This window comes from Nonomuraea sp. N2-4H (assembly GCF_045291505.1).
GTDB classification, from domain to species: Bacteria; Actinomycetota; Actinomycetes; order Streptosporangiales; family Streptosporangiaceae; genus Nonomuraea; species Nonomuraea fastidiosa.
The window spans coordinates 1,368,807-1,426,477 of record NZ_CP147987.1 but is presented as its reverse complement, the minus strand read 5'-3'; the positions used below and the strand labels follow the sequence as shown (position 1 = coordinate 1,426,477).

43 protein-coding genes and 1 pseudogene (2 of these 44 cut by a window edge) are annotated in these 57,671 nt (G+C 71.8%); 25 read left to right on the top strand and 19 right to left on the bottom strand.

The window, feature by feature from the left end:
• A protein-coding gene (locus tag WBK31_RS06490; RefSeq protein WP_406674478.1) for a methyltransferase domain-containing protein crosses the window boundary here: on the bottom strand, positions 1 to 620 show its 5' portion. The gene continues 196 nt to the left of window position 1, outside the view; only the first 620 of its 816 coding nucleotides appear in the window; it begins with the start codon at positions 618 to 620; the stop codon falls past the left edge of the window.
• Between the two features lie 810 nt (positions 621 to 1,430).
• Here WBK31_RS06490 and WBK31_RS06485 point away from each other — a divergent pair.
• Together WBK31_RS06485 and WBK31_RS06480 are read left to right on the top strand one after the other, a co-directional pair.
• A complete protein-coding gene (locus WBK31_RS06485) occupies positions 1,431 to 4,424 on the top strand; it encodes an SNF2-related protein (protein WP_406674477.1) in 2,994 nt (997 codons plus the stop codon).
• 16 nt (positions 4,425 to 4,440) lie between these two features.
• A complete protein-coding gene (locus WBK31_RS06480; RefSeq protein ID WP_364066666.1) occupies positions 4,441 to 5,241 on the top strand; it encodes an SWIM zinc finger family protein in 801 nt (266 codons plus the stop codon).
• A gap of 92 nt (positions 5,242 to 5,333) precedes the next feature.
• Here WBK31_RS06480 and WBK31_RS06475 read toward each other — a convergent pair whose 3' ends face one another.
• From WBK31_RS06475 to ctaD, 3 genes are all read right to left on the bottom strand, one after another.
• Positions 5,334 to 6,272, bottom strand: a complete 939-nt coding sequence (locus tag WBK31_RS06475) for a diacylglycerol kinase family protein (RefSeq protein WP_364066668.1) — start codon at positions 6,270 to 6,272, stop codon at positions 5,334 to 5,336.
• Positions 6,273 to 6,319: 47 nt separating this feature from the next.
• A complete protein-coding gene (locus WBK31_RS06470; protein WP_364066670.1) occupies positions 6,320 to 9,016 on the bottom strand; it encodes an immune inhibitor A domain-containing protein in 2,697 nt (898 codons plus the stop codon).
• Between the two features lie 223 nt (positions 9,017 to 9,239).
• A complete protein-coding gene (gene ctaD, locus WBK31_RS06465; RefSeq protein ID WP_364066672.1) occupies positions 9,240 to 10,949 on the bottom strand; it encodes a cytochrome c oxidase subunit I in 1,710 nt (569 codons plus the stop codon).
• Between the two features lie 164 nt (positions 10,950 to 11,113).
• Here ctaD and WBK31_RS06460 point away from each other — a divergent pair, with 164 nt between their 5' ends.
• Positions 11,114 to 12,394: an aminotransferase class I/II-fold pyridoxal phosphate-dependent enzyme gene (locus tag WBK31_RS06460; protein WP_364066674.1), complete on the top strand. Its 1,281-nt coding sequence runs from the start codon at positions 11,114 to 11,116 to the stop codon at positions 12,392 to 12,394.
• Between the two features lie 32 nt (positions 12,395 to 12,426).
• Here WBK31_RS06460 and WBK31_RS06455 read toward each other — a convergent pair whose 3' ends face one another.
• The gene (locus WBK31_RS06455) at positions 12,427 to 12,999 is read right to left on the bottom strand and encodes a hypothetical protein (protein WP_364066676.1); all 573 of its coding nucleotides are present in this window, start codon (positions 12,997 to 12,999) and stop codon (positions 12,427 to 12,429) included.
• A gap of 52 nt (positions 13,000 to 13,051) precedes the next feature.
• On the opposite strand from WBK31_RS06455, the gene WBK31_RS06450 reads away from it, so the two are divergent.
• The 10 genes and pseudogenes from WBK31_RS06450 (at position 13,052) to WBK31_RS06405 (ending at position 26,542) form a co-directional block, all read left to right on the top strand.
• A complete protein-coding gene (locus WBK31_RS06450; RefSeq protein WP_406674476.1) occupies positions 13,052 to 14,413 on the top strand; it encodes an FAD-binding oxidoreductase in 1,362 nt (453 codons plus the stop codon).
• A gap of 168 nt (positions 14,414 to 14,581) precedes the next feature.
• Complete coding sequence (locus tag WBK31_RS06445; protein ID WP_378784308.1) at positions 14,582 to 17,233, top strand: serine/threonine protein kinase; 2,652 nt, start codon at positions 14,582 to 14,584, stop codon at positions 17,231 to 17,233.
• 156 nt (positions 17,234 to 17,389) lie between these two features.
• On the top strand, positions 17,390 to 18,925 hold the full coding sequence (locus WBK31_RS06440; protein WP_406675456.1) for an acyl-CoA carboxylase subunit beta: 1,536 nt from the start codon (positions 17,390 to 17,392) through the stop codon (positions 18,923 to 18,925).
• Entirely contained in the window at positions 18,922 to 20,853 is a 1,932-nt protein-coding gene (locus WBK31_RS06435) for a biotin carboxylase N-terminal domain-containing protein (protein WP_406674475.1), read from the top strand. The genes WBK31_RS06440 and WBK31_RS06435 overlap by 4 nt, the downstream gene beginning before the upstream one ends.
• Positions 20,850 to 21,614: an enoyl-CoA hydratase-related protein gene (locus WBK31_RS06430; RefSeq protein ID WP_378784311.1), complete on the top strand. Its 765-nt coding sequence runs from the start codon at positions 20,850 to 20,852 to the stop codon at positions 21,612 to 21,614. The genes WBK31_RS06435 and WBK31_RS06430 overlap by 4 nt, the downstream gene beginning before the upstream one ends.
• A 5-nt stretch (positions 21,615 to 21,619) precedes the next feature.
• Positions 21,620 to 23,628 (top strand): annotated as a pseudogene (locus WBK31_RS06425) (acyclic terpene utilization AtuA family protein).
• Positions 23,629 to 23,850: 222 nt separating this feature from the next.
• A complete protein-coding gene (locus WBK31_RS06420; protein ID WP_406674474.1) occupies positions 23,851 to 24,864 on the top strand; it encodes a phosphotransferase family protein in 1,014 nt (337 codons plus the stop codon).
• Between the two features lie 153 nt (positions 24,865 to 25,017).
• On the top strand, positions 25,018 to 25,245 hold the full coding sequence (locus tag WBK31_RS06415) for a hypothetical protein (protein ID WP_364067679.1): 228 nt from the start codon (positions 25,018 to 25,020) through the stop codon (positions 25,243 to 25,245).
• Between the two features lie 109 nt (positions 25,246 to 25,354).
• On the top strand, positions 25,355 to 26,206 hold the full coding sequence (locus tag WBK31_RS06410; protein ID WP_406674473.1) for a helix-turn-helix domain-containing protein: 852 nt from the start codon (positions 25,355 to 25,357) through the stop codon (positions 26,204 to 26,206).
• A gap of 69 nt (positions 26,207 to 26,275) precedes the next feature.
• Positions 26,276 to 26,542 (top strand): hypothetical protein, encoded by a 267-nt coding sequence (locus tag WBK31_RS06405; RefSeq protein WP_364067675.1) that lies wholly within the window; start codon positions 26,276 to 26,278, stop codon positions 26,540 to 26,542.
• Between the two features lie 117 nt (positions 26,543 to 26,659).
• On the opposite strand, the gene WBK31_RS06400 is transcribed toward WBK31_RS06405, so the two are convergent.
• From WBK31_RS06400 to WBK31_RS06390, 3 genes are all read right to left on the bottom strand, one after another.
• Positions 26,660 to 28,060: a HAMP domain-containing sensor histidine kinase gene (locus WBK31_RS06400; RefSeq protein ID WP_364067673.1), complete on the bottom strand. Its 1,401-nt coding sequence runs from the start codon at positions 28,058 to 28,060 to the stop codon at positions 26,660 to 26,662.
• A complete protein-coding gene (locus WBK31_RS06395) occupies positions 28,057 to 28,755 on the bottom strand; it encodes a response regulator transcription factor (protein ID WP_364067671.1) in 699 nt (232 codons plus the stop codon). Before WBK31_RS06395 ends, WBK31_RS06400 begins: the two co-directional genes overlap by 4 nt.
• Positions 28,756 to 28,820: 65 nt before the next feature.
• On the bottom strand, positions 28,821 to 30,020 hold the full coding sequence (locus tag WBK31_RS06390) for a cytochrome P450 (protein ID WP_364067670.1): 1,200 nt from the start codon (positions 30,018 to 30,020) through the stop codon (positions 28,821 to 28,823).
• An 86-nt stretch (positions 30,021 to 30,106) separates the two neighbouring features.
• Here WBK31_RS06390 and WBK31_RS06385 point away from each other — a divergent pair, with 86 nt between their 5' ends.
• Positions 30,107 to 30,700: a TetR/AcrR family transcriptional regulator gene (locus tag WBK31_RS06385; RefSeq protein ID WP_406674472.1), complete on the top strand. Its 594-nt coding sequence runs from the start codon at positions 30,107 to 30,109 to the stop codon at positions 30,698 to 30,700.
• A 30-nt stretch (positions 30,701 to 30,730) separates the two neighbouring features.
• Here the strand turns inward: WBK31_RS06385 and WBK31_RS06380 are convergent, their stop codons facing one another.
• A complete protein-coding gene (locus WBK31_RS06380; protein ID WP_406674471.1) occupies positions 30,731 to 32,251 on the bottom strand; it encodes a phytoene desaturase family protein in 1,521 nt (506 codons plus the stop codon).
• Between the two features lie 231 nt (positions 32,252 to 32,482).
• Here WBK31_RS06380 and WBK31_RS06375 point away from each other — a divergent pair, with 231 nt between their 5' ends.
• The 3 genes from WBK31_RS06375 to WBK31_RS06365 are packed head-to-tail and all read left to right on the top strand — an operon-like array spanning position 32,483 to position 37,002.
• A complete protein-coding gene (locus tag WBK31_RS06375; RefSeq protein ID WP_406674470.1) occupies positions 32,483 to 33,409 on the top strand; it encodes a pseudouridine-5'-phosphate glycosidase in 927 nt (308 codons plus the stop codon).
• Positions 33,406 to 34,359, top strand: coding sequence for a carbohydrate kinase family protein (locus WBK31_RS06370; protein ID WP_406674469.1), 954 nt, complete (start codon positions 33,406 to 33,408; stop codon positions 34,357 to 34,359). The genes WBK31_RS06375 and WBK31_RS06370 overlap by 4 nt, the downstream gene beginning before the upstream one ends.
• A 54-nt stretch (positions 34,360 to 34,413) precedes the next feature.
• Entirely contained in the window at positions 34,414 to 37,002 is a 2,589-nt protein-coding gene (locus WBK31_RS06365) for a hypothetical protein (protein ID WP_406674468.1), read from the top strand.
• A gap of 628 nt (positions 37,003 to 37,630) precedes the next feature.
• Here the strand turns inward: WBK31_RS06365 and WBK31_RS06360 are convergent.
• From WBK31_RS06360 to WBK31_RS06335, 6 genes are all read right to left on the bottom strand, one after another.
• Entirely contained in the window at positions 37,631 to 40,717 is a 3,087-nt protein-coding gene (locus WBK31_RS06360) for an AAA family ATPase (protein ID WP_406674467.1), read from the bottom strand.
• Positions 40,718 to 40,863: 146 nt separating this feature from the next.
• Complete coding sequence (locus WBK31_RS06355) at positions 40,864 to 41,298, bottom strand: GNAT family N-acetyltransferase (protein WP_364067657.1); 435 nt, start codon at positions 41,296 to 41,298, stop codon at positions 40,864 to 40,866.
• Between the two features lie 93 nt (positions 41,299 to 41,391).
• Complete coding sequence (locus WBK31_RS06350; RefSeq protein ID WP_364067655.1) at positions 41,392 to 42,528, bottom strand: acyl-CoA dehydrogenase family protein; 1,137 nt, start codon at positions 42,526 to 42,528, stop codon at positions 41,392 to 41,394.
• A gap of 4 nt (positions 42,529 to 42,532) precedes the next feature.
• Positions 42,533 to 43,438, bottom strand: coding sequence for a hydroxymethylglutaryl-CoA lyase (locus WBK31_RS06345; protein WP_364067653.1), 906 nt, complete (start codon positions 43,436 to 43,438; stop codon positions 42,533 to 42,535).
• Positions 43,438 to 45,390: an acetyl/propionyl/methylcrotonyl-CoA carboxylase subunit alpha gene (locus tag WBK31_RS06340; protein ID WP_406674466.1), complete on the bottom strand. Its 1,953-nt coding sequence runs from the start codon at positions 45,388 to 45,390 to the stop codon at positions 43,438 to 43,440. The genes WBK31_RS06345 and WBK31_RS06340 overlap by 1 nt, the downstream gene beginning before the upstream one ends.
• Before the next feature lie 3 nt (positions 45,391 to 45,393).
• Positions 45,394 to 46,965, bottom strand: a complete 1,572-nt coding sequence (locus WBK31_RS06335) for a carboxyl transferase domain-containing protein (RefSeq protein ID WP_364067649.1) — start codon at positions 46,963 to 46,965, stop codon at positions 45,394 to 45,396.
• A gap of 61 nt (positions 46,966 to 47,026) precedes the next feature.
• Here WBK31_RS06335 and WBK31_RS06330 point away from each other — a divergent pair, with 61 nt between their 5' ends.
• Positions 47,027 to 47,626: a TetR/AcrR family transcriptional regulator gene (locus WBK31_RS06330; protein WP_364067647.1), complete on the top strand. Its 600-nt coding sequence runs from the start codon at positions 47,027 to 47,029 to the stop codon at positions 47,624 to 47,626.
• A 138-nt stretch (positions 47,627 to 47,764) separates the two neighbouring features.
• The gene (locus WBK31_RS06325) at positions 47,765 to 47,971 is read left to right on the top strand and encodes a hypothetical protein (RefSeq protein ID WP_406674465.1); all 207 of its coding nucleotides are present in this window, start codon (positions 47,765 to 47,767) and stop codon (positions 47,969 to 47,971) included.
• Positions 47,972 to 48,054: 83 nt separating this feature from the next.
• On the opposite strand, the gene WBK31_RS06320 is transcribed toward WBK31_RS06325, so the two are convergent.
• Together WBK31_RS06320 and WBK31_RS06315 are read right to left on the bottom strand one after the other, a co-directional pair.
• Entirely contained in the window at positions 48,055 to 48,294 is a 240-nt protein-coding gene (locus WBK31_RS06320; RefSeq protein ID WP_406674464.1) for a hypothetical protein, read from the bottom strand.
• 11 nt (positions 48,295 to 48,305) lie between these two features.
• Positions 48,306 to 49,364 carry a hypothetical protein gene (locus tag WBK31_RS06315; RefSeq protein WP_406674463.1) on the bottom strand — a complete coding sequence of 353 codons (1,059 nt, stop codon included), beginning with the start codon at positions 49,362 to 49,364 and terminating at the stop codon, positions 48,306 to 48,308.
• A 244-nt stretch (positions 49,365 to 49,608) separates the two neighbouring features.
• Here WBK31_RS06315 and WBK31_RS06310 point away from each other — a divergent pair, with 244 nt between their 5' ends.
• The gene (locus WBK31_RS06310; RefSeq protein WP_364067643.1) at positions 49,609 to 51,783 is read left to right on the top strand and encodes a thiamine pyrophosphate-dependent enzyme; all 2,175 of its coding nucleotides are present in this window, start codon (positions 49,609 to 49,611) and stop codon (positions 51,781 to 51,783) included.
• Here the strand turns inward: WBK31_RS06310 and WBK31_RS06305 are convergent.
• Together WBK31_RS06305 and WBK31_RS06300 are read right to left on the bottom strand one after the other, a co-directional pair.
• A complete protein-coding gene (locus WBK31_RS06305) occupies positions 51,772 to 53,565 on the bottom strand; it encodes a protein kinase domain-containing protein (RefSeq protein WP_406674462.1) in 1,794 nt (597 codons plus the stop codon). The two genes, WBK31_RS06310 and WBK31_RS06305, sit on opposite strands and share 12 nt — an antisense overlap.
• 46 nt (positions 53,566 to 53,611) lie before the next feature.
• Positions 53,612 to 54,310, bottom strand: a complete 699-nt coding sequence (locus WBK31_RS06300) for a M50 family metallopeptidase (protein ID WP_364067639.1) — start codon at positions 54,308 to 54,310, stop codon at positions 53,612 to 53,614.
• A 110-nt stretch (positions 54,311 to 54,420) separates the two neighbouring features.
• Between WBK31_RS06300 and WBK31_RS06295 the strand changes: the two genes are divergently transcribed.
• The 5 genes from WBK31_RS06295 to WBK31_RS06275 all read left to right on the top strand — a co-directional run.
• Positions 54,421 to 54,933: an LLM class flavin-dependent oxidoreductase gene (locus WBK31_RS06295; RefSeq protein ID WP_378784329.1), complete on the top strand. Its 513-nt coding sequence runs from the start codon at positions 54,421 to 54,423 to the stop codon at positions 54,931 to 54,933.
• A 21-nt stretch (positions 54,934 to 54,954) separates the two neighbouring features.
• Complete coding sequence (locus tag WBK31_RS06290) at positions 54,955 to 55,836, top strand: amidohydrolase family protein (RefSeq protein ID WP_364067635.1); 882 nt, start codon at positions 54,955 to 54,957, stop codon at positions 55,834 to 55,836.
• Between the two features lie 7 nt (positions 55,837 to 55,843).
• On the top strand, positions 55,844 to 56,320 hold the full coding sequence (locus WBK31_RS06285; protein ID WP_364067633.1) for a nuclear transport factor 2 family protein: 477 nt from the start codon (positions 55,844 to 55,846) through the stop codon (positions 56,318 to 56,320).
• 25 nt (positions 56,321 to 56,345) lie between these two features.
• The gene (locus tag WBK31_RS06280) at positions 56,346 to 57,464 is read left to right on the top strand and encodes a magnesium and cobalt transport protein CorA (protein ID WP_364067631.1); all 1,119 of its coding nucleotides are present in this window, start codon (positions 56,346 to 56,348) and stop codon (positions 57,462 to 57,464) included.
• A gap of 73 nt (positions 57,465 to 57,537) precedes the next feature.
• Positions 57,538 to 57,671 carry the 5' portion of a hypothetical protein gene (locus WBK31_RS06275; RefSeq protein WP_378784333.1) on the top strand. 94 nt of this gene lie beyond the right edge of the window, so 134 of the gene's 228 nt are visible here — the first part of the coding sequence; its start codon is at positions 57,538 to 57,540; its stop codon lies off the right edge, out of view.

The following is a 57,671-nucleotide window of genomic DNA, read 5'->3' as shown; positions in this document are numbered from 1 at the left end:
CCGTACCACTGCCGTACCTCCAGCCCCACATCGGCGAGCCGCCGGGTCAGCTCCTCCCGCCGGTCGGCCCTGGCCGCGACGCCGAGCCGGTTGACGTAGCCGGTCTCCTCGAACGCGCGCAGCGCCTCCGGCCAGTCGCCCAGCAGGCCCGGCCGCATGGCCAGCGCGTCGCCGTTGCGTACGAGCAGCGACAGCAGCCCGCCCGGCGCGGGCAGGCGGGCCAGGGAGGCGAGCAGCGGGTCCGGGTCGTCCAGGTACATCAGCACGCCGTGGCAGAGCACCACATCGAAGCTCCCCGGCTCGAACAGCGCGTCCAGCCGCTCCGCCCGGTCGTGCACGGTCCTGACGTGCATGCCCGGCTGGATCCCCGCCTCCAGGACGCCGAGCAGCTCGCCCGACGCGTCGAGCGCCGTCACGAGATGGCCCCGTGCGGCCAGCCTCAGCGCCTGCGTCCCCTGGCCCGCGCCAACGTCGAGCACCCGGCAGGGTCGTCCGGGCAGGTGCACAGCCAGCTGACGGGTGACGAGCTCCTGGCGTACGACGTCCCGCAACGAGCCCAGCCGCTCACGCCACGCGCCCTCCGCCCCGGCGAACCCCATCCCCGCACTCCTCGTCTTCATCACCACACCCCCTCCTATGCCCCCACTCCAGACGAACTGCCCCTTTTCCGCCCATCCCGGCTTGCCGACACCGATCCGCCGCCACGCGGCCGGCGTCAGCCGACCGGCCCGGAGACGGGGTGACGGCCGACCGATGTCCTCACAGGGGGTGAGGTGGCGGCGGCCCGGCGACGGTAGGCGGCGTCGCGCCGGGCGACGACGTCACGCCAGGGACGACGTCACGCCAGAGGACGTCGTGCCCGGGGACGGCGTGCCCGGGGATGGCGTCCCGCCAGAGGACGTCGCGCCAGGGGACGGCGTCGCGCCGGCCAACTCGGCTGGGCGGCCGCACGTCACTTCGGCCTGCTCGGCTGGGCGGCGCCGGCCCGGCGACCGGCCGATGCCGACACACAGGCGGCGGTAGGCAGTGGTGGCCGACAGTGACGCGCCGACACCGGTACCGACGCAAACAGCCGTCAGATGCCCTCGGCGCGGACGACACCCAGCTCCGATGTGAACGGACCGGCCGGCTCCGGCGCGAGCGCTCATGAGACGGCGCCGCCCCACAGCGGGCCGATGCCGACACGCGGCGGCGGTGGAATGGTGGCGGCCCGGTGGTGGGGCGGCGGCAGCTCGGCGGTAGGCGAAGGCCAGCACACGGGCAGTAGCAGCTCAACGGTGAGCGAAGGCCGGCACACGCACGGCGGCAGCTCAGCGGCGAGCGAAGGCCGGCACGCGGGCGGTGGCGGCTCGGCGGTGAGCAGGGGCGAGTCGGGGTGGGTGGGCGTGATTGTGGCTTGGGCTTGGCATGTGGGGAGGTAGCCTGCCGAGGTGCTGGTACACGGGGTCTGGGCGGGTGACGGGCTCGCGTTCTGGGCGGAGAGCGCCGACACGGCCGGTGCCTCGCCTTCGCGTACCACCGCCGCTCCTCGTCCCCATCCGCACGCTGTCCCGGCCTCCGCGCTCGCCGCGTCTCTCCGCGACGCGGCCGGGCAGGACGGCGCGCCGAGCGACGTGCGCGAGCTGACCCTGTTGTTGCCGGGATCGGCCAAGGAGCCGCTGCCGTCGCCGGAGACCGGGCGGCTGGTGGAGGTCTCACGGCCCAGGTTGCGGCCCTGGCTCGTGCCCGTCGTCGTCCCCGCTCCCGCCGACGCCCTTCGGGTGCTGGAGGTGCGGACGGAGACCGCCACCCTGCGCCACTGGGCCGCCGTCGCCGGCTTCGCCCGCGACCTCGTACGCAGGGGACGCGTCATCCCGCAGCTGGTCCGCACCGCTCCCCCTGACATCCCGGCCTCGCAGCAGGCCGGCCGGGGACATGCCGTGTGGCGGCCGGTGCTCACCGGGGCCGACGCCGCGTACTTTCGTGAGCTGGCTCTGGCCATGCCGCCCGCGTGCCGCACCTCCGATGCCGAGCGGCCGTCGGCGCAGGTGCAGGCCGAGGCGCTGGAGGCGTTCACCGACGCGATCGTCCGCCGTGCGCTCACCGCTCCCCTCCGCAGCAGCGGGCGAGACACCCCGTCCGATCGCTGGCTGGCCGCGCTGACCGGGCCCGACCCGGCCTGTCCTGACGTTCCTGAGCTGCGGGCCGAGCTGGAGCGCTGGTACGCGGCGGTCACGGCGGCCGAGGGCGCCACCCGCGTGTGTTTCCGCCTCCTCGAGCCCACAGCCGAGCCCACAGCCGAGCCCAGCGCCGAGCCACACGACCAGTGGCGGGTGGAGCTGGCCTTGCAGGCGGCCGACGACCCCAGCCTCTACGTCCCGGCCGCCACCGTCTGGGGCGGCGTGACGGGGCTGCCCGGGCACCCCGAACGCGACCTGCTGGCCGGGCTCGGGCGGGCGGTGCGGCTCTATCCGGAGCTGGAGCGGGCGCTGCGGGTGCCGGAGCCGAGCGAGCTGACGCTGGACACGGCGGGTGCGTTCGCCTTCCTGCGGCAGGCGGCGCCGCTGTTGCAGGCTGCCGGGTTCGGGGTGCAGCTGCCGCGCTGGGCGGGCCGTACGCGGCTGGGCCTGAAGATGACGACCAGGACGAAGAAGCAGTCGGCGGCGACCAGCCAAGGGTTCGGGATGGCGGACCTGGTGGACTTCCGGGTGGACCTGGCGGTCGGCGGTCAGACGATCAGCGAGGAGGAGCTGGCCGAGCTGGCCAGGCTGAAGGTGCCGCTGGTGCGGGTGCGCGGCCAGTGGGTGGAGCTGGACGACCGGCAGCTCAAGGCTGCGCTGCGGGCGCTGGAGGGCAGCCGTACGGGCGAGGCGAGCGCCGCCGACCTGCTGCGCAGGATCGTGCAGGGCGACGACGAGGAGCTGCCGCTGCTCGAGGTGGACGCCGACGGGGTGCTCGGCGATCTGCTGTCGGGGCAGGCGGAGCGGCGGCTGGCACCGCTGGCCACGCCGGCGGGCCTGGACGCGACGCTGCGGCCGTACCAGGAGCGCGGGCTCGCCTGGCTGAACTTCCTGTCGGAGCTGGGGCTCGGCGGGGTGCTGGCCGACGACATGGGGCTGGGCAAGACGATCACCACGCTGGCGCTGCTGGTCCACGAACGCGCCGCCGCCGCAGGACCGGACGTGGAGCCGACGCTGCTCGTCTGCCCGATGTCGCTGATCGGCAACTGGCAGCGGGAGGCGGCCAGGTTCGCGCCGGCCCTGCGCGTGTACGTGCACCACGGCAGCGCCCGCGACGCCGCCGGGATCGGCCGGGCCGACCTGGTGATCACCACGTACGGCACCGCCTACCGCGACCTGGCGACGCTGAAGGAGCATCGGTGGCGGCGGGTGGTGTGCGACGAGGCCCAGGCGATCAAGAACAGCGGCACGCTGCAGGCCAGGGCCGTCCGTTCGATCCCGGCGGCGTCCAGGATCGCGCTGACGGGCACGCCGGTGGAGAACCACCTGGCGGAGCTCTGGTCGATCATGGAGTTCGCGAACCCGGGCCTGCTGGGGCCGCGCGCCCGGTTCAGGACGCGGTTCCAGGAGCCGATCGAGGCCCGCCAGGACGAGCAGGCGGCGCGGGCGCTCAGGAGGGCGACGGGGCCGTTCATCCTGCGCCGGCTCAAGACCGACAAGTCGATCATCACGGACCTGCCGGAGAAGCTGGAGGTCAAGGAGTGGTGCGCGCTCACCACCGAGCAGGCCACGCTCTACCAGGCGGTCGTGGACGACATGCTGGGCAAGATCGACGACAGTGAGGGCATCGAGCGGCGCGGCCTGGTGCTGTCGGCGATGGCGAAGCTGAAGCAGGTCTGCAACCATCCGGCGCATCTGCTCAAGGACGGCTCCCACCTGTCCGGCAGATCCGGAAAACTCACCCGGTTGGAACAGTTGTCAGAAGAAATTCTGGAAGAGGGGGAAAAGGCGCTGCTGTTCACCCAGTACGCCGAGTTCGGCACCCTCCTCCAGCCCTACCTCGCCCAGCGCCTCGGCCGCCCGGTGCTGTTCCTGCACGGCGGCCTGCCGAAGAAGACCCGCGACCGCATGGTGGACAGGTTCCAGAACGACCCGGAGCCCGCGCTGTTCGTGCTGTCGCTCAAGGCCGCCGGCGTCGGGCTCAACCTGACGGCCGCGAGCCACGTCATCCACGTGGACCGCTGGTGGAACCCGGCGGTCGAGGATCAGGCGACCGACCGCGCGTTCCGCATCGGCCAGCGCAAGAACGTCCAGGTGCGCAAGCTCATCTGCGCGGGCACCCTGGAGGAGCGCGTGGACGAGATGATCGAGCGCAAGAAGGCGCTGGCCGAGCGGGTGGTCGGCACCGGCGAGGACTGGCTGACCGACCTGTCCACGGAGGAGCTGCGCGAGGTGTTCCGGCTCAGCGCCGAGGGGGTGGGCTGAGGCCATGGCGGGCCCCATGGACGGACGCCGTCACCGGCGCGACTGGTACGACAGCGCAGGCCCGATCGCGGTCGAGGGCGGCATCAAGGCCCGCTCCCGGCGCGGCAGCATCGGCTCCACCTGGTGGTCGCGCCGCTTCATCGACATCCTGGAGCGCATCTGCGACAAGGGCAGGCTCTCGCGCGGCCGGTCCTACGCCCGCAAGGGCCAGGTGCTCGCGATCGACCTGGCGGCGGGCGAGGTGCGGGCGTCGGTGCAGGGCTCGCGGCCCCGGCCGTACGAGGTCGTGATCAGGATCGAGGCGTACGACGAGGAGCGCTGGAGCGCCATCGAGGAGGGCATCGCCGCCCAGGCCGTGCACCGGGCGCGGCTGCTGGCCGGTGAGATGCCGCCGGAGATCGAGGAGCTGTTCGCCTCGATGGGCATCGACCTGTTCCCGCGCGATCTCGACATGGAGTGCTCGTGCCCCGACTGGGGGTTCCCGTGCAAGCACCTGTCGGCGGTGCTCTACCTGCTGGCCGAGTCGTTCGACGACGATCCGTTCCTGGTGCTGGCCTGGCGGGGGCGGACGCGCGAGCGGCTGCTGGGCTCGCTGGCGGCCGAGCCGGCGGCGGGCGGGGTGCCCGAGGTGGCGGACGTGCCGTTCGCCGAGCGGCTCGCCGACTTCTACGCCCCGGGTGCCACGGCGCACCGGCCGGAACGCCGCCCGGTGACGGTCACGCCCGACCTGCTGGCGCGGCTCTTCCCGCCGCCCGCCGAGGTGGCGGGCCCGCTCATGGAGGCGTACCGGAGGCTGGGGAACGCAGAGCCCTCGTGACGGAACGCGATCTCTCGTTTACCGTGGGTACATCGGTCAGTCACGTGGAAAGGGCGAAGGCTATGGGTTTCTCCTGGGCGTGAGCCGCTGACTCAGCGGTCCTCGAATTCCGCCGGCACCATCACGCGCACTCCGTTCGGGACCACGCGCAGCCTGATCGGGGTGCGCAGCCGCACCTCGCCGTCGACGTCGGCCGCCATCGGCGGATCGGTCTCCAGCAGCATCTCCCTGCCGATGACGAAAGGACCGCCCGCCAGGCTGCGCCAGCGGCCGGTGGTCGCCCTGATCAGGGTCTCGCCCAGCAGCCGCAGCTTCTTGCCCGAGCCGAGCTGGTACGCCACCAGCATGCCGTTGTCGATGCTGATGTCCTTGGCCACCTGCCAGCCGCCGTGGAAGCGGCCGTTGGCGATGTTGAGCTGGTGGGTCAGCAGCTCGTGACGCTGCCCCTCGACCGTGATGTACGCGCGGAACGGCCGGTGCCCCGGCAGGATGGTCAGCGCGGTGAGCGGGTAGGCGGGCCGGCCGAGTATGCGCTTGAGCCACGGCTTGACCTTGCCGGCCACCTCGACCGACACCCCGAAGCTGGCGAGGTTGGCGAACGGCCGGTCGTCGGCCAGGCCGAGGTCGATGTCGGCGACCTTGCCGGTCTCGAACACCTTGATCGCGCCGGCGAGGTCGAGCGGCAGGCCGAGGCTGCGCGCGAAGTTGTTGGTGGTGCCGAGCGGCAGCACGCCGAGCGCCACGTCGCGGTGGGCGACGTGGCGCACGGCGGATGACAGGGTGCCGTCGCCGCCGCCGACGATCAGCAGGTCGGGCTCGGTGGCGAGGGCGGTGTCGAGGAGTTCGCGCAGCCGCTTGGGGTTGTAGACCGACAGCTCCGCCAGCGGCTCGAACCCGAGGTTGTGGATCTGCTCGATCACCTCGAAGTAGTGGCGTCGGCCACGGCGCGAGCGGGTGTTCACCACCACCGCCACCCGGCGATCCCTGCGGATAGCCGCGGTGTGCTCGTCTTTGCTGCGCAATTCGGCCATGGTCATCAATGGTAGGGGGCCGCCGGACGCCCGGCGGCCCCCATGGATCACTTCTTCGGCGGGACCACGCGGACGATCGCGCCGAGGTTGCCCGGCAGCGGGCTCACCAGGTTGAACTGCACGCCGAGCGCCTTGCCCTCGTCACCGGGGTTGCCGGTGCCGAGCGTCGAGCCGGCGACCACCTGGCCGTACAGCTCGGTGGCCGGGGTGCCGTCCTGGTGCACGACGCGCGTGCTGTAGGGCTGGTCGTTCTTCGACGGCACGACCACCGAGGCGTCGGCGTCCCGGTAGTACAGGCCGCCGTCGATCACCTCGATGCCCGGGTACCAGGTCTTGGCGTCGGTGAAGTTCTTCACCGGCTTCTGCGCCTTGAAGTCCGTGCAGTACGCGCTGCCCGGCTCGTCCGGAGCCTCCACGCACTCCTTGAACGGGTACGTCTTGACGAACCCGAACGCGGCGTTGGAGGTCTGGACGCGGCCCTGCAGGTTCTTGTTGAGCGACGGGTCCAGCTCGGCCGCCTTGCCGGTGCGCCGCAGCGGCTCGTAGTGGGAGTCCACGATCAGCAGGCTGCCCTTGGGGCCGATGCTCGGCGGCTGCTGCAGGCTGCTGACGAGGTTGTTGTTCGGGTACGTCGAGTCGCGGTACCAGACGACCAGGCCGGGGGCGTTGTACTTCACCTTCTGCACCTTCCATGCCCCTTCGCGGAGGTAGTCGGTGTCGTAGGTGTAGGCGAGGCCCTTGTCGAAGCCGTCGAAGTTCCGCCACTCGGCGAGGTAGAAGCGGGAGATCTCGCGCTCGCCGTTGTTGCGGACCCAGCCGCCGCCGCTGGTGTTGGTCCAGGTGCCGCCGATGGGCTTCCAGCCGGTGTCGCTCTCGACGTCGTCGCTCCAGACGGTGGTGCCGTCGCTGACGAGCTCGAAGTCGTCGGCGTGCCAGCCGCGCTCCTGGTAGGCGGCGTCGCTGTTGAACGTCAGCCGGAACTTGACCGTCTGACCGGCGTACGGCGTCAGGTCCACGTAGTCGTGCCGCCAGACCCCGCCGGTGCCGCCGGTGACGCCGTGCTTCTTGTTGCCGAACGTGACGAGGTTGCCGTGCGGGTCGGGGTAGTCGTCAGGCGTGGTGACCTCGTTGCCCGCCTCGTCGAACATCTTGAGCTGGGTCCAGGTCTGGCCGCCGTCGGTGGAGACCTCCACGAAGCCGAAGTCCCAGTCGGACTCGATCTCGTAGTTGTTCCACATCCACAGCTTGACGTCGGAGCCGGCGGGGACCTCAAGGTCGCGGTTCAGCGTGAGGTTGGCCCAGTCCTGCTCGGGGCCGCTCCACCAGGCGTTCGATCCGCTGTGCGGCTCGACCATCTTCAGCGGGGCGGAGGTCAGGTTGACCCGGACGCCGTCCTCGGTGAGCTTGGGCGTGCGCGACGACTGGCCGACGGTGACGAGCCTGGCCTTGTCGCCCGGGTCGAACACCTTCGGGTTGGCCCAGCCGAGCACCCACTTGCCCCACAGGCTCATGTGGCTGGGCATCGACTGGTAGATGGGGCCGGCGTGGGAGCCGCTGGACATCAGGTCCCAGAAGTCCACGGCGGAGCTGGCCGCGCCGGTGGTGTCGTACAGGTCGGGCAGGCCGAGGTCGTGGCCGTACTCGTGGGCGAAGACGCCGACGCCGGCGTCCTCGGGCTGCACGATGTAGTTGGCGATCTTCTTGTCGCTGCCCGGGATCTGGTGGCCGCCGGCGACCGCGCTGGAGTGCGCCCAGATCGCGTACGTGCCCTCGGCGCCGCCGTCGGAGCTCTTGTCCTTGCCGGCGTGCACCAGCACCAGGTGGTCGATCACACCGTCGGGCTCGGCGAAGTTCCCGTCGCCGTCGGCGTCGGAGACGTCCTCGACGTCGTAGTCCTCCCACGGGAAGTCGGGCTGCGCGGCGGCCAGGGCGTTGACCGCGTCGATGGGCAGCTGCTGCGCGCCGAGCGGGTTGTCCGGGTGGCCGGACATGTCCTGCGGCGCGCCGCCGCAGGCCGCGGCGCCGTACCAGGCCTCGGAGTGCGGGACCTTGATCCAGCCGACGGCGGAGCCGGTGACGGAGTAGGCGCCCTTGGACATCTCCTCGTACATCTTCTTCAGCGTGTGGCCGGAGATGTCGATGCCGGGCTTGCCGTCGCGGGGGTCCTTCAGGTCCTTGCGCACGCGCTCGGTGATGCCCTTGTCGGTGTAGAGCATCTTGTTGTAGTGCTCGGGGCTGAAGTCCTTGACCCAGAACGTGTTGTTGTCCTTGTACGGCAGCTTCGCCGGGTCGGGGATGTTGTTGTGCAGCGGGCCGTTCAGCAGGGTGCCGGGCGGCTCGACCACGCAGTCGTCGGGGGCGCTGTCCACCGTGCGCAGGCGGTTGAAGCCGGAGAAGTCGTCGTTGGCCTGGTCGTCGAACTCGACGAGGATGGTCAGGAGCTTGGCCGTGCGGGCCTGCTTCGACTTCTTGAAGATCCATTCAGCCGGGTTGCGGCCGGTTCTGATGGCTTCGCGCTCGCGGGCGGCGAGCACGCGGCCGGCGGCCGGGTTGCCGCTGCTGAATTTCCGGTCGAATTTCTCGGCCGGGGTCAGCGAGCGGGCCTTCTGGTTGCCGAGTGACGGCTCCTTGACGTCCTTCTGGACCTGCGGGGGTGCGTAGTTGATGTAGTAGTCCGCGGCCGTGGGCTCGTATGTGGCGACGGAGGTCGCCTGAGCCGGGGGCACGGCAAGGGCGGCGCTCAAGAGGGCGACCGCCGGGACTGTTGCTAACAGGCGCTTTGTGCTGGGCACCAGGAACCCTCTCTGCCCGGGTTCGCCGGGCGCATGGCCATGGGGTATGCAATGCCGGACGCTAGAGCCTGCGTCAACGGATCGTAAAGTGCGTTGTTGAAACGTGATCAAAACACGACAATCACACCATCAGACGCACAGCACCCATCAGGGCACCGTGCACGCATGGCGCGTCTCAGCCGGGCGCGTCGGTGCGCGGCGGCACCTGCGGGGTCTCGTCGCCTGCGACCTCGCCGGAGGCCGACCCGGTCGTCACCTCGTGCGGGTAGTGCAGGTCGAAGGCGGGCCGCTCGGAGCGGATGGGCGGCATGCGGGTGAAGTTGTGACGCGGCGGCGGGCAGCTCGTGGCCCATTCCAGGGAGTTGCCGTAGCCCCACGGGTCGTCGACGGTGACTCTGGGCGCGCGCCTGGCCGTCTTCCAGACGTTGTAGAGGAACGGCAGCGTCGAGGCGCCGAGCAGGAACGCGCCGACGGACGAGATCTGGTTGAGCAGCGTGAAGCCGTCGGCCGCGCTGTAGTCGGCGTAGCGGCGCGGGAAGCCGAGCTGCCCGATCAGGTGCTGGACGAGGAACGTGGTGTGGAAGCCGATGAACAGCGTCCAGAAGTGCAGCTTGCCGAGCCGGTCGTCGAGCATCCTGCCGGTCATCTTCGGCCACCAGAAGTAGAACCCGGAGAACATGGCGAACACCACGGTGCCGAAGACGACGTAGTGGAAGTGGGCGACGACGAAGTACGTGTCGGTGATGTGGAAGTCGAGCGGCGGCGAGGCCAGGATGACACCGGTGAGCCCGCCGAGCAGGAACGTCACCAGGAAGCCCACGGCGAAGAGCATCGGCGACTCGAACGTCAGATGGCCCCGCCACATCGTGCCGATCCAGTTGAAGAACTTCACCCCGGTCGGCACCGCGATGAGGAACGTCATGAACGAGAAGAACGGCAGCAGCACCTGCCCGGTGCCGAACATGTGGTGCGCCCACACCGTCATCGACAGCCCGGCGATCGCGATCGTGGCGCCCACCAGGCCCAGGTAGCCGAAGATCGGCTTACGGCTGAAGACCGGGATGACCTCGGTGATGATGCCGAAGAACGGCAGCGCGATGATGTACACCTCGGGGTGGCCGAAGAACCAGAACAGGTGCTGCCACAGCAGCGGCCCGCCGTTGTCGGCCAGGAAGACCTGCGTGCCGAGCTTGCGGTCCGCTTCGAGCACCAGCAGCGCGGCGGCCAGCACGGGGAACGCCATCAGCACGAGCATGCTGGTCAGCAGCACGTTCCAGGTGAACAGCGGCATGCGGAACATCGTCATGCCGGGCGCGCGCATGCCGATGATCGTGGTGATGAAGTTGACCGCGCCGAGGATCGTGCCCAGGCCGGACAGCGCCAGCCCCATGATCCACAGATCACCGCCGGCCTGCGGCGAGAACGTCGAGGTCGCCAGCGGCGTGTACGCGAACCACCCGAAGTCCGCCGCGCCCCCGGGCGTGACGAACCCGGCCAGCACCATCAGCCCGCCGAACAGGAACAGCCAGTACGCCACCGCGTTCAGCCGGGGGAAGGCCACGTCGGGCGCGCCGATCTGCAGCGGCATGACCACGTTCGCGAACCCCGCGAACAGCGGGGTGGCGAACAGCAGCAGCATGATCGTGCCATGGATGGTGAAGAGCTGGTTGTACTGGTGCTGGTTGACCAGCTGCATGCCGGGCGCGGCCAGCTCCGCCCTGATGATCAGGGCCATGACGCCCCCGACCAGGAAGAACCCGAACGACGTGATCAGGTACAGGTACCCGATGACCTTGTGGTCGGTCGTCGACAGCCACGAGGCGATCACCGTCCCGGTGCGACGGCGCCGTACCTGCTCGATCGAGGTCTCCCGAACGGTCGTCACGGCTGCTCCCTCCGACGCGGAGTTGTGCCTGCCCCGATCTACCCATTGCACGCCAACGACCGCCGCTCGTGAAGGCGTTCTTTGGGTTTGCTCGCCGAAAGCTTTGCGCCCGCGCCCCTGCCCGCCGGAACGTGCGTGACAGGCGGGGCCCGCGCGCTGTCCACATGACGGAAGCCCGCCGGATCAGCGGGCGGCATCTTCTATCCTGCGTAAGCCAACCAGAATCGGAGGAGATGCTCGTGACCGCCCAGCGTGACTACGCCGACCTCGTCCAGCGAGGACTCTCGCTCGACCTCACTAGGGGCAAGCCGTCGCCGCGCCAGCTCGACCTCTCCAACGATCTGCTGAAACTGCCCACCTCCTACCGGGCGGCCGACGGCACCGACGGGCGCAACTACGGCAACCTCCAGGGCCTGGCCGAGCTGCGCGAGCTGTTCTCGCCGCTGCTGCAGGTCCCGGCCGGGCAGCTCGTCGTCGGCGGCAACGCGAGCCTCGCGCTGATGCACGACACGGTCGTGCACGCGCTGCTCAGCAAGGTCCCCGGCGCCGCCCGCCGGTGGATCGAGGAGCCGAAGGTCACGTTCCTGTGCCCGGTGCCCGGCTACGACCGGCACTTCACGATCTGCGAGCGGCTCGGCATCACCATGGTCGCGGTGCCGATGAACGCCGAGGGCCCCGACATGGACGTCGTCGAGCGGCTGGTCGCCACCGACGCCAGCGTCAAGGGCATGTGGTGCGTGCCGAAGTACAGCAACCCGTCCGGCATCACCTACAGCGACGAGACCGTGCGCAGGCTCGCCGCCATGCCGGCCGCCGCGCCCGACTTCCGCATCTTCTGGGACAACGCCTACGCCGTCCACCACCTCACCGACACCCCCGACGAGCTGGCCGACATCCTCACGCTGGCCGCCGAGCACGGCAACCCCGACCGCGTGTTCGTCTACGCCTCCACCTCGAAGGTGACGCTCGCGGGCTCCGGCGTGTCGTTCTTCGGCTCCTCGCCGGCCAACGTCGAGTGGTTCCTGCACAACACCTCGAAGCAGTCCATCGGCCCCGACAAGATCAACCAGCTCCGCCACGTCGAGTTCCTGCGCGACCCGGCCGGGGTCGAGGCCCACATGCGCAAGCACGCCGCGCTGATCGGGCCGAAGTTCGAGCTGGTCGACAAGATCCTCACCGAGCGGCTGAGCGGCCTGGCCACCTGGACCAGCCCCAAGGGCGGCTACTTCATCAGCCTGGAGGTGCCGCACGCGGCAGAGGTGGTGGCCAAGGCCAAGGCGGCCGGCATCGCGCTCACCCCGGCGGGCGCGACGCACCCGTACGGCAAGGACCCCGAGGACCGCACGATCAGGATCGCGCCCACCTACCCCGAGCTGGACGAGCTGGAGCAGGCCATCGAGGGCCTGGCCGTGTGCGTCCGCCTGGTGGCCGAAGAGCGCGGCTGATACGGCCGGCCCGTCTCACCTCCCGGCGCCCGTCAGCGGGCGCCGGGCCTGAAGCCGAAGATGTACTCGCGCGTCTCGCTCGGATGGAACGGGACGCCGACCCCCGGCTCGAAGGCGACGTTGTCGCGGGCGCAGTAGTAGAGGCTCTCCCACACGGCCAGGGCCTTCTCCCTGGCCGGGGCCTCCACGCGGTCGCGTTTGCGCGCGCCGTACGAGCCGAGCACGTTCAGCAGCCCGAACCCCCAGAACAGGCCGGTCAGGCAGAACGGCGCGAGCAGCACCTCGCTCCAGGACGGGTCCTGCCCCATCGCGATGATCAGCGACATGACCAGGTGTATCAGGGCCGCGAGCAGCAGCAGCACGTAGCCCTGGTTCCTGGTCCACGGCGTGTAGTGGCGGCTGGGAAACGACAGCCAGACCGCGAGCTGGGTGCGGCTCATCACGTGTCTGGACGCGCCGAGCGCCGCCGCCGTCGGCAGGTCGGCGACCTCGCGCGCACCCGGTAGGCGCACCCGGCCGATCTTGTACGTCGTCCCGGCGGCGACCGCTCCGGGGACCGCGACGACCTGGTCGTCCTTGGAGCAGACCGGGCACTCGACATTCACCCGGGCAGTCTGGCGTTAAGGAACGCACTGCGCAAACCATAGGCTGCAGGGTGTGAGACCGATTGATGCCTTGGTGAGCGCCCTGCCCGAAGCGCGTGTCGCGACCGACCCCGATGTGATCGACTCTTACGCCCGTGACCGCACGTTCCTCGCCCCCGGCAAGCCGCTCGGCGTCGTGCTGGCCACCTCGCGCGACGACGTGGTGACGACCCTGAAGTGGGCGAGCGAGCACCGGGTGCCGGTGGTGCCGCGCGGCGGCGGCACGGGACTCGCGGGCGCGTCCGTCGCCGGTGACGGCTCGATCATCCTGTCGCTGGCCAAGATGACCGCGATCAAGGAGCTGTCGCCCGCCGACGAGATCGCGGTGGTCGAGCCCGGCGTCATCACCGCCGACCTCGACAAGGCCGCCAGGGAGCACGGCCTCATGTACGCGCCGGACCCGTCGTCGTACGAGATCTCCACCATCGGCGGGAACCTGGCCACCAACGCCGGCGGCCTGCGCTGCGTCAAGTACGGCGTGACCAGGGACTCCGCGCTCGGCCTCGAGGTGGTGCTGGCCGACGGGCGGGTGCTGAACACCGGACGGCGCACGATGAAGGGCGTCACCGGCTACGACCTCACCGGCCTGTTCGTCGGCTCGGAGGGCACACTCGGCGTGATCACCGCCGCCACCGTGCGGCTGCGCCGCGCGCCCGCCGCGCCGCCCGCGACGTTCGCCGCCGAGTTCGGCTCGCTGCGCGACGCGGGCGCCGCGGTCTCGGCGATCATGGCGGCCGGCTGCCAGCCGTCGCTCATGGAGCTGCTCGACCGGGCCACGCTCAAGGCCATCGACGACTGGCGCAACATCGGCCTGGAGGCCACGACGCAGGCCATGCTCATCGGGCAGTCCGACGCGCCCGACGGTCAGGCGGTGGTCGAGCGCATGCAGCGCATCTGCACCGAGAACGGCGCCACGTTCGTGGCCGTGTCCTCCAGCCCGGCCGAGGCCGACGAGCTGGTGGGGCTGCGCCGGCTGGCGTACGGGGCCAAGGAGCGGCTGGGCGCCTGCCTGGTCGAGGACGTGTGCGTGCCGCGTTCCGTACTGCCCGACATGATCACCGCGATCGAGGAGGCGGCGGCGCGCCACGACGTGATGATCGCGACCGTCGCGCACGCGGGCGACGGCAACCTGCACCCGGTCTTCATCTTCGAGCACGGCATGCTCGAACCGCCGCCTGAGGTGTGGGCGGCGGCGGACGAGGTGTTCCGGCGCGCGCTGGAGTTCGGCGGCACGCTCACCGGCGAGCACGGCGTGGGCCTGCTCAAGCGGCGCTGGCTGGAGCTGGAGTCCGGGCCGGTGGCGGCCGAGCTCCAGCGGGGAATCAAGGCCCTCTTCGACCCGCTGGGCATCCTCAACCCCGGCAAGGCGATCTGATCTTCGGTTGACCAAGCCGTGACCTTGGGGTTCGCGGCGTACACGACCTGCGCAGGAACGCTGACTTTGCGCGTCAAAACCCGAAACTTCTGACACGTACGGCAGACGCCTCAAGCGTCGCGCTGGTAGCGTTTTGCCTCATCTATTGGGTTGTTATGGGGGTCCGACGTGAATCAGTTCCAGCCGTTGGCGGCGGACGATCCGCGGCGGCTGGGGGCGTTTGACATCGTCGCCCGGCTCGGCGAGGGCGGCCAGGGGGTTGTGTATCTCGGCAAGAGCGACTCCGGGGAACAGGTCGCCGTCAAGCTGCTGCACAACGCCCTCGTAGCCGACGCCGACGCCAGGACCAGGTTCCTGCGCGAGGTGGCCGTCGCTCAGCGGGTGGCGCGGTTCTGCACCGCGCCGGTCCTGCACGCCGACCTCGACGGCAGCCGGCCGTACATCGTCAGCGAGTACGTGCCGGGGCCGTCGCTGCGTGAGCTGGTCATCAACGAGGGGCCGCGACGGGGGGCGGCGCTCGAACGCCTGGCCATCAGTACCGCGACCGCCCTGGCCGCCATCCACAGGGCCGGGATTCTGCACCGCGACTTCAAGCCCGCGAACGTGCTCATGGGGCCCGAGGGCCCCGTCGTGATCGACTTCGGCATCGCCCGCGCGCTCGACTCGCCGGGCGCCACCGCCACCGGCATGGCGATGGGCACGCCGTCGTACCTGGCGCCCGAGCAGCTCACCGGCGCGCCCGTGTCGGAGGCGGCCGACGTGTTCGCCTGGGGCGTCACCATGGTGTTCGCCGCCACCGGCAAGCCCGCCTTCGGCGCCGACTCCATCCCCGTCGTCATGCACCGGATCCTCAACGAGGAGCCGGAGCTGGGGTCGCTGGACGGCGTGCTGGGCGAGCTGGTGGCCGCCTGCCTGTCCAAGGACCCGGCCCAGCGGCCCACCGCGGACGAGCTGATCGTCCGCCTCACCGGGCAGCCCGCGCCCAGGGCGGCCATCGAGCCGGTCACCGGCGCCACCCCGGCCGCCGACCCCGCCGGGAACGCGCAGCCGGCCCTCCCGGCCGGTGGCGGGCAGCCCGGCCTTGAGGGCGGCGCCCAGGCGGGCGGTGACGGCTCCGGGCAGGATCAGTACCCCGGTCCCTGGACCGGTCCGTACGTCGTGGGCGGCCCTCAGGGCGCGGCTCCGCCCCAGACCGGCGACTACGGCCAGCCGGCCGCCGGTGCCCAGCCCGGCCCCGGCGCGCAGAACCCGGGCATCACCGGGCCCAGCGGCCTGACCGGCCCGGCCGGTCTCACCGGGCCTGGCGCTCCCGTGCCGGGCGGCGCAGGCCAGACCGGCGCCCCCGTGCCGGGCGGCGCAGGCCAGACCGGCGCCCCCGTGCCGGGCGGCGCGGGACAGACCGCCGTCGCCGGTCCGGGTGGTGCAGGGCAGACCGTCGTCGCCGGACCGGGCGGCGTCCCCGGTCAGAGCGGCGTGCCGGGTCAGGGCGGCGTGCCCGGCGCTCCTCACGCGGGCATGCCCCAGACCACCGGTCCCCTGCCGCCCGGCGTCCCCGCCGGCGGACCCGGCGGACCGGCGCAGGGCGGCGTACCCGGGCAGGCCGCAGGCGCTCAGGGCGGCCCGCAGGGCGTTCCCGGGCAGGGCGTTCCTGGGCAGGGCGGGCCGCAGGGCGCGCCCGGTCAGGGGCCTGGCGCGATGCCGTTCGGACCTCAGCAGCCGGGCGGTCTCCAGCCGGGTGTTCCCGGCCCCATGGGTGCGGGACCGCACCCTCAGGGCCCGCATGCCTTCAACCAGGGCTCTCCCGGACAGGGCGGCCCAGGCCAGGGCGTTCCTGCGCAAGGCAGCCCCGGACAGGGCGTTCCTGGGCAGGTCGCTTCCGGACAGGGCGTTCCCGCGCAGGGCGGTCCTGGGCAGGCCGGGCCTGGCGGCATGCCGCACGGCGCCGGCGCTCCCGGCGGCCCGTTCCAGGGCGGCCCGGCCGGTCCCGGCGGCCCCGGAGGTCCTGGAGGCCCCGGTCAGCACGGCGCGCCCGGTCAACGACCCGGCGCGAACAAGGCGGGCAACGGGGGGCAGTCCGGGCAGCGGCGTACGCTCACGCTCGCGCTCTCCGGCGCCGCCGCCGCGGCCCTGCTGGTCGTCGTGGGCGCGGTCGTCGTACAGGCGAACTCCGCCAAGGAGGTCCCTGTCGTGGTCGTCGGGCAGTCCTCCACCAGCCCGGACGGAGGCTCCGGCCAGGGCGAGGCGCCCACCTCGGACGACTCGCCGACGCCGGCGCCGCCGAGCACCCCCGGCCCGGTGCCGACGCTGGACATCGGGCCGGAGAAGACCGAGAAGCCGAAGCCGACGCGGAAGCCGATCGCGCAGGTCCCGACGGTGACGATGACGGTGCCGCCGCCCACGCTGACGCGCAGGCCGACGGTCGCTCCGTCCAAGAGCCCGAAGCCCACCGCGTCCCGCAACAAGAAGCAGGTCGGCCCGAGCAGGGAGCTGAAGCAGAACACGGCCCAGCCCGGGGCGCTGTGCGGCGCCGGGTTCCAGATCATCGACTCGCAGGCGCTGGCCAACCACGCCACGATCTACCTGCTCTACAACGCGGGCTCCGGGATGAACTGCGTGGTCACGATCTCCCGCCTGGTCCACCCGACCAAGGTGAACATGAGCGCCATCCTCCAGGTCAAGGGCGGCGCCAGCGCGAACGACCCCGGCAAGTTCAGCTCCCACGCGGGCCCGGTGAAGCTGCCGGCCAAGAAGAAGTGCGTGATCTGGGGCGGCGCCTGGAACTCCTACGTCTGGAAGTCGGACTGGAGCCACTGCAGCTGACCCCGGCACCCCGCCGGTCGCCGGATCGGCGGGGTGTGACGGAGCGCGGGCCTGCGTTAGCGTGGGCATGATCGTCGGCTCCGTACGAGGAGGGCGCCCGTGATCGTCAGCAGGCTCGACACCGGCTCGGCCGGCTACCGCGCCCGCAGGGAGGCGATGCTCGCCAAGCTGGCCGAGCTGGCCGCCGAGCAGGCCAAGGCGGTGGCCGGAGGCGGTGCGCGCTACGTCGAGCGGCACCGCGCCCGCGGCAAGCTGACCGCGCGGGAGCGGGTGGAGCTGCTGATCGACCCCGACTCGCCGTTCCTGGAGCTGTCGCCGCTCGCGGGGTGGGGCACCGAATTCCCGGTGGGGGCGAGCCTGGTGTCGGGCATCGGCGTCATCGAGGGCGTCGAGTGCGTGATCACGGCGAACGACCCGACCGTGCGCGGCGGGGCGTCGAACCCGTGGACGCTGCGCAAGACCCTGCGCGCCGCCGACATCGCGCTGCGCAACCGCCTGCCGTACGTGAACCTGGTGGAGAGCGGCGGCGCGGACCTGCCGTCGCAGAAGGACATCTTCATCCCCGGCGGCCAGGTCTTCCGCGACCTGACGCGGCTGTCGGCCGCGGGGGTGCCGACGGTGGCGCTGGTGTTCGGCAACTCGACGGCGGGCGGCGCGTACGTGCCGGGCATGAGCGACCACGTCGTGATGGTGCGGGAGCGGGCGAAGGTGTTCCTGGGCGGCCCGCCGCTGGTGAAGATGGCGACCGGCGAGGAGTCCGACGACGAGTCGCTGGGCGGCGCGGAGATGCACGCCAGGGTCAGCGGCCTGGCCGACCACCTGGCGCAGGACGAGTACGACGCCTTACGCATCGGCCGCCGCATCATCGCCTCGCTGGGCTGGCGCAAGCTGGGCCGCGAGCCCGACCCCGGCGTGCGCGAGCCGGCGTATCCGGCGGATGAGCTGCTGGGCATCGTGCCCGAGGATCTGAAGGTGCCGTTCGACCCGCGCGAGGTGATCGCCCGGGTGGTGGACGGCAGCGAGTTCGACGAGTTCAAGCCCCTGTACGGTGCCTCGCTGGTGACGGGCTGGGCGAGCATCCACGGCTACCCGATAGGTGTGCTGGCCAATGCGCGCGGGGTGCTGTTCAGCGAGGAGTCGCAGAAGGCGGCCCAGTTCATCCAGCTCGCGAACCAGACCCGCACCCCGCTGCTGTTCCTGCAGAACACGACCGGCTACATGGTCGGCAAGGACTACGAGCAGGGCGGCATCATCAAGCACGGCGCGATGATGATCAACGCGGTGTCGAACTCGACGGTGCCGCATCTGACCGTGGTCATGGGCGCGTCGTACGGGGCGGGCAACTACGGCATGTGCGGGCGCGCGTACGAGCCCCGCTTCCTGTTCAGCTGGCCGAGCGCGAAGTCCGCGGTGATGGGTCCCGCGCAGCTCGCCGGGGTGCTGTCCATCGTGGGCCGGCAGTCGGCGCTGGCCAAGGGGAAGCCGTACGACGAGGAGGCGGACGCGGCCATGCGGGCCATGGTGGAGCAGCAGATCGAGGCGGAGTCCGCGGCGTTCTTCTTATCGGGCCGCCTGTACGACGACGGGGTGATCGACCCGCGCGACACGCGGACGGTGCTGGGCATGTGCCTGTCGGCGATCAACAGCGCGCCGGTGCCGGAGCCCTCGGGTTACGGGGTGTTCCGGCCGTGATCACCCGCCTGCTGGTCGCGAACCGGGGCGAGATCGCCCGGCGCGTCTTCCGTACCTGCCGGTCGCTCGGCATCTCCACGGTCGCCGTCTTCTCCGACGCCGACGCCGGCGCGCCGCACGTGGCCGAGGCCGATCTGGCGGTACGCCTGCCCGGTGTGCCTGCCGCCGAGACGTACCTGGACATCGAGCGGATCCTCGCGGCCTGCAAGGCGAGCGGGGCCGACGCGGTGCATCCCGGCTACGGGTTCCTGTCGGAGAACGCCGATTTCGCGCGGGCCGTGCTGGACGCGGGCCTGGTGTGGGTCGGGCCGCCGCCCGAGGCGATCGCCGCCATGGGCGTCAAGATCGGGGCGAAGCGGCTGATGGAAGAGGCCGGGGTGCCGGTGCTGCCCTCGCTCGATCTGGCCGCGCCCGGGGAGTTCCCGCTGCTGGTGAAGGCGTCCGCGGGTGGCGGCGGGCGCGGGATGCGGGTGGTGCGCGAACCCGGCGAGCTGGCCGAGGCGGTGGAGTCGGCGCGGCGCGAGTCGGCGGCGGCGTTCGGCGACGGCACGGTCTTCGCCGAGCCCCTGCTCGAACACGCCAGGCACGTCGAGGTGCAGGTGCTGGCCGACCGCCACGGCGGCGTGTGGACGCTGGGTGAGCGCGAGTGCAGCGTGCAGCGGCGGCACCAGAAGGTGATCGAGGAGTGCCCCTCCCCCGGCGTCACGGCCGCGCTGCGCGAGGTGCTGTACGACGCCGCCGCCAGGGCCGTACGCAAGATCGGCTATGTCGGCGCGGGCACGGTCGAGTTCCTGGTCAAGGGCGACCGGGTGGCGTTCCTGGAGATGAACACCCGGCTGCAGGTCGAGCATCCGGTGACCGAGCTGGTGTACGGCGTCGATCTCGTCCGGCTGCAGATCGAGGTGGCCGAGGGCGCGGCCTTGCCGCCGTCGCCGCCCGAGCCGTCGGGGTGGGCGGTGGAGGCCCGCCTGTACGCCGAGGACTCCTCCTTCGTGCCGCAGAGCGGGACGCTGTGGCGGTTCGAGGTGCCGGGCGAGGTGCGGGTGGACGCGGGCGTGGAGTCGGGGTCCGTGGTGCCGCCGCACTACGACGCGATGCTGGCCAAGGTGGTCGCGCACGGGGCGACGCGGGCCGAGGCGGTGCGGAAGCTGGCCGGGGCGCTGCGGCGGGCGAGGCTGCACGGCGTACCGACGAACCGCGATTTGTTACTCGAAGTCCTGAAAAATCGGGACTTTGCGGCTGGTGACACGCACACCGGTCTCCTCGACGGGCCCCTCACCGCCGCCTCCGCCGCCTTCGAGCCCGCCGGCGCCTCCGGCGCCTCCGGCGCTCCCGCCGCCCCCGGCTCCTCTGCGCCGGGCGGCGACCTCGTGCCGCTGGCCGCCGCGCTCGCCATGGCCGCCTCCAACCGGCGGCGGGCCCGCGTCCTCGCCGGGCTGCCGTCCGGCTGGCGCAACGTCCGCTCCCAGCCCCGACGCGTCACCTTCGAGGAGACCGGGCCCGTCGTGTACGACCCGATGCCTCCCGGCGTGCACGTGGTCAGCGCCGCGCCCGATGAGGTGGTGCTGGAGCGCGACGGCGTGCGGCGCGCCTACGAGGTGGCCAGGTACGACGAGGACGGCCCGCTCTACGTCGACCACGCCGAGGGTGCGGCGCGGCTCACCCCGCTCCCCCGCCTGCCCGAACCCGCCGAGCACACCGCCCCTGGATCGCTCCTCGCCCCCATGCCCGGTAGCGTGCTGCGCGTCGAGGTGGCGCCCGGCGACCGGGTGACCAGGGGACAGACGGTCCTCGTCCTCGAAGCGATGAAGATGGAGCACCGGATCACCGCACCGGCCGACGGGGTGGTGTCCGGCGTGCACGTGGAGAAGGGCCGGCAGGTCGACGCGGGCGCCGTGCTGGCGATCATCCAGGAGGAGGACACATGACGGGCCTGGTGCACAGGGACCTCGCCGCGGGCGTCGCGACGATCACGCTCGACTCGCCGCGCAACCGCAACGCGCTGTCCGTGGCCCTGCTCGGCGAGCTGTCGGAGCATCTGCGATGGGCGCTGGACGAGCCTGCCGCCCGGGTGATCGTGCTGACCGGCACGGGGCCGGTGTTCTGCTCGGGTGCCGACCTCAAGGAACAGGGCCGCGATGACGGGAACGCGCCGGTCACGGCGTCGTTCCCGGACATTCTTGAGCTGATCTGGGAGAGCCCCAAGCCCGTCGTCTGCCGGCTCAACGGCACCGCCAGGGCGGGCGGCATCGGGCTGGTCGCCGCCTGCGACTTCGCGATCGCGCCGCTGACGGCCTCGTTCGCGTTCAGCGAGGTACGTCTCGGGGTCGCGCCCGCCATGATCGCCGTGCCGGTGCTCAGAAGGCTGTCGGCCCGGGCGGCGGCCGAGTACTTCCTGACCGGCGAGGTGTTCGACGCGGCGCGGGCCGTCGAGATCGGGTTGCTGTCGCGGGCCGTCCCCGAGGAGGAGCTGGACGCGACCGTCGCCTACTACACCGAGATGCTGATCAAGGGCGGGCCCGAGGCGCTCGCCATCACCAAGCGGCTGGTCAGGGAGGTGCCGGGGATGTCGTTCCAGGAAGGGCTGCGGCGCATGGCCGAGCTGTCGGCCGAGCGCTTCACCTCCGAGGAGGGGCAGGAGGGCATCGCCGCGTTCAAGGCCAAGCGCCCGCCCGCCTGGGTGGTGTGAACCCCATGGTGCTGCGCGTCGCCAACTGCAGCGGCTTCTACGGCGACCGGCTGTCGGCCGCCCGCGAGATGGTCGAAGGCGGCCCCATCGACGTGCTGACCGGCGACTGGCTGGCCGAGCTGACCATGTTCATCCTGGCCGGCAACCGGCTCAAGGGCCGTCCCGGTTACGCGCCGACGTTCCTGCGGCAGCTCGAAGACGTGCTCGGACCCTGCCTCGACCGCGGCATCAAGATCGTCTCGAACGCGGGCGGCCTCGATCCCGCCGGCTGTGCCGAGGCCGTGCACGAGCTGGCCTCCCGCCTCGGCCTGCGCCCGTCCATCGCGTACGTCACCGGCGACGACCTCACCGGCCTGCCCCTCGACCTCGTCAACGCCGACACCGGCGAGCGCCTCGACGCCACCTCGCTCACCGCCAACGCCTACCTCGGCGGCCGCCCGATCGCCGCCGCGCTCTCCGCGGGCGCCGACGTCGTGGTGACCGGGCGGGTGACCGACGCGGCGCTCGTGACCGGCCCCGGCATCTGGCGGTACGGCTGGGGACCCGGCGACCTCGACGCGCTCGCCGGGTCGGTGGTGGCCGGGCACGTCATCGAGTGCGGCTGCCAGGCGACCGGCGGCAACTACGCGTTCTTCCAGGACGTTCCCGACCTGGCGCATTGCGGCTTTCCGCTCGCCGAACTGCACGCCGACGGCTCCTGCGTCATCACCAAGCACCCGGGCACCGGCGGGCTCGTCTCCGTCGGCACCGTCACCGCGCAGCTCGTCTACGAACTCGGCGGCCCCCGCTACCTCGGCCCCGACGTGGTCGCCCGCTTCGACACCATCACGCTCACCGGCGACGGGCCCGACCGGGTGCGCATCTCCGGCGTGCGCGGCGAACCGCCGCCCGCGACGCTCAAGGCGTCGGTCAACTCCCTGGGCGGCTACCGCAACACGATGACCCTCGTCCTGACCGGCCTCGACCTGCCCGCCAAGGCCCGCATGGCCGAGGAGGCCCTGTGGGCCCGCATCCCCCGCGAGACCTTCGACGAGGTCACGGTCACCCTCACCGGCTTAGGTCCCCACCCGGACGCCTCCACCGGCCTCAGCCCCCGTCCGGACATCCCGCTCGGCGCTCTGCCGGGCAGCGCGGCCGCCCCTGCGGCGGCAGGCCCCCTCACGGGCCCTGCCCCCACCCGAACCTCCCGCTGGACGCTGAGTCCACCCCCGCGGCCGCAGACCGCACCCCGGCCGGAAGCGGGGTGACGACGGCTGCCGGCCGCGCGGCCGGCAGCGGCGTAGCGGCGGAGGGCGGCGTGGGGGCGGCGGGCGGCGTGGGGGCGGAGAGCGGCGTTGGGGCGGCGGGCGGCGTTGGGGCGGCGGTGAGCGGGACGGCGCTGCTCCGCATCACCGTGAAGTCCGCCGACCGCCGCACGGCGGGCCGCGCCTTCTCCTCCGCCGTCGTCGAGACCGGCCTCGCCAGTTACCCCGGCTTCTACGCCCTCACCCCGCCGGGCGACGCCTCCCCGTACGGCGTGCACTGGCCCGTCCTCGTCCCGGCCGGCCAGGTCCGCCCCCGCGTGTTCGTGGACGGCGAGGAGATCCCCTTCGAGCAGCCGCCCCCGCCCACCGGACCGCCGCCCGTCATCGAGGCCCCCAGCCACCACCCGGCAAAGGGCGAAGCGGTGTTCTCCGAGCAGACGGTGCGGATCCCGCTGGGGCGGATCGCCGGTGCCCGTTCAGGCGACAAGGGCGGGAACGCGAACCTCGGGGTGTGGACCGACAGCCGGGCCCGCTACGACTGGCTGGCCGCGTACCTCACCCCGGAGACCCTGAAGGACCTCCTGCCCGGGCTGCGGCCGTACCGGGTGGACCGGCACGACCTGCCCAACCTCAAGGCCGTCAACTTCGTGATCCACGGCCTGCTGGGCCAAGGTGTCGCGGCGAGCACCCGCCTGGACCCGCAGGCCAAGGCCCTGGGCGAGGAGCTGCGAGCCCGCACCGTCGAGGTCCCGGCCGAACTGTCCCCCTGACCCCGTACACCCACCGCCCTCCGAACCGGCCGCCCGCCGATCGGCCCTGTCGCCGGCAGACCCGCTCCGCCGGCCGAGCCCTCACCACCAGCGGGGCCCGACGTCATCGGCCGCCGCACCCTCGCACATCCCCTCATATGAACCGGCAAAGCGGGGTTGACCGGGCGCGATCCGCTCTCGTAGGGTCGTGCGCCAGAATCTCGTTCGGTCGAGGGGCGGCTCATGACCTCCACCCACATCGACGTAGGCACGATCGACTTCGACGCCCTGGGCGTGTGGATGAACGCCCAGGGCCTGCCCGAGGGCCCCATCACGGACGTGACGCCGGTTCCCGGCGGCACGCAGAACGTCATGGTCCGCTTCAACCGCGGCGGCCGCTCGTACGTCCTGCGCCGCCCGCCCGTGCACGCCCGCAGCAAGAGCAACGAGGTGCTGCGGCGCGAGGCGCGGGTGCTGAGGGCGTTGCGCGGCACGCAGGTCCCGGCGCCGGCGCTGGTGGCCGCGCAGACCCTGTGCGACCCGGTGTATTACCTGATGGAGCCGGTGGACGGGTTCAACCCCTCGACCGGGCTGCCGGAGCCGCACGCCTCCGACCCGGCGATCAGGCACCGCATGGGCCTGGAGGCCGCGGCGGCGCTGGCGGAGCTGGGGCGGGTCGATCCTGCGGTGCTGCCGGGGTTCGGGCGGCCGGACGGCTTCCTGGAGCGGCAGGTGCCACGCTGGCTGAAGGAGCTCGACTCGTACGGAGAGCTGGACGGCTATCCGGGCCGCGACATCCCGGGCTTGCACGAGACCGCCGGCTGGCTGACGAGCCACCTGCCGCACGCGTTCACGCCGGGCATCATGCACGGCGACTACCACTTCGCGAACCTGATGTTCGCCTGGGACGGCCCGCGCGTGGCGGCGATCGTGGACTGGGAGATGTGCACGATCGGCGACCCGCTGCTCGACCTGGGCTGGCTGCTCGCGACCTGGCCGACGAGCGCCGGTCACGTGCCCGGCCTGCCCGCGCCGCAGGAGATCGTCGCCTACTACGCCGAGCTGTCGGATCGGGACATGTCGGCGATCGAGTGGTACGCGGTGATGGCCTGCTTCAAGCTGGGCATCGTGCTGGAGGGCACGCACGCGCGGGCGTGCGCCGGCAAGGCGCCCAAGGACATCGGCGACCTGTTGCACGCGACGACGCTGGGCCTGTTCGAGCGGGCGCGGGAGTTCATGGACGGCGGGCTCACCTGACACCCGGATTGCGCCGCTAAATCACCATAAATCACCATAAATGGCACGTCGCTCCGCCAGTCATATATCACGATTTCCGGAAAAATGATCACACGCCATCCCCCGACCCGTACAATTGCGCGCAATTGCATCAGCCATCGGGGAAGGATCGTCATGCGCTTGCGGTTCCTCGGCTCCACCTCGGAGGCCGGCGCCTGCCCCACCCTGTACGAGACCGATCGCGGCACCATCGTCGTGCAAGGTCTGCGCGTCACCGACGCGGAGGCGCTCGCCGACCTCCGTGACGTCCTGGACGGCGAGGCCGCGGTCGAGGTCCCCCGCGAGCTCCTCACCGACATCGCCAGAAGGGTCCTGCCGGAAGCCGCCGAGGACCGGAGATAGGACGGTAACCGCTTTCCCGACCAGCGGCGGAACACCCACGGAAACCGCTTGATCACATTTGCGGCGGAGGCTGGCATGATCGGCGCGACCGGGGCTAGCCTTCTGCGGCGTGACGTCCTTTCAGCAGGCGCGCATCGACCTCGGCAGCCAATTACGCCAATTGCGTGAGGCGGCCCACCTGTCGGGCAAGGAGCTGGCCGAGCGCTTGCGCTGGCAGCCCTCCAAAGTCTCCCGCCTGGAGAACGCCCGCCAGACGGCCACCGAGGACGACGTGGTCGTGTGGGCGCAGGCGGTCAACGCCTCACCCGACACCACCGACAGGCTCATCCGCCAGTCGCTCGCCCTGCTCGAACGCCACGACGACTGGAAGCAGCGCCACCGCAGCGGCCTGGCCGCGCTCCAGGAGGACGTCCGCGACCTCGAAGCCCGCACCAAGCTCTTCCGCGTCTTCGAACCCGGCATCATCGTGGGCCTGCTCCAGACCTCCGAGTACGCCCGGCACGTCTTCCGCAAGGTCAAGCGCCTCTACAGCGCCGCCGACCAGATCGACGCGGCGGTCCGGGTGCGCATGCAGCGCCAGGAGATCCTGTACGACCGCACGCGCACGTTCAGGTTCGTCGTCACCGAGGCCGCGCTGCGCACATCCCTGGCCCCGCCGGACGTGATGCGCGGCCAGCTCGACCGCCTGCTCGCGGTCAGCACGCTGCCCAACGTGGAGTTCGGCGTCATCCCGTTCGACGCCGAACTGCCGTCCAGCCCCATCAACGGCTTCTGGATCTACAACGAGTCGATGGTGGCGGTCGCCACGATGACGAAGGACCTCATGCTGCGCGACCCCGACGACATCGGCTTTTACGTGCGGGCCTTCGACGATTACGTCAAGGTCGCGGAGTTCGACGAGGCCGGGCGGGAGGTCATCATCTCCGTTCTTCACGATTACCGGAAACAAAGTCCACATTAACCACAGCAATTGCTTGCCTCCCGCACCAAGATCGTGCAATTCTGTCGCGAGACGTTGCGGAGGTGACGCATGATGCTTGATACCGCGCTCAGCCTTGAGCGCTTCGCCTGGCACGCGGGTCGTCACGCGGACCTGTCGGTCCAGAGCATCGCGCTGGCCTGCGACCCGGCGTACGTATCGGTCCGCAACCGGTTCTCCTCCACCCTCGCCGAGACCGTGACCTGCTCCGACGAGGGCGCGTTCATCACCTCCTGGGGCTACCGCCTCGGCACCACCGACGACGTCGAGTCGGCCGCCGCCCGTCTCGCCTTCCTGCTCGCCGCGCTCCCCGCCTGACCCGGCCTCAGCAGCCGCCCTTGTAGACACCTTCTGCGCCTCGGGCCGGTCGGCGTTCTCCGCCGTGACAATCGCCCACGCCACCGCCCGCGCGGGCCGGAACGCGGAGCCCCGGTTTCAGGACTCGGACTGGCGGACCGGGCTGCCCGGCAGGTCCATGGTGGCGATCGCGCCGCCGCCGGGGGCGTTGTCCAGGCGTACGGTGCCGCCCACCTCGTCCACGGCCTGCTTGACGATCGCGAGGCCCAGGCCGGAGCCCGGCAGGCTGCGCGCGGACGGCGAGCGCCAGAACCGTTCGAAGACGTGCGGCAGCTCCTCCTCAGGCAGGCCGGGGCCGTGGTCGCGGACGGTCAGCCGGCCGTCGCGCAGCCGCACCTCGATCTGGCCGCCCGGGCTGAACTTGGCCGCGTTGTCCATGAGGTTGAGCACGGCACGTTCCAGGGAGGAGGCGTTGCCCACGAGGTACCAGGGGCTCAGGTCCGTGCGCACGTCGGCGCCGCGCAGCCTGGCCCGCTCGACCGCCGCGGTCACCACCTCGTGCAGCGCCAGCTCGGCGTGCGGCTCGTGGTCGTTGTCGCCCCTGGCGAGCTGGAGCAGGTCGGCGACCAGCGTGGACAGCTCCGCGAACTGCGCCTTGATGTTGACCAGCAGCCGCTCCTTGGCGGCCGGGTCGAGGCTGCGTCCGGTCTGCTCGCTGCGCAGCAGCAGGTCGATGTTCGTGCGCAGGGTGGTGAGCGGCGTGCGCAGCTCGTGTCCCGCGTCGGCGACGAGTTGTTTCTGCCGCTCTCTCGACCCGGCCAGCGCCGCGGTCATGGCGTTGAACGACGACGACAGGCGGGCGATCTCGTCGTTGCCGGTGACGGGGATGCGGGTGCCGAGGTCCTCGGTCTGCGCGATGTGCTCGACGGCCTTGGTCAGCTCGCCCACCGGGCGCAGCGCGGCCCGCGAGATGACGAGCCCGGCCCAGGCCGCGCCGATGACGCCGAGCGCGGTGATGCCGGCGAGCATGAGGGCAGAGCGCCGCAGCGTGTTACTGATCAGCCACATCGGCCTGGCCTCCATCACGGCCACGCCGTTTTCGAAGTTGAGCGCCACCACGCGGACCGGGGTGCCGTCGCTGGTGTAGCCGTCGCGGTAGACCGGCTCGCACGGCTCGAACGCCTCGGAGTCCTTCTCGTACACCGGCACGATGGGCGGCCCGATCGAGCAGGTGCTGCCGTCGGAGCGCAGCAGCGTCGCCATGCCGTCGAACATGCCCTGCGTGCCCTCGGGCGTGCAGTGGTGCTTGAGGTAGTCGCGGTCGCTGTCCTTCAGCGACTCCACGATGCTCATGTCGAGGTTGCTGCGCAGCCGCGTCTGCACGATGTAGTAGGACAGGCCGGCGCACGCCGCGATCGCCACCGCCACGGCCACCGTGACGAGCAGCGTCAGCCGCGTGCGCAGGCTGCCCCGCCGGGACAGCGCGACGAGGCGGGCACGCAGCCCGCCTGCTGCTGCCTTGCTCGCGTTCCCGCTCATGGGGAGTTCCGCAGGACGTACCCCACCCCGCGCACGGTGTGGATCACGCGCGGCTCGCCACCGGCCTCGGTCTTGCGCCGCAGGTACATGACGTAGACGTCGAGCGAGTTGGACGTCGGCTCGAAGTCGAAGCCCCACACCTCGCTGAGTATCTGGTCGCGGGTCAGCACCTGGCGGGGATGGGACAGGAACAGCTCCATGAGCAGATATTCGGTGCGGGTCAGGTCGAGCCTGCGCTCGCCCCTGGTGACCTCTCTGGTCGCCGGGTCCATGCGCAGGTCGCCGTAGGCGAGCACGTCGCCCTCGGGGGCGCTCGCGCTCAGCGCGCCGCGCCGCAGCAGCGCGCGCACCCGGGCCAGCAGCTCGTCCAGCTCGAACGGCTTGACCAGGTAGTCGTCGGCCCCGGCGTCGAGCCCCGACACCCGGTCACCGACGGCGTCGCGGGCGGTGAGCATGAGGATGGGCACGTGGTTGCCGGAGGACCGGAGCCTGCGGCAGGCGGTGAGCCCGTCGAGCCGCGGCATCATCACGTCGAGCAGCACCGCGTCGTACGTCTCCGCCGCCAGCGCGTCGAGCGCCTGCTGGCCGTCGTCGGCGGTGAAGACCTTGTAACCCTCGAACTCCAGGCTCGACTGCAGCGCCTCGCGCAGCGCGGGCTCGTCATCGACCACCAAAAGACGTGCGGGCTCACTCATACTTACCAAAGGTAAGACGTCATCATGAGAAGCGGATGAACGATCTCACCTTCGTTGACTGAGGATCACCACGCGACGGGCATTCGCGTGAGGCCGAAGACGCCGTTGCCGTACTTCGGCTCCAGCTCCTCCTCGGGCACGATGACGCGCAGATCGGGCAGGCGGTCGAACAGCGTGCGCAGCGCGATCTCCAGCTCGGCCCGCGCGAGGTTCTGGCCCAGACACTGGTGCACGCCGTAGCCGAAGGCCACGTGGTGGCGGGCGCCGCGTTCGATGTCGAACTCGTCAGGACGCTCGAACGCCCGCTCGTCCCGGTTGGCCGAGGCGCCCAGCACGTACACGCCCTCGCCCTTCCTGATGAGCCGCCCGCCGAGCTCCTGGTCCTCGACGGCGACCCGGTCGAACGCCACGAAGTCGGCGATGGAGTGGTAGCGCAGCAGCTCCTCCACGGCGGCCGGCCAGGCGTCCGGGTTCGCTCGCAGGGCGGCGAGCTGATCGGGGTGGCGGAGCAGGGTGTAGGCGGACAGCGGGATCATGTTCGCCGTCGTCTCGTGGCCGGCGACCAGCAGCAGGAAGGCGGCGCCGGTCATCTCCTCGTGGGTGAGCCTGCCGCTGGTGGCCAGCCGGCCGAGCAGGTCGTCCTTGGGGGCGGCCTCGACCCGGGCGATGAGGTCGTCGAGGTAGGACCTGATCTCGAACGACGCGGCGCGCCTGGTGCCCTCGTCGGCGGAGGCGTCCACTATCGTCCGGGTGCGGGACTGGAAGAAGTCGTGGTCGGCGTACGGGACGCCGAGGAGCCGGCAGATGACCAGCGAGGGCAGCGCCAGCCCGTACGCCTCCACCAGCTCGGCCTCGTCGCCCTTGGCCACCATGTCGTCGATCAGCTCGTCGGCGATCCGCTGGATGTCCGGGCGCATCTCCCTGACCCTGCGGACCGTGAACTCGGGGATGAGCAGGCGGCGGTAGCGGGTGTGCTCGGGCGGGTCGTAGTCGATGAAGAAGCCGACGCCGAACTCCCGGGCGGCGGCGATCTCCTCGGGCGTCATGTTCGCGGTGTCGAGGGCGTTCGGATGGCCGGGCGTCCTGGGGTCGGTGCTGAAGCCGGACCCGGAGAGCACCTGCTGGGCCTCGGCGTGCCGGGTGACGAGCCACACCTCGCCACGGCCGGTCTCGGCTTTGACGAGGGGGGCCTGGTCGCGCCAGCCCTTGTACGCGGGCGGCGGAGCGAACGGGCACGTGCGCTGGACAGGGAAGGTTCCCGCCATAGTCTGCTCCGTACATAGCCGGGCCGCATTGCTTACTTACGCGAAAGTAAACAATGTGGCGGCCGGCCGTCAACAGAGGGAGCGAGATGGCAGGACGGCGAACGGACACACGAGAGCGGATCCAGCAGGTCGCGTTGGAGCTGTTCGCCGAGCGGGGATACGACAAGACCTCGTTGCAGGAGGTGGCGGAGCGGCTGCAGATCACCAGGCCGGCGCTGCACCACCACTTCCGTACGAAGGAGGAGATCCTCGCCGGGGTGATCGAACGGCTGGTGGAGTCGATCGAAGAGCTGGTGGCCTGGGGCCGGGAGCAACCGGCCACCACCGAGGCGCGGCAGGAGATCCTGCGGCGCATCTCCGGGCTGCTGTCGGACCAGTGGCGGCCGCTGTTCAGATTCGCCCAGGTGAACCAGGGCGCGTTGGAGCACCACCCGGGCGGTGATCGCCTGCGGGAGGGCGTGTTCTCCATGGTCTCGCTGCTGTGCGCACCGGACGAGAGCATGGAGCGGCAGTTCGAGGCCAGGCTGGCGGTCATCGCGGTGATCCTCGCCAACGTGCCCGTCCTGTTCGGCCCGGAGGCGGACCTGTCGCGGATGAACGAGGTGGCGCTGCGCGTCGCCTCCAAGCTCATCGCCGACGAGCCGGCGGCCCCGGCCACGCCGGAGCCGCCGGGCGGCTGACGGCCGCCGTCAGCGCGTGAGCAGGGCCCGTCAGCGCGTGAGCAGGGCCATGGCGGCGTTGTGGCCGCCGATGCCGCTGACGCCGCCGCCCCTGCGCGCGCCGGCGCCGCACAGCAGGATGCGCTCGTGCTCGGTCTCGACGCCCCAGCCGCCGTGGCCGTCGGCGTCGCCGTCCGCGTACGGCCAGCTCAGGTCGGTGTGGAAGATGTGGCCGCCGGGCAGGCCCGCGTCGGTCTCCAGGTCCACAGGCGTCTTGACCTCGACGCACGGGGTGCCGTCGGGGGCGGTGAGCAGGCAGTCCTCGATGGGCTCGGCGAGCACGGAGTTGATCGAGGCGAACGTGGCCTCCAGCGCCAGCTTGCGCGCCTTCTCCGGATCCTTCCGGAACAGCCGGGCGGGCATGTGCAGGCCGAACAGCGTCATCGTCTCCGCCCGTCCCCGCAGCGCGGGGCCGATGATCGACGGGTCGGTCAGCGAGTGGCAGTAGACCTCGGCGGGCGGCAGCTCGGGGATCTCGCCCCTGGCCGCCTGCTCGTACGCCCGCGCGAGCTGGTCGCGCCCCTCGTTGATGTGGAACGTACCGCTGAAGGCCGCCCGCGGATCCACCTCGGGATCCTTCAGCCGGGGCAGCCGCGACAGCACCATGTTGACCTTGAGCTGCGCGCCCTCGGGCACGGTCGCGGGCCGTCCCATCACCCGGTCGAGCACCGCGGGCGGCAGGTTGACCAGCACGTGCCCGCCCCGCACGGTGTGCTCGGCCCCGCCTTCGGTGAACGTCACCTCGCCGTCCGGGTCGATGCCGATGATCTCCGCGCCCGTCCTGATCTCGGCGCCCGCCCGCCTGGCCGCCGCCTCCAGCGCGCCGGAGACCGCGCCCATGCCGCCGACGGGGACGTTCCAGTCGCCGGTGCCGTCGCCGATCACGTGGTAGAGGAAGCAGCGGTTGGCGAGCAGGTCGGTATCGGGGTTCGCGAACGTGCCGATGAGCGCGTCGGTGAGCACGACACCGCGTACGGTGTCGTCGGCAAACCGCTCGGCCACGCTCTGCCCGATCGGCCGGCCGAACAGCTCGCCCCACGCCTCGGGCCCGACCATCCGCTCGATCTCGGCCTGCGGCCGCAGCGGCTCCAGCAGGGTGGGGGCCAGCACCCGCGCGGTCTCGGCGACCATGCCGTAGAAGCGCCGCCACGCCTCGTGGTCGGCCTCTCCGCCCGTCACGTTCCTGAACGAGGCCGCCGTGCGCAGGTCGTCCTCGTTGTCCACCAGCAGGCCGGTCTCGCCCACGGGCGTGTAGGAGGCGTAGCGCCGGCGGCGCAGCTCCAGCTCGAGCCCGAGATCCTGGACGATCTTCGAGGGCAGCAGGCTCACGAGGTAGGAGTAACGCGACAGCCGCACGTCCACGCCGGGGAACGCCTGCGCCGAGATCGCCAGGCCGCCGACGTGCTCGTGCCGCTCCAGCACCAGCACCCGCCGCCCGGCCTGCGCCAGGTACGCCGCCGCCACCAGTCCGTTGTGCCCGCCTCCGGCCACGACCACGTCATACGCACTCATCCTGGCACCATACGACCCGTTCGCCCTCTGGCGCCACGTGCGAGTCCGCGTCCTTGGCGGCGTCCTTGGCGGCGTCCTTGGCGGCGTCCTTGGCGGGCTCCCGCCGGCCGTGTGATCCTCAGGTGGACGGCCGGGCCAAGGGGTCGTACGCTGCTCGGTTCGGAGCAAACCTCATCAGAGTCACCGTTTTTCACCCGCTGGGCCACACATCCAAGGAGCACGAGCCTCACCATGCGCAGCACCACCGACGCAGTCCTGCAGCCGTCCGACGAGGTCGCCGAGGCCCTGGCGAGCGGCGCGCCGGTCGTGGCACTGGAGTCCACGATCATCTCCCACGGGCTGCCGCAGCCGCGCAACCTGGAGGTGGCGCGCGAGCTGGAGGCGATCGTCCGCGACGGGGGCGCCGTGCCCGCCACGATCGCCGTCCTCGACGGGGTGCCCCGCATCGGCCTGAACGAGGTGGAGCTGGAGCGCATCGCCACCGAGTCCGGCCTGCGCAAGCTGGGCCAGCGCGACCTGCCCTTGGCGGCGGCGCTGAAGGCGAGCGGCGCGACCACCGTGTCGGCCACATCGTTCCTGGCCGCCCGCGCCGGCATCCGCGTCTTCGCCACCGGCGGCCTGGGCGGCGTGCACCGCCAGTGGACCGAGGACCAGGACGAGTCCGCCGACCTCGACACGCTCGCCCGCACCCGCATCACGGTCGTGTGCGCGGGCGTGAAGTCCATCCTCGACGTGCCGGCCACGCTACAGCGGCTGGAGACGCGCGGGGTGAGCGTGGCCGGGTTCCGCACCGACACCTTCCCCGGCTTCTACCTCCACTCCTCCGGCCTGCCGGTCGAGTGGCGCATCGAGTCGGCCGAGGAGGCGGCGGCCGTCATGCGCGGCCAGGACGCCCTCGGCGGCCCCGAGACGGCCCTCATCGTCGCCAACCCGGTGCCGAAGGAGCAGCAGCTCGACCCCGAGCTGCACGACCGGGTGCTCGCCGAAGCGCTGGCCGCCGCCGAGCGCGAGGGCGTCAAGGGCCAGGCGATCACCCCGTTCCTGCTCGGCTACCTGGTGGACGGCACCAAGGGCGCCTCTCTCGAGGCCAACCTCGCCGCCGTGCGCGGCAACGCCGCGCTGGCCGCCCGCATCGCCGTGGCCTGGGCACGGTCGTGACCGGTGGCGCCCTCCTGATCGTCGGTGACGTCGTCACCGACGTGGTGGCCAGGCACGGCTCGCCCGTCCTGGCCGGCGCCGACATGGCGGCCGACATCGTGCTGCGTCCGGGCGGCTCCGGCGCCAACACCGCCGCCTGGGCCGCCTGCCTGGGAGCCGAGGTGCACCTGCTGGCCAGGCTCGGCTACGACAGCAGCGAGTGGCACGCCACCGAACTGATCAGGACGGGCGTCCGGCCCCACTTCTCCGTCGATCCCGACCACCCCACGGCCGTGGTGATCGCCATGGTGGACAGCAGCGGCGAGCGCTCGATGCTCACCAACCGCGGCGCGGGCGGCCTGATCTCCGAGGCCGACTGGGATCCGGCCCTGCTCGACGGCGTCGGCCGTCTGCACCTGTCCGGGTACGTCCTGTTCGCCGAGCCGGGCCTGCGCCTGGCCGCCCGCGCGATGGCCGACGCCGCCGCCGCGGGCGTCTTGATCAGCGTCGATCCCGCCTCATCCGGGCCGCTGCGGGACTTCGGCGCTGAACGTTTCATCCGCCAGACGGCCGCGGCCGATCTCGTCCTGCCCAACCTCGACGAGGCGCTTGTGCTCACCGGGGCGACATCGGCCGAGCGTGCCGCCGTACTCTTGAGTGAGAGATATGGCACAGCGGTCGTGAAGCTCGGCGCCGACGGAGCTCTGGCCGCGAAAGACGGTGAGGTGGTGGCGACGGCCAAAGGCCGGCCCGCTGACGTCGTCGACTCCACGGGAGCCGGTGACGCGTTCGCCGCGGGATACATCGCCACGACACTGCGCGGCGCGGGACCGCAGGCGGCTCTGGAGGCGGGATGCCGTGCCGGTGCCGCATGTGTGGCCCAGGTGGGCGGCCGTCCACGGTACGGTTTGGATCTGAACCGTCTTTACCCTATTCACACTGATAGCTTGCCGCGTAGGCTGCACCATTAGCCACATGCGTCACGGGCAGCACACGCGGCTCACTGGGGAGGATAAGGTCCGCCGATGGAAGTCGAGTCATCGATCTGCCTGAGCGACCTGGTCCCTGCGCTGCGTTGGAGCCGTCCCCAGCAGGTGGCCGAGGCGTTGGGCGACCCCCGTCTGCCCGCGGGGTGGTGGCATTCCGTGCCGCTGCCCAAAGCCCTCGGCATGACCGGGCTCGACTGGATCTGCGAACGCCTCGCCCGGCTCGCCGCGTCCCGCTGGGACCACCTGCCTCTGTCCGACCTGCTGCCCGCGCTGACGGTGCACCACATCGACCCCGCGCTGCCCGGCTGGCCCGACGCCACCCGTACGGCGATCACCGGCCTCGGCGGCTGGCAGCGGCTGCGCCGCCTGTCTCCGAGCGATCTCGGCACGCCGTCGGCCACGCCCGAGGTGGTCATCGGCTCGGTCTTCCGCGAGATCCTCGGCCGCATCCCGGCCCAGGCCGCCGACGCGCCCGCCGCCGCTTCCCCCACGCCCGCCGCATCCGGGCATCCCGAGGTCACCCGGCCGCTCCAGCGCGGCCAGGGCGTCCCGTCGGGCGCGTTCCCCGCGCAGGATGCGCCTTCCGGTCCCGTGCCCGCGCAGGATGCGCCTTCCGGTCCCGTGCCCGCGCCGGGCGATCCCGCCGCGCAGCAGCCGGCGGCGCAGACCGGTCCGTACGCGGCCCAGGGCGATTCCGTCGGCGGGCCCGCGACGGGTGACGGCTCGGGGTCCGGCACGCAGAGCGGCCCGCTGCCCCAGCGCCCCGCCGCGTCACTCTCCGGCGACCAGCAGCGTCCTGGGGCCTTGCCGCCCGAGGGCGCGCCCGGCTCCCGCCAGACCGGCGGCTTCCCCGCGACCTCCGACGGCGCGCCCGGTCCCCGGCAGACGGGCTCTTTCCCGGCGGTCTCCGACCCGGCCGGTTCGCGGCAGACCGGCTCCTTCCCCGCCGCCTCCGCCGACGGCCCGTTCGAGGCGGACCCGCGCACGAGCGGCGCTTTCCCCGCCGCTGGGGGAGACGCGCGCACGAGCGGGACGTTCCCCGCCGCGGGCGGCGACGCCCGTACGAGCGGCTCGTTCCCCGTTCCGCCCGGCTCGCGGACGACCGGTTCGTTCCCGGCGGCGTCCGACCCCCGGCAGACCGGCTCCTTCCCCGGTGTGCCCGGCGACGGGCAGCGCCGTCCCGAGGGCGCACCCGGCCCCCGCCAGACGGGCTCGTTCCCCGCGGTCTCCGACGGCACGCCCGGCTCGCGCCAGACCGGCGGCTTCCCCGCTGTCTCCGACGGCACGCCCGGCTCGCGCCAGACGGGCTCCTTCCCCGCGGTCGCCGGGAACGGGGCTCCGGGTGCGGGGCAGGGCGGCGGCTCCGGCCTGCCGCAGCGTCCCGTGCCAGGCCAGCAGGAACGCCTGCCGCAGCGCCCCACCCGCCAGGACACCGGCGCTCCTGGCGGCGCGGCGGCCTCCGCGGGCGGCCCGCACACGGGCTCGCTCCCCGCGGTCCCCGGCACCGGCGGCCCCGCCAAGCGCACGCCCGCCTACGCGGGCTCCGGCCCCGCACCCACCGACCCCGACCACGCCATGGTCAGGGTCGTGGACAACCTGTTCCGCAACCTCGACAAGCTGGAACTGGCCGTCGCCCAGCACCGGCTGTTCGCCGAGGACCCGGTGAGCCTGCGTACGCTCGCCCACAAGCTGCTCGTCGAGCGTGAGGCGCTCTCGCAGGCCCAGCGCACGGCCGAGGAGCGCGTCCTGCAGTGGCTGCGCTCCTCCGAGTCCGCGCCGGTCACCGGCCACATGTTCCGGCTGACGGAGTGGCTGGGCGCGGCGGCCACAGAAGAGCAGCTCATCGGCGCCGACCCGGCCCACCCGGTGGTCGTCCCGTCCCTGCGCACGCCGCTGTGGCGGGTGCTGGTGACGCTCATGCCCGACCGGCGGCTGCAGGACGGCTGGCTGGTCGTCGGCGACCTCCAGGGCCTTCAGCAGCGTACGCGGCAGCTCCTCGCCTCCGCCCCGCCCGACGCGGATCCCGTCGAGCTGCTGAGCGAACTCGGCATCCGCGCCCACTCCGCCAAGGCGTGGCTCGACGCGCTGCCTCCGGAGACCGAGACCCGCGAGTCCTCATCGGCCCCGGCCCCCGCCCCGGCGCAGCCGCTCCCCCGCCGTACCCCGGGTGCCAACGGCCACCACCACCGTGGCGGCCAGCCCATCCCGCCCGCGGCCGGCTCCATCGACCCGTCCGCCGCGCTCGCCACCCTGTCGGCACTGTCGGGCGGCCGCTCGCCCGTGCTCTCCGGCGCCCTGGCCGGCACGCCGCCCACGCCTCCTCCGCCGCCGCCCAGCCCGTCGGCCGACCCGCGCCGCTGGCAGCGCATCGAGGTCACCCCCGAGCACCTGCGCGGCGGTCCCGTGCCGGTCCCCGAGAGGTACGCGGCCCAGCTCGGCATGCGCCCCGGCACCCTGCTGTCGGTCACGGGCCCCGGCGACAACGCCATCGTCCTGGTCTGGCAGGGTCAGCAGCCCGTCTTCGACTCGCTCCAGCCGGTGCTCATGCGCCTGAACGCCCGCCCTGGCGACCAGGTCTACGTCACGGTGGACGGCTACCGCCTCGAAGCCCAGCTGACCGCCTGACGCAACCGCGCCCGCGCTGGGACCATCTCGGCCCCGCCAGCCGCGCGCTCAGCGGGCCAAGACACCATCTGCGCCGGCCGGCCGACCTCCGCGAGCGCCCGCAGGGGCTCGCGGGGGCAGGTGAGCCCGCCGTCTCTGATGACCGCACCGTGGCCGCGACGGTCACGGCAGCGAGGCACTTCCGCACCACGCCCGCACCACCGCTCAGAACGAGGTGGTCGCAGCGCCGACGGGCAGCAGCCGGGCCCATGGCGCACGAAGAAACCCTGTGCCCCCTCCGAGCACTGTCAGCAGGTCGAGGGCCGGGGGCGGTGGGCGGTGCCGGCCGCTCAGGAGGCGCAAGAGCGCGTGTCCCAGCCCTCGCGGCACCCACGGCCGGCCCGCGAGGCCGCGGCAACGGGACAGCGGCGACCGCCACCGGACTCGGCAAGCACGATGGCCTCCGCCCGCACCGCCCCCGGCACAGGTACTCAAAAAGGCCGAAACAGCGCGGACCTCAGCAACCGCCACCAGACCCGGCGAGCACGAACACCACCCCCGGGGTCGGCTAGTCGAAAAGGCCGAAGCAGTGGGACAGCAGCGACCGCCACCGGACCCGGCAAGCACCGAACACCACCCCCGGGGTCGGCTAGTCGAAAAGGCCGAGGCGGTGGGCGGTGGCGGCGGCTTCGCCTCGGGTGGCGACGCCGAGCTTGGCCAGGATGTTGGAGACGTGCACGCTGACCGTCTTGACCGAGATGACCAGCTCCTGCGCGATCTCGCGGTTGCTGCGCCCGTTCGTCACCTCACGCAGCACCTCCAGCTCGCGGGCGGTCAGCCCCAGCGGTTGGCGCTCGCCGCCCTCGTCCGGCCCGCCGATCCTGGCGCGCCTGCCGAGCACGTCGAGCTTTTCGAGCAACGGTGTGACGCCCAGATCGCGGGCCAGCGAGCGGGCCCGATCGACATGGGCGGCGACCTTCTGGCGGGCACCGCAGGCGAGCGCCGCCTGACCGGCCGCCAGCCGGCACTGCGCCTCCGCGTACGGCTGCCGCAACGCCGCCCACGCCTCCACCGCCTGCTCCCAGGCCGCGAGCTGCCAGGCGGCCGGCTCGACGTCGTCGTCCAGCGGCTTGTCCGGGCCGGTCAGCGCGGTGAAGGTGAGCCGGTGCGCCTCCTGCAGCCGCCCCCCGACGCCCAGGTCCTGCCCGAGCGCCCGCAGCCTCGGCAGCATCGACAGCGCCTGCCCCACGAGCGCGGCCCCGCTCGCCGCCCCATCGGCAGCGCTCTCGTAGTCGGCGGCGTCCCCGCCCGCGAGGGACGCGGCCGCACCGCCGTCCGGGCCTGCGGCAGCGTAACCGCTCACCAAGGCGGCGGTCCCCAGTCCGGCGATCGCCTCGAGGAAGCGCGGGGTGGGCACCGCCATGCGGATGAGCTCCGCGAACATCGTCAGCACCGGCCAGGCGTAGCGCGGGCTGGTGCGCAGGTTGTGCTCGTCGAGCGCCCGCGCGGCCGCCGTCAGGGCCTCCCCGAGCTGACCGCGGGCGGCGAGCAACTGCAGCTCTCTGCGCAGGTGCGGCAGCACGGACTGCTCGCGGTGGGCGCCGCCGCACAGGACTCTGCGGGCGAGGTCGAGCAGCCGGTCGGCCCGGTCGTAGTCGCCCCGGGCGAGCGCGATGTCGGTGGCGAGGCCCTGCAGGCTGGCGGCGTAAGGCGCGGGCGGCGCGAGGTCGAGAGCGTGCTCGATGACTTGGAGCGCTTCGTCCCACCGCCCGAGCGACACCAGCGGCTCGGCCAGGTTGATCGACAGGAAGGTGCCGGCGGTGCGGGCCATACCGTAGTGCGCGGCCTCCTCGACCCCCTCCCTGGCGACCCTGGCGGCCTCCTCGTGCCGCCCCGCGCCCTCCAGCGTGTCGGACTCGCTGATCGCGCAGCGCATGAGCGCGCTGTAGGCGTCGCCGCGCTTGGCGATGCGCCGGGCCTCGGCGAACGCCTCGAGCTGCGGCTCCATGGCGGAGTAGTCGGCCAGCGCCCAGGTGAGGTCGATGATGGCGTGGGCCTCGATGGTGGCATCGCCCAGGGAGTGCCCGATCTCTCTGGCGAGCTGGGCGGTGGCCGCGCGCTCCTCGATGTTCTCCGGGCCGTGGAGCATGCGGGCCAGCGACTCCAGCACCTTGCCGCGCAGCCGGGGGTGGTCGGCGGGCACGAGCTCGGCGGCCCTGCGCAGGTCGTCGAGGAAACCGGGGCGGCCGAGGTCGTAGCGGGCGTGGCCGCGCTGGCGCAGCAGCGTGACGGCCCTGACGGGGTCGGCCTCGAGCCCGGGATCGCGGGCGAGGTCGTCGAGTGCGGCGCCGGCCAGGGCGATGGCGCGTTCGAACTCGCCGGCCAGGTGGGCGACGATGGCGGTCCGCCTGAGCACGTCGAGCCGGTCGGCGCCGATGCGCTCGGCCGCGTCGGGCACCTGGTCCCACAGCTCCAGCACCCGGGAGAGCATGCGGAGCTGCTCGTCGTACGCGGCGGACTTGCGGGCGGCGGCCGCGGCGTGCCAGGCGCTGACCAGCGCCCACGTGGAGTCGTGGGCCAGGTGCCAGTGGTGTGCCAGCTCGATCGCGCCGCGCGGGGCGGGCAGGATCGACAGGTCGCGCTCCAGCGCCTCGGCGTAGCGGGTGTGCAGGCGGATGCGCTCGCCGGGCAGCAGGTCGTCGTGGAGCGCCTCGCGGATGAGGGCGTGGCGGAAGGCGTAGCCCTCGCCGTCGACGACCAGGACGTTGCCCGCGACGGCCGGCCGCAGCGCGCGGGAGAGCGCGGCGTCGTCGAGCCCCGCGACGGCGCTGAGCAGGGCGTGTTCGATGCGCTGCCCGCCGGCGCTGGCCACCCGCAGCAGCTCCTGCGTCTCGTCGGGCAGCCGCTCGACGGCGGCGAGCAGCAGGTCGCGCAGCGACTCCGGCAGCGACTCGCCCGCCCCGGACTCGCTGAGCAGCGCCTCGGCGAACAGCGGGTTGCCCTCGCTGCGGGCGTAGATGAGATCCATGTCGGACTGGGACGGCTCGCGCTCCAGCATGCCCGCCGCCAGCGCGACGGTCTCCTTGCGGGTGAGCCTGCGCAGCTCGACCCTGCTCACCCACTCGATCCGGCCCAGCTCGGCGAGCAGCGGCCGCAGCGGGTGGGTGCGGTGAAGCTCGTCGGTGCGGTACGTCACCACGAGCAGCACGCGGGCGGCCGTGCGCTGATAGCGGACCAGGAACGTCAGCAGATCGCGGGTGGAGCGGTCGGCCCAGTGGGCGTCTTCGACGATGAGGACGACGGGCCGCTCCTCCGCCAGGCGTTCGAGCAGGCCGAGAACCTCCTCGAACAGCCGCGCCCTGGCCTCGGCGCCCTCTTTGCCCGGCTCGCCGAACTCCGGCAGCAGCCTGGCGAGACCCCGCGTGCTGCCGCCGGGCACCAGCGCGGCGACGGCGTCGCGGCCCAGCTCGCGGACCAGCCGCCGCAGCACGGCGGTGAACGGCGCGAACGGCAGGCCCTCCGTGCCCAGCTCCAGGCAGCCGCCGACGAGCACGAGCGCGTCGTCGGCGTGCCGGCCGATGAACTCATTGATGAGGCGGGTCTTACCGGCCCCCGCCTCGCCGCCGACGAGCACGGTGGCCGACATGCCGGCGCGCGTCCTGGCCAGAGCGTCGCCGAGCGCGGCGAGCTCGCGGCAGCGCCCGACGAACAGCGGGCTCACGGCGTGGATGCTCACGCCCTCAGCATGCCATCCTGCGGCGACAGAATCGCCCGGGGACGGGGCCTTCCCTGCGGCTTCCCCCGCGAGCGAACACGACCCTCTCGGGGGACGTCACCACGCGGGGCGGCGCACTCCACTGCTCCGAGGCGCCGGGCCGTAGGTCAGCGCAGGACCTTGCGGAAGAACGTGGCCGACGCCTCGTAGCCCAGCGCGTGGTAGAACTCCGGCGCCCGTCGCGTGGCCATCGCGACGTAACCGGCCTCACGCGAGCGGGCCCACTTCTCGAACTCCTCGAGCAGGGACCGGCCGATGCCCTGCCGGCGGGAGCCCGACTCGACCATGGCCTCCTCCACCCAGGCGACCGGCCCGTTGGCGAAGAGCGTGAGGTGGACGAAGCCGAGGAGGTAGCCGCGCACCCGCCCGTTGACGACGGCCGCGAGCAGCAGGGCATCGTCGTTGGCCAGCAGCGCGGGCAGCGCGGCGTCGAAGGCCTCGCGCTCGGGACTGAAGGTCAGGCCGAACTCGCGGGCCAGCGCGAACACCTCGTCCGCGTCCGCTTTCTCCGCTCTCCTGATGAGAAGATCGTCAGCCGTCATGAGCAACGACACTAGATCGTCGGTCGTGGCCGACGCAAACCCTTGCTTGACGTTTCCCCGCTTTTCGTGACGGGATGAAACGGGCGGAGCGGGTCACAGATCGCCAAGTCCGAGTTGTCGGGCAATGAGCATGCGCTGCACTTCACTGGTGCCTTCGCCGATCTCCAGCACCTTGGCGTCGCGGTAGAAACGGGCGACGGGGAACTCGTTCATGAAGCCGTAGCCGCCGAAGATCTGGGTTGCCTCGCGGGCGTTGTCCATGGCGGCATTGGAGGAGACGAGCTTGGCGATCGCCGCCTCCTTCTTGAACGGCTCGCCCGCGAGCATCTTCTCGGCGGCGTGGTAGTAGGCCAGGCGGGCGGTGTGCGCGCGGGCCTCCATGTCGGCGATCTTGAACTGGATGGCCTGGTAGTGGCCGATGGGGTGACCGAACGCCTTGCGCTCCCTGACGTACTTGAGGCACTCGTCCACGCAGCCCTGGGCCAGGCCGACGCCGAGGGCGGCGATGGCGACGCGGCCCTCGTCGAGCGTGCGCAGGAACTGGGCGTAGCCGCGGCCGCGCTCGCCGAGCAGGTTCTCCGCGGGCACGCGGCAGTCGGTGAAGGCCAGCTCGCGGGTGTCGGAGGCGTTCCAGCCGACCTTGGAGTACTTCTTCGAGACCGTGAACCCGGGCGTGCCGCTCGGCACGAGGATGGTGGAGATCTCGCCGTCGCCGGTGAGCGCGGCCACGCCGACGACGCCGGTGATGCCGGTGCCGGAGTTCGTGATGAACGACTTCGTCCCGTTGATCACCCATTGGCCGCCGTCGAGCACGGCCGTGGTGCGCATGCCGCCCGGCACGTCGGAACCGCCGCCCGGCTCGGTCAGCCCGAACGCGCCCAGCATCTCGCCGGAGGCGAGCTTCGGCAGCCACGTACGGCGCTGCTCATCCGTGCCGAACCGGTAGATCGGCATCGCCCCGAGCGAGACCGCCGCCTCAAGGGTGATGGCGACGCTGGAGTCGACCCTGGCCAGCTCCTCCAGCGCCAGGCAGAGGGCGAAGTAGTCGCCGCCCATGCCGCCGTACTCCTCGGGGATGGGCAGGCCGAACAGCCCCATGGCGCCCATCTGGCGCACGATGTCGTACGGGAACTCCTCGCGCTCGTAGAAGTCCCCGATCACGGGCGCGACCACCTCGCGGGCGAACGCCTCGACGGTTTTGCGCAGCTCTTCGTACTCGTCATTGAGCATGATCTCAGCCTTTCGACAGCGCCTGTACGACGCGGGACGGGCTCGGCCGGCCGAGCAGCTCCGCCAGCCAGGTGCTGGTGGCGACGAGCTTGCTCAGGTCGAGCCCCGTCTCGATGCCGAGTCCTCTCAGCATCCAGACGAGGTCTTCTGTGGCGAGGTTGCCGGTGGCGGACTCCGCGTAGGGGCAGCCGCCGATCCCGCCGGTGGAGGCGTCGATGGTGGTGACGCCGCAGTGGAGCGCGGCCAGGGTGTTGGCCAGCGCCTGCCCGTAGGTGTCGTGGAAGTGCACGGCGAGCCGGTCCGGCGAGCGGAAGGCGCGGATCAGCTCGGTGACGTGGCCGGGGGTGCCGACGCCGATGGTGTCGCCCAGGGAGAGCTGGTAGCAGCCGAGCCCGAGCAGCCGTTCGCCGACGGAGACGACCTGCGCGATCGGGGTGGGCCCTTCCCAGGGGTCGCCGAAGCACATGGAGACGTACGCGCGTACCTTGATCCCGTTGTCCAGCGCCCTGGCCACGACCGGTTCGAACATGTCGAACTGGCTCTCCAGGCTGCGGTTGAGGTTCTTGGCGGCGAAGGTCTCGGTGGCGCTGGCGAAGATCGCGATCTCGTCGACGCCGAGCTCCAGCGCCCGGTCCAGGCCGCGCTCGTTCGGCACGAGCACGGGATAGCGCACGCCGGTGCGCCGGTGCAGGCGGCGCAGCAGCTCGTCGGCGTCGGCGAGCTGGGGCACCCACTTGGGGTGCACGAAGCTGGTCGCCTCGATCACCTTGTGTCCCGCGTCGGCCAGCCGGTCGATGAACTCGGCCTTGACCTCGACGGGGATGACGGCGGACTCGTTCTGCAGGCCGTCGCGCGGACCGACCTCGTAGATCGTGACCTGCTGCGGAAGACCTCTCATCGGGTACGGCATCACGCCTCCTCGGCGGTGACCACGGCCAGGACGGCGTCCATGTCCACCGGCTGCCCCGCCTGGACGGTCAGCTCGGAGACCACCCCGTCGCGCGGCGCGGTGACCGTGTGCTCCATCTTCATGGCCTCGACGATGACCAGCGGCTGTCCCTCGCTGACCCGTTCGCCCTGCTGGGCCTTGACCACCAGGACGGTGCCCGGCATGGGGCTCCTGACGACGCCGTCGCCGGCCGCCGCAGCGCCCGGCCGGTCGCCGGGGTCGCCGATGTGGTGGCGGGTGAACGACCAGGACGCGCCGTCGCGGCCGAGCCAGAGCGTGTCGCCGTCGCGTACGCACAGGTAGCGCTCGCTGCGCCCGCCGAGCGTGACGGTGAGCTCGGCGCCGTCGCGGTGAATGCGCGCGGGCACCGCCTCATCGCCCACGCGGACCTCGGCCGTCTCGGCGGGCAGGCCGCGCACCTGTACGGCGTGCACGCCGTCGCGCGACTCCAGCCGCCACGTCGTCCAGGCCGGCTCGCCGATCCGCCAGCCGTCGGCGACCTCCCACGGGTCGTCGCCGCGCGGCAGGTCGTGGAAGACGAGCCCGGCCGCGGCCCGCACCTCTTCGGGCGTCTCCGCCTCAGGCAGCAGCTCGGGCAGGACCCGCTCGACCAGGCCGGTGTCCAGCTCTCCGGCGGCGACGGCCGGGTGCGCGGTCAGCGCGCGCAGGAACGGCACGTTGGTGACGACGCCGAGCACGGCCGTGCGGGCGAGCGCGCGGTCCAGCGCACGGTACGCCGCCGCGCGGCCGGGCGCCCAGGCGATCACCTTGGCCATCATCGGGTCGAACTCGCTGCCGACAACGCCCCCTTCGGCCAGCCCGGAGTCCACCCGCACGACCGTCGTGCCCGCTCGGTCGCGCATGCCGGGCTCGCGGAGTGCGAGTACGCGCCCGCCGGTGGGGAGGAAGCCGCGCGCCGGGTCCTCGGCGTACACCCGGGCCTCCACCGCGTGCCCGTCGAGCCGCACGTCCTCCTGCGCGAACGGCAGCCGCTCCCCCGCCGCCACCCTGAGCTGCAGCTCCACCAGGTCGAGCCCGGTGACCAGCTCGGTGACGGGGTGCTCGACCTGGAGCCGGGTGTTCATCTCCATGAAGTGATAGGCGCCGGTGACGCCGTCCACGATGAACTCGACGGTGCCCGCCCCGACGTAGCCGACGGCGCGGGCGGCCTCGACCGCCGCAGCCCCCATGCTCGCGCGCGTCTCCGGGGTGAGGAACGGCGACGGCGCCTCCTCCACGATCTTCTGGTGACGGCGCTGCAGGCTGCACTCGCGCTCGCCGAGGTGCACGGCGCCGCCGTGGGCGTCGGCCAGCACCTGGATCTCGATGTGGCGGGGGCGCTCGACGTAGCGCTCGATGAGCAGGGTGTCGTCGCCGAACGCGGCCCGCGCCGTACGCCTGGCCGAGGCCAGCGCGTCGGGCAGCTCGGCGGCCGACCGTACGAGGATCATGCCCTTGCCCCCGCCGCCCGCGGACGGCTTGATCAGGGCGGGGAAGTCGCGCCAGTCCTCAAGCCCGGGTTCGGCCGCGCCGGGCACCACCGGCACCCCGGCCGCCGACACGGTGGCCTTGGCGCGGATCTTGTCGCCCATGGCCTCGATCGCCGCGGGGGGCGGCCCGACGAAGACCAGCCCGGACTCGGCGCACCTGCGGGCGAACGCGGCGTTCTCCGCCAGGAACCCGTAGCCGGGGTGCACGGCCTGCGCGCCCGACTCGCGGGCCGCCCCGATGATCGCCTCGACGTCCAGGTAGGACGGCACCTGGAGCGCGACGTCGGCCTCGCGGACGTGCCTGGACCCGGCGTCGGACGGCGTGTGCACCGCCACCGCCGTGATGCCGAGCGCGCGCAGCGTGCGGATGATCCGTACGGCGATCTCGCCCCTGTTGGCGATCAGAACACGGTCGAACAACATGCGTCACATCCGGAAGATGCCGAAGCCGGCGGGTTCGAGCGGCGCGTTGGCCGCCGCGGACAGCGCCAGGCCCAGGACGGTGCGGGTGTCGAGCGGGTCGATCACGCCGTCGTCCCAGAGCCGGGCCGTGGAGTAGTACGGGTTGCCCTGATGCTCGTACTGCGCCCTGATCGCGTCGGGATCGGCGTCGCCGACGGTGGTGAGCACGTTCGCGGCCTGCTCGCCGCCCATGACCGAGATGCGGGCGTTCGGCCACATCCACAGGAACCTGGGCGAGTACGCCCGCCCCGCCATCGCGTAGTTCCCCGCGCCGAACGAGCCCCCGATCACCACCGTGAACTTGGGCACCCGCGTGCACGCCACCGCCGTCACCATCTTCGCGCCGTGCTTGGCGATGCCGCCCGCCTCGTACGCCTTGCCGACCATGAATCCGCTGATGTTCTGCAGGAAGACCAGGGGGATGCCGCGCTGGTCGCACAGCTCGATGAAGTGGGCGCCCTTCAGCGCCGACTCGCTGAACAGGATGCCGTTGTTGGCCAGGATGCCGACCGGATGGCCGTGGATGTGGGCGAAGCCGGTGACGAGGGTGGGGCCGTACTCGGCCTTGAACTCCAGGAACCGCGAGCCGTCGACGATCCGCGCGATCACCTCGTGCACGTCGTACGGCTGCCGGGTGTCGGCCGGGATGATGCCGTACAGGTCGCGGGGGTCGTGGCGGGGCGGCTCGGGCTTGATCGTCTCCCACGGGCGCGGGGCGCGCGGCGGCAGCGTGGCGACGATGTCGCGGACGATGGCGAGGGCGTGGGCGTCGTCCTCGGCCAGGTGGTCGGTGACGCCGCTGACGCGGGCGTGCAGCTCGCCGCCGCCCAGCTCCTCGGCCGTGACCTCCTCGCCGGTCGCCGCCTTCACCAGCGGCGGGCCGCCCAGGAAGATCGTGCCCTGGTTGCGTACGATGACCGCTTCGTCGCTCATCGCGGGCACGTACGCGCCGCCCGCCGTGCACGAGCCGAGCACGGCGGCGATCTGCGGGATGCCGCGCGCCGACATCGTGGCCTGGTTGTAGAAGATGCGGCCGAAGTGCTCGCGGTCGGGGAACACCTCGTCCTGCCTGGGCAGGAACGCCCCGCCGGAGTCGACGAGGTAGACGCACGGCAGGTGGTTGTGCAGGGCCACCTCTTGGGCGCGCAGGTGCTTCTTGACCGTCATGGGGTAGTACGTGCCGCCCTTGACGGTGGCGTCGTTGGCGACGATCACGCATTCGCGGCCCGAGACGCGGCCGACACCGGTGATGATGCCGGCGGCGGGCGCCTGGTCGTCGTACAGGCCGCCGGCCGCGAGCGGCGACAGCTCCAGGAAACGCGAACCCGGGTCGAGCAGGCCGTCCACGCGGTCGCGCGGGAGCAGCTTGCCGCGCTCGATGTGCCGCCGCCGCGCCCGCTCAGGCCCGCCGAGCGCCGCCGTCGCCAGGCGTTCGAGCAGCTCGGCGGCCAGCCGCTCGTTGAGCTCGGCGTTGCGCTTGTACGCCTCGCTGCCCGGCTCGATCGCCGACTTCAGCACCGGCCAGTCGCTGCTCATGGCTCCCCTCCCATGGCTCGGATGTTAGTCACCATTAACCTCATCGTCTAGCATGTGAGACGTGACCACCGCCTCCGCCCCCTCTACCCGCAGCCGCCGCAACAGGCGCGCGGAAATCCTGGAGGCGGCCGCCGAGCTGTTCGCCGCGCGCGGCTTCCACGGCGTCTCGATCGAGGACATCGGCGCCGCCGTCGGCGTCTCGGGCCCCGCCCTCTACCGGCACTTCGACGGCAAGGACGCGCTGCTGTCGGAGATGCTGCTCGACGTCAGCTCGCGGCTGCGCGAGTCGGCCGTCGCGGTCGCCACCTCCTCACCCGACCCCAAGCGGACCCTGGACGAGCTGCTCGACGTGCAGATCACGTTCGCGCTCGAGCAGCCCGCGCTGATCACCGTGCACGACAGGGAGCTGGGCAACGTGCCGGAGCCGCAGCGCAGGCAGATCAGGCGGCTGCAGCGGCTCTACGTCGAGGAATGGGTGACCGTGCTCGCCGAGCTGCACCCGTCATGCCCGGCCGCCCGGCTGCGCGCCGCGACGCACGCCGTCTTCGGGCTGCTCAACTCGACCCCGCACAGCGCCGGCGAGCTGCCCGCGGGCGAGATGCGGCCGCTGCTGCACGCGATGGCCAGGGCCGCCATCGACGCCGCCGTTAGGGCTCATTAACTTCCCGCCGTCGAGACGAATCGACGGGAAGGACTTTCACATCTCACTGCGCACGATCTTGCACGGAGGGCAGCTTTCCTGATGCGCCGCGCGGCACGTCACAGCCATCCCCCCGAATGCCTTAAGGAGCGCAACCGCATGTTGGATCTCGAAGAGAAGTACCTTGACCTGGAGAGCCGGGTGAGGACGGTCGAGATGGCTTTTCTGATCACTCGAGAGGCCCGAGCCATCAGGGCCGAGATGAAGGCCGGCTGCAACTCGCTCAACGAGCGCCTCGAACAGCTCGATCAGCGCTTCGAGCAGATCGAGATCGGCGAGCGCTTCGAGCAAGCGGGCCAGAGGTAGCCAGCCCAGGCGAAAGGGCGAGGCCCGGGGAGGTGCCCCCCGGGCCTCGTCAGTGCACTCGCAGAGCGCTCAGTACGTGAAGGTCAGCGCCGTACGCGGACGAAGTCCGTGGCGCTGTCGTCGCCGTTGGTGGCCGCGTCACCGCGGAACACGAACTTCCAGTGGCCGGAGGTCCAGGCCCTGGCCTTGGTGTAGAGGCGGCCGCTGTCGCCGGAGGCAGTGGTCTTGACGTACTGCCACTTCTTGGAGCCGAGCGGCTTGAAGTAGAGCGCCACCTTGCCGGCGTAGCCCTCCCACGAGCCGTCGTCCGAGACCAGCAGCACGCCCCTGAACTTCAGGGTGCCGCCGCGCTTGGCCGGCTGGGGTAGGCGTCGAACTTGATCAGCCGGGTGTCCTTCTTGGGCTCGTTGACCTGGACCCGGTCGGGACGGCTGACGGTGCCGTCGACGCCGCGGGTGCCGCGGTACTCGGCGCGCCACCAGCCGGACTTCTGCGCCGTGGCGGTGGCGGAGAAGCGGCCGCCGCGCCCGGTCACGTCGCTGGTGACGTACTCCCACCGGCGCGAGCCGTCGGCCCGGAAGAAGATGGACACGCGCTGGCCGGACAGGCCGCCGCGGCGCTCGGCGCGCAGGGTGCCGCTGAAGCGGAGCCTGTCGCCCTTGTCCACGGGCTCGGGACGGACGTCGAAGCCGGAGATCCGGCTGGCGAGGTTGGGCCGCCTGACGTCCACGCGGTCGGAGTCGCTGACGGTGCCCCGCGCGGTCGCGGTGGCCGCGAACTCGGCCCGCCACCAGCCGGTGGACCGGGCGCGTACGTTCGCGGAGAACCAGCCGCCGCGCCCGCTGGTCACCTTGGTGACCTCGCGGTAGTCGTCGGAGCCGCGCTCGCGGAAGGTGATGGAGACGCTCTGGCCGGGGTAGGCCTTGCCGTCGGCGAGCAGCGCGCAGGCGACCTTGATGGGCTTGCCCCTGGTGACCCGGCCGGGTTCGGCCTTGAAGCCGGCGATCCGGGTGGTGAGCGCCTTGACGACCTCGAAGGAGCCGGTCTTGGTGGCCTCGCCGTCACCGAAGGCGGTGGCGGTGTACGTCCACTTGCCGGCGGCGCTCGCGCCGAACGACCTGGTGCCGGTCCACTTCAGGCCGCCCCGGATGCGCGACGAGGTGACGGGCACCGCGGCGCCGTTCAGCTTGAGCTCGGCCTTCTCCGCGAACCTCGTGGTGAACGTGAACGTGACGGCGACGTCCTTGTCGAACACCACGATCGGGACCGCGGGGCGCAGGCCCACGGTGCTGATGCTCGGTACGGGAGCCGCCGCTGCCGCGGCCGGGCCCGCGGCGAGTGCCCCGGCCCCCAGAACGAGGGCGAGGGCGGCTACACGGATGCGTTGCAACATGCGGGTTCCTTTCTGGAGACCCCATTGGTTTCAACGCGGCATTGAGGGTGCCACGCGTGTGCTCCTAGTAGACGTGGCCCCCGCGGTGAAGGTTGTGAATTCTGACAAACAGTTATCTACAGGGGTCAATCGGACCGCTCCACAACATCTCGCCTGCGTCCGGAAGACGTCAGCGCCGATCAAAGACATAATCGGGGGTGTGGCGCGCGACACAGTAGAGACTCATTTCACCCAGGCCGTTGCAATGCTGGAAGCGGGCACTCCGCGAGATCCGGGGCTTCCGATCCGGGACGGCACGTCACTGACCGGTGCGCAGTGCAGGACGCTCTACCGGCGCCAGCTCGACAGCCGGCTGCTCGACATCGCGGCCCGGTGGCTGCGCGAGCGTGATGAGGGCTTCTACACGATCGGCTCGGCCGGTCACGAGGGCAACGCGGCGGTGGCCGCCGCCTTGCGTCCCGGCGACCCTGCGCTGCTCCACTACCGCTCGGGCGCGTTCTACCTCACCCGTTCCGAGCAGGCGGGCAGGCTGCCCGAGCAGGGCATCCGCGACGTGCTGCTGGGACTGACCGCCTCGTCAGAGGAGCCCATCGCGGGCGGGCGGCACAAGGTTTTCGGCCATCCCGACCTGGCCGTCATCCCCCAGACGTCCACGATCGCCAGCCACCTGCCGAGGGCGGTGGGCGTGGCGTTCGCGATCGAGCGGGCGCGGTCGCTGGGCGTGCCGTCCGCCTGGCCGGAGGACGCGATCGCGGTGTGCAGCTTCGGCGACGCCTCGATCAACCACGCGAGCGCGCAGACCGGCTTCAACACCGCCGCCTACGCCACCTACCAGGGGCTGGGCATGCCGCTTTTGTTCGTCTGCGAGGACAACGGCATCGGCATCAGCGTGCGCACGCCCAAGGGCTGGGTGGAGGCCGCGGTGCGGCGGCCGGGCATCGAATACTTCGCCGCCGACGGGTGCGACCTGGCCGAGGCGTACGACGTGGCCGTGCGCGCCGTCGAGCACGTACGCGAGCGCCGCTCCCCCGCGTTCCTGCACCTGCGGACCGTGCGGCTGATGGGGCACGCCGGGTCCGACGTCGAGTCCGCCTACCGCACCCAGCGCGAGATCAAGGCCGACCTCGCCCGCGACCCGCTGCTGCGCACCGCGGCGATGCTGGTGGAGGCGGGGCTGGAGACGCCGGACGAGCTGCTCAAGCAGTACGAGCTGGCGCGCGAGCACATCCTGCTCATCGCCCAGGAGACCGCCCGCCGCCCGCGGCTCGGCTCGGCCAAGGAGGTCATGGAGCCGATCGCGCCGCGCAAGCCCGAGCTGATCGCCAAGATCAGCCCGATGGCGGCCTCGCCCGCGGTGAGGGAGAAGGCGTTCGCCGGGGCGCTGCCGGAGAACGACAAGCCGCTGACCCTCTCGCAGTCCATCAACCGCACGCTCGCCGACGCGCTGGCCGTCTACCCCGAGCTGACCGTGTTCGGCGAGGACGTCGGCAAGAAGGGCGGTGTCTACGGCGTGACCAGGGGGCTGCAGAAGCGGTTCGGCCCCGGCCGGGTCTTCGACACGCTGCTCGACGAGCAGGCCATCCTGGGCCTCGCGCTCGGGCAGGGCGTGTCGCGGCTGCTGCCCGTACCCGAGATCCAATATCTCGCCTACCTGCACAACGCGCTCGACCAGATCCGCGGCGAGGGCTCGACGCTGTCGTTCTTCTCGCGCGGCGCCTACACCAACCCGATGGTGGTGCGGGTGGCCGGCTACGCCTACCAGAAGGGGTTCGGCGGCCACTTCCACAACGACAACGCGGTGGCCGCGCTGCGCGACATCCCCGGCCTGGTCATCGCCTCACCGGCGCGGCCCGACGACGCCTCGGCCATGCTGCGCACGTGCCTGGCGGCGGCCCGTACGGCCGGGTCGGTGTGCGTGTTCCTGGAGCCGATCGCGCTCTACCACACCCGTGACCTGTTCGAGGACGGCGACGGCGGCTGGCTGGCCCCGTACGCGCCGCCCTCGCGCTGGGCCGAGACGCACGTGCCGATCGGCAAGGCCCGCTCCTACGGCGACGGGCGCGACCTGACGATCGTCACGTTCGGCAACGGGGTGCGGATGAGCCTGCGCGCCGCGGTGCGGCTCACCCAGGAGGGGTACGGCTGCCGCGTGCTCGACCTGCGCTGGCTGGCGCCGCTGCCGATCGAGGACCTGCTGCGCTCGGCCGAGCTGACGGGCGCCGTGCTGATCGCCGACGAGACCCGGCACTCCGGCGGCGTCTCCGAGGGCATCGTGGCCGAGCTGCTCGACGCCGGGTTCACCGGGAAGGTCGCGCGGGTGACGTCGGAGGACAGCTTCATCCCGCTCGGCCCGGCGGCCGATCACGTGCTGCTGTCGGAGGAGGAGATCGAGCAGGCGGCGCGCAAGCTACTCGGCTGAGCGGGCCACCGCTCCCCTGATGCAGTACGGCTCCGACCAGGCGACCGTCGAGTTCTCCGAGATCTGGACCGGCACGCCCACCAGGAAGCAGTAGCCGCTGTCCGGGTCGAGGCCGGTGACCTTGGCCGTGGTCGCGCCCTGCCCGAGCGCGGTGACGGTCTGCCTGCCCTGCTCGCCCGGGGAGCGCTGGATGACCACCGGATGGCGGCGGGCGGCTTCTGGCAGCGTCCACTTCAGCTCGATCAGCGCGCCCTGGTCGGCGGTCAGCTTGACCTCGCGGGGCGCGTAGGCCGATACATCCTGCCCGCCCTGCGGGCGTTGCGTGCCCGTGGCCGTCGTCGGAGTGGTGGTGGTCGTGCCGGGCCGGTCCGGCGGCTGGGAGAGGAAGACGGCCAGCGCCGTGCCGCCGACCGCGATCACCGCCACGGCGGCGGCGATCAGGAGGATGGTGCGGGTACGCGCGCTGCTTGCGCCCGGGTTCGGTGCGGGCTGGGAGTGCTGGGGCGGCGGCGCCTGTAACGACGGCGACCCCTGCACCGGCGGGGACCCCTGCACCGGCGGCGACCCCTGCACTGCCGGCGACCCCTGCACTGCCGGTGGCCCTTGCACTGCCGGTGGCCCCTGCATCGGCGACGGTCCCTGCGCCGGCGGCCCTCCCATGGGCGGCTGGGGCGGGGGAAGGTACTGGCCCGTCGCGGGGAACGCCCCGCTCGTGGCCGCAGCGGCTCCGGTCGGCGCCTGGTGCTGCCCTGTCGCCGGGAAAGCCCGGGCACCCGATGAGTGGTGCGGGTTCGTACCGGAGGGTGCGGCGTGCTGCGCGCCTGTACCGGAAGGGGTGACGTACTGCGAGCCCGTGCCTGAAGGGGCGGAGTGCTGCGGGCCCGTCGCGGGGAAGGCGGTGCCGCTCGAGGACGCGGGCGCGGCGGTGCCGGCGCCGATCAGGTCGGTGACCGGCAGGCCGAGCTCCGCCTGCACGGCCTGGAGGTGCCGGGCGAGCTCGCGCGCCGACCCGTACCTGGCCTCCGGCTGCTTGGCCATCGCGCGCAGCACCGGCGCGAGCACCGCGGGCGGCACGTCGGGGCGGTTGATCGGCGGCGGCTCGGCGTTCAGCACCCGGTACATCAGCGGCGCGATCGACGGGTCCGCCGGGTTGTGGAAGGCGGGCTGCCCGGCCAGCAGGTGATAGAGGGTGGAGCCGAGCGAGTAGACGTCGGTGGCGGCCGAGTGAGGGCGTCCGGTGAGCACCTCGGGGGCGGCGTGCAGCGGCGTGAACGCCTGCGAGGTGGCCGAGATCTCCGCCGCGTCGACCACCCTGGCCACGCCGAAGTCGGCGATCGCCGGCTCGCCGTAGCGGGAGATGAGGATGTTCTGCGGCTTGATGTCGCCGTGCAGCACCCCGGCCTCGTGGACGGCCGCCAGCGCCCCGGCCAGCTTGACGCCGGTGCGCAGCACGTCGGGGACCGGCAGCGGCCCCTCCCTGCGGATCCGGTCGCGCAGCGAGCCGTTCTCGAAGAAGTCCATCGCGATGTACGGCTTGCCGGACGCGGTCATGCCGGTGTCGAAGACGGTGACGACGTTGGGGTGGCCGGTGAGGCGGCCGGTGAGCTGCAACTCGCGCTGGAACCTGCGCATGGTCCGCTGGTCGACCCGGTCGACGGACAGCACCTTCAGCGCCACGACCCGGTCGAGGCGCTCCTGGTAGGCGCGGTAAACGACGGCGAATCCGCCCTGGCCAACCTGATCGAGTACCCGGTAGCCGGGTGCGTCCTCGACTGGCAGCACTCCACTCTCCCCCCGTTGCTGTGGAGTTTAGTGGGAAATAGCGGGATCAGAGGGGATTCATGAGGTACGCACCGAACGCCATGGACGCCAGTGCCACCAGCAGGAAGAAGAACACGTAGAAGCCGCCGGGCAGGAACGTCAGCCGGGCGAGCTGGTCGGCGTCGGAGTCTCTGGCCTGCCTGCGGCGCCGCTTCTGCTGCAGCTCGATGATCGGCCGGATGCCGCCGAAGAGCAGGAACCAGGTGGCGACCAGGGCCACGACCTGCTGGACCCCGGCGGGGGCGTACATGATCAGGGCGAAGACGGCGCCGCCGGTGACGAGGAGGATGAGGGCGCCGTACAGGTTGCGGATCAGCAGCAGCATGCAGACTAAGAGCAGCAGCACGCCCCAGATCAGCAGCGTGATGTGGCCCTGCTCGGTGAGCCACGCGGCGCCCAGCCCGAGCAGCGGCGGCGCGATGTAGCCCGCCATCGCGGTCAGCACCATGCCGGGACCGGTGGGCCTGCCCCTGGTCAGCGTCACGCCCGAGGTGTCGGAGTGCAGCCGGATGCCTTCGAGCTTGCGCCGGGTGAGCAGCGCCATGAGGGCGTGGCCGCCCTCATGGGCGATCGTGATCAGGCCGCGGGAGACCTGCCAGGGCATGCGGAAGCCGACGATCACGAGCGCCGCGAGCGCCGAGCCCGCCACCACCCAGGGCTCGGGGTCGGGTTGCGTGGCGATCAGGTGGGCCCAGAACTTGTCCATCGAGGACAAACCCTAATCGCTTCGCCGGGTCCGCGGAGTCCCTGCGGAAGCGGCGGCGCACGCGGAGTGATAATGGCCGCAGCCATTTCCGATCATGAGGGGGCCTGCCCATGGAACTCGGACTGCACATTCAGCACTTCACCTGGCCGGGCGGGGCGGAGCGGCTCGAGGAGACGCTGCAGATCTGCCGTCAGATGTGGAGCGGCGGCCAGGAGCCGTACGAGGGGCGGCACTACCGGCTGGAACGCACGCTGAACTCGCCGCAGAGCGTCAGCCGGCCGCACCCCAAGATCATGATCGGCGGTTCCGGCGAGCAGAAGACGCTGCGCCTGGTCGCCAAGTACGCCGACGCCTGCAACATCTTCGGCGGCCCCGACGTCACCCGTAAGCTCGACGTGCTGCGCGGCCACTGCGAGCGCGAGGGCCGCGACTACGACGAGATCGAGAAGACGAGCGTGCTGGCGCTCGGGCCCGACGACGATGCGGGCCGCGTGCTCGACCAGCTCAGGAGCCTGCACGAGCTCGGCTTCACCGCCGTCTACGTGACCGCCCGCGCCGGCGACCAGCTCAAGGCGATCGAGCTGCTGGGCGGCGAGGTGATCCCGCAGATCTCCACCTGGTGAAGCCCCTTCGGGGTGTTTAGGGTGTCGTGCGTGGTATCTGACGCCGAAGTGCCTGGCTGGTGGCGACGGCTGGGGCTGCCCGGCCTGATCGACCTGCACGTGCACTTCCTGCCCGAACGCATGGAACGCCGGGTGTGGCACCACTTCCACCACGGCGGGCCGCTGATGGGCGACGGGTGGCCCATCACGTACGAGTGGCCGGTCGACAAGCGGGTCGAGCGGCTGCGGGAGCTGGGCGTGCGGACGTTCCCCGCGCTGGCGTACGCCCACAAACCCGGCATGGCGTCCGACCTGAACGCCTGGACGCTCGGCTTCGCCCGCCGCACCCCGGGCTGCCTGCCGTCCGCGACCTTCTACCCCGAGCCGGGCGTGGAGGCGTACGCGCGGAAGGCGCTCGACGACGGCGCCCGGATCTTCAAGGTGCACCTGCAGGTGGGCGGGTTCGATCCGCGGGTGCCCGAGCTGGACGGCGTGTGGGGGCTGCTGGCCGAGTCGGGGGTGCCGGTCGTGGTGCACGCGAGCTCGGTGCCCGTGCCCGGTGGACATGTCGGGATCGAGCCCATCGCCGAGGTGCTGCGCCGCCATCCGGCGCTGCGGGTGGTGATCGCGCACCTCGGCATGCCCGAGTACGACCCGTTCTTCGAGCTGGCCGCCCGCTACGAACGGGTCGCGCTGGACACCACGATGGCCTTCACCGACTTCAGCGAGAAGCGCATGCCGTTCCCCGACCGGCTGCGGCCCGCGCTGCGTGATCTCGGCCTGGCGGGGAAGGTGGTGCTGGGCACGGACTTCCCCACGATCCCGTACTCGTACGCGCACCAGCTCGACGCGCTGGCCCGCCTCGATCTGGGCGATGCCTGGTTGCGGGCCGTGTGCTGGGACAACGGTGCCGCCATGATCTGATAGAAGGGTGAACGATCGGCACGTGGCGCTCATCAGCGCTTTCTACGACGCTCTCGGCCGCGCGGACTTCGCGGCCATGGAGCGCTGTTACCACCCCGAAGTCAGTTTCAGCGATCCCATCTTCCAGGAGGTCGAGGGGCGCGACCGGGTGATGAGGATGTGGCGGCTGCAGCTCGGCGTGCGCGACGGGCTGAAGTCCGAATATCGTGACGTGACAGCCGACGACTTCACCGGCACCGCCCACTGGACGGCCCGCTACACCTTCTCCAGCACGGGCCGCCAGGTCGTCAACGAGATCGACGCGCTGTTCAGGTTCGAAGACGACCTGATCGTCCGCCATCGTGACGACTTCGACTTCAAGCGCTGGTCGAAGATGGCGCTGGGCCGGCCGCACGGGCTGGTGTTCGGCTGGACGCCCATGTGGCGTAAGACCATCAGAGACCGTGCGACACAGCAGCTCAACGAGCTGATGAGCTCGTCTTAGTTCTTTCCGGTTGGGAGGTTCGCCCATGGCCAGGGTGAGGGGTCTCAGGCGCGGCGGAGAAACCCGCGAGGAGGCGCCGGAACACTCGATGGACCCGCGCGCCGTGGAGGAGCATCCCTATCGGCCGACCGTGATCGACAACGCCATCTACCGCGACGGCGAGCGGGTCGACAACCCCGGCTCGCTCGCCGACGCCTTCGAACGCCTCAAGCAGATGCCCGACTCCATGGCGTGGATCGGGCTCTACCGGCCCAAGGAGTGGGAGCTGGTCAAGCTCGGCGAGGAGTTCGAGCTGCACGAGCTGGCCCTCGAGGACGCCATCGTCGGCTCCCAGCGGCCCAAGGCCGACCGTTACGGCGACACCCTCTTCGTCGTGCTGCGCGCCGCCCGCTACCTCGACGACGTGGAGGAGGTCGCCTTCGGCGAGCTGCACGTCTTCGTCGGCCCCAACTTCGTGATCACCGTACGCCATGCCGAGGCGCCCGACCTGCAGGGCGTCCGCAAGCGCATGGAGTCGGACCCCGACCTGCTGCGTCAAGGCCCGCAGGCCGTCCTGTACGCGATACTCGACGCCGTCGTGGACGGGTACGCGCCGGTCGTGGCCGGGCTGCAGAAGGACATCGAGGAGATCGAGGTCCAGGTCTTCAGCGGCGACCCGTCGGTGTCGCGGCGCGTCTACGAGCTGTCCGGCGAGGTGATCGAGTTCCAGCGGGCCACCGCGCCGCTGGTCGGCATGATCCACGGGTTCATCGCCGGCGCCCGCAAGTACGGCGTCACCGACGAGCTGCAGAGCTACCTGCGCGACGTCGCCGACCACGCGATCACCGTGACCGAGCGCATCTCGTCCTTCCGCCAGATGCTGCAGAACATCCTCGTCGTCAACTCCACGCTGGTCACCCAGGCGCAGAACGCCGAGATGGCGCGCATGACGGAGGCCAGCATCCAGCAGGGCGAGGAGGTCAAGAAGATCTCCGCCTGGGCGGCCATCCTCTTCGCGCCGACGCTGGTGGGGACCATTTACGGGATGAATTTTGATTTCATGCCGGAAACGCACTGGGTGTTCGGGTATCCGTTCGCGCTCGTGCTCATGGGCGTGGTGTGCCTGGTGCTGTACATGGTCTTCAAGCGGAGAGACTGGCTCTGAGCCGCGCACCTTTCCGGATATTTCATGAAAGAGTCCTGAAGGGTCGGAGAACACCAAACGGGTCCTCCACGGAATGGATCTCCCCGACGGGCTCGGGCCCGGATTCTCGGCGCGGCGGAAGAACGCGCAAGGCAGGAGCATCGCGTTCGTCTACGGGTGGACGCCCGATCACGAGAAGCTACTGTCCGTCAACATCATGGAAGGCGC

Coding starts and splice junctions, on each gene's coding strand:
- WBK31_RS06480 (WP_364066666.1), top strand. CDS start 4,441: ATGGACGGACGCCGTCACCGGCGCGACTGGTACGACAGCGCAGGCCCG.
- WBK31_RS06475 (WP_364066668.1), bottom strand. CDS start 6,272: ATGGCCGAATTGCGCAGCAAAGACGAGCACACCGCGGCTATCCGCAGG.
- WBK31_RS06460 (WP_364066674.1), top strand. CDS start 11,114: ATGACGGAAGCCCGCCGGATCAGCGGGCGGCATCTTCTATCCTGCGTA.
- WBK31_RS06440 (WP_406675456.1), top strand. CDS start 17,390: ATGCTCGCCAAGCTGGCCGAGCTGGCCGCCGAGCAGGCCAAGGCGGTG.
- WBK31_RS06430 (WP_378784311.1), top strand. CDS start 20,850: ATGACGGGCCTGGTGCACAGGGACCTCGCCGCGGGCGTCGCGACGATC.
- WBK31_RS06420 (WP_406674474.1), top strand. CDS start 23,851: ATGACCTCCACCCACATCGACGTAGGCACGATCGACTTCGACGCCCTG.
- WBK31_RS06415 (WP_364067679.1), top strand. CDS start 25,018: ATGCGCTTGCGGTTCCTCGGCTCCACCTCGGAGGCCGGCGCCTGCCCC.
- WBK31_RS06405 (WP_364067675.1), top strand. CDS start 26,276: ATGATGCTTGATACCGCGCTCAGCCTTGAGCGCTTCGCCTGGCACGCG.
- WBK31_RS06400 (WP_364067673.1), bottom strand. CDS start 28,060: ATGAGCGGGAACGCGAGCAAGGCAGCAGCAGGCGGGCTGCGTGCCCGC.
- WBK31_RS06395 (WP_364067671.1), bottom strand. CDS start 28,755: ATGAGTGAGCCCGCACGTCTTTTGGTGGTCGATGACGAGCCCGCGCTG.
- WBK31_RS06390 (WP_364067670.1), bottom strand. CDS start 30,020: ATGGCGGGAACCTTCCCTGTCCAGCGCACGTGCCCGTTCGCTCCGCCG.
- WBK31_RS06385 (WP_406674472.1), top strand. CDS start 30,107: ATGGCAGGACGGCGAACGGACACACGAGAGCGGATCCAGCAGGTCGCG.
- WBK31_RS06380 (WP_406674471.1), bottom strand. CDS start 32,251: ATGAGTGCGTATGACGTGGTCGTGGCCGGAGGCGGGCACAACGGACTG.
- WBK31_RS06375 (WP_406674470.1), top strand. CDS start 32,483: ATGCGCAGCACCACCGACGCAGTCCTGCAGCCGTCCGACGAGGTCGCC.
- WBK31_RS06365 (WP_406674468.1), top strand. CDS start 34,414: ATGGAAGTCGAGTCATCGATCTGCCTGAGCGACCTGGTCCCTGCGCTG.
- WBK31_RS06355 (WP_364067657.1), bottom strand. CDS start 41,298: ATGACGGCTGACGATCTTCTCATCAGGAGAGCGGAGAAAGCGGACGCG.
- WBK31_RS06350 (WP_364067655.1), bottom strand. CDS start 42,528: ATGCTCAATGACGAGTACGAAGAGCTGCGCAAAACCGTCGAGGCGTTC.
- WBK31_RS06345 (WP_364067653.1), bottom strand. CDS start 43,438: ATGCCGTACCCGATGAGAGGTCTTCCGCAGCAGGTCACGATCTACGAG.
- WBK31_RS06340 (WP_406674466.1), bottom strand. CDS start 45,390: ATGTTGTTCGACCGTGTTCTGATCGCCAACAGGGGCGAGATCGCCGTA.
- WBK31_RS06335 (WP_364067649.1), bottom strand. CDS start 46,965: ATGAGCAGCGACTGGCCGGTGCTGAAGTCGGCGATCGAGCCGGGCAGC.
- WBK31_RS06325 (WP_406674465.1), top strand. CDS start 47,765: ATGTTGGATCTCGAAGAGAAGTACCTTGACCTGGAGAGCCGGGTGAGG.
- WBK31_RS06315 (WP_406674463.1), bottom strand. CDS start 49,364: ATGTTGCAACGCATCCGTGTAGCCGCCCTCGCCCTCGTTCTGGGGGCC.
- WBK31_RS06310 (WP_364067643.1), top strand. CDS start 49,609: ATGCTGGAAGCGGGCACTCCGCGAGATCCGGGGCTTCCGATCCGGGAC.
- WBK31_RS06300 (WP_364067639.1), bottom strand. CDS start 54,310: ATGGACAAGTTCTGGGCCCACCTGATCGCCACGCAACCCGACCCCGAG.
- WBK31_RS06295 (WP_378784329.1), top strand. CDS start 54,421: ATGGAACTCGGACTGCACATTCAGCACTTCACCTGGCCGGGCGGGGCG.
- WBK31_RS06280 (WP_364067631.1), top strand. CDS start 56,346: ATGGCCAGGGTGAGGGGTCTCAGGCGCGGCGGAGAAACCCGCGAGGAG.